This window comes from Mycobacterium sp., assembly GCF_032159775.1.
Lineage (GTDB): Bacteria > Actinomycetota > Actinomycetes > Mycobacteriales > Mycobacteriaceae > Mycobacterium.
The window spans coordinates 56,010-109,212 of the sequence record NZ_JAVHWK010000153.1 but is presented as its reverse complement, the minus strand read 5'-3'; the positions used below and the strand labels follow the sequence as shown (position 1 = coordinate 109,212).

The 53,203-nt window shown below is 66.3% G+C and carries 56 protein-coding genes and 4 tRNA genes (1 of these 60 running past the window's edge); 38 read left to right on the top strand and 22 right to left on the bottom strand.

Going from position 1 to position 53,203, the window contains the following annotated elements:
- The 5 genes from QOJ24_RS21300 to QOJ24_RS21280 all read right to left on the bottom strand — a co-directional run.
- Nucleotides 1-207: hypothetical protein (locus tag QOJ24_RS21300; RefSeq protein ID WP_526264853.1), on the bottom strand; the 207-nt coding region annotated here is incomplete at its 3' end.
- A complete protein-coding gene (locus QOJ24_RS21295) occupies nt 204-587 on the bottom strand; it encodes a hypothetical protein (protein ID WP_526264851.1) in 384 nt (127 codons plus the stop codon). The genes QOJ24_RS21295 and QOJ24_RS21300, both read right to left, overlap by 4 nt.
- Before the next feature lie 108 nt (nt 588-695).
- Nucleotides 696-770, bottom strand: a tRNA-Val gene (locus tag QOJ24_RS21290).
- Nucleotides 771-779: 9 nt separating this feature from the next.
- Nucleotides 780-853 (bottom strand) — tRNA-Cys (locus QOJ24_RS21285).
- 27 nt (nt 854-880) lie between these two features.
- Nucleotides 881-953: transfer RNA gene (locus tag QOJ24_RS21280), tRNA-Gly, on the bottom strand.
- Nucleotides 954-1,157: 204 nt separating this feature from the next.
- Here QOJ24_RS21280 and QOJ24_RS21275 point away from each other — a divergent pair.
- Both QOJ24_RS21275 and QOJ24_RS21270 read left to right on the top strand, forming a co-directional pair.
- Nucleotides 1,158-1,229 (top strand) — tRNA-Val (locus tag QOJ24_RS21275).
- Nucleotides 1,230-1,288: 59 nt separating this feature from the next.
- Nucleotides 1,289-1,906 (top strand): TRIC cation channel family protein, encoded by a 618-nt coding sequence (locus tag QOJ24_RS21270; RefSeq protein WP_526264849.1) that lies wholly within the window; start codon nt 1,289-1,291, stop codon nt 1,904-1,906.
- Here QOJ24_RS21270 and QOJ24_RS21265 read toward each other — a convergent pair whose 3' ends face one another.
- Nucleotides 1,907-2,632, bottom strand: coding sequence for a cutinase family protein (locus QOJ24_RS21265; protein WP_526264847.1), 726 nt, complete (start codon nt 2,630-2,632; stop codon nt 1,907-1,909). It abuts the gene before it with no gap.
- A 91-nt stretch (nt 2,633-2,723) separates the two neighbouring features.
- Here QOJ24_RS21265 and QOJ24_RS21260 point away from each other — a divergent pair, with 91 nt between their 5' ends.
- Nucleotides 2,724-3,515: an SDR family NAD(P)-dependent oxidoreductase gene (locus tag QOJ24_RS21260; protein WP_526264845.1), complete on the top strand. Its 792-nt coding sequence runs from the start codon at nt 2,724-2,726 to the stop codon at nt 3,513-3,515.
- A gap of 4 nt (nt 3,516-3,519) precedes the next feature.
- On the opposite strand, the gene QOJ24_RS21255 is transcribed toward QOJ24_RS21260, so the two are convergent.
- From QOJ24_RS21255 to QOJ24_RS21245, 3 genes are read right to left on the bottom strand one after another with little or no spacing between them, the layout of a single operon-like run.
- Nucleotides 3,520-4,092: a DUF4333 domain-containing protein gene (locus tag QOJ24_RS21255; protein WP_526264843.1), complete on the bottom strand. Its 573-nt coding sequence runs from the start codon at nt 4,090-4,092 to the stop codon at nt 3,520-3,522.
- A 12-nt stretch (nt 4,093-4,104) separates the two neighbouring features.
- Nucleotides 4,105-5,544 carry a neutral zinc metallopeptidase gene (locus tag QOJ24_RS21250; RefSeq protein WP_526264841.1) on the bottom strand — a complete coding sequence of 480 codons (1,440 nt, stop codon included), beginning with the start codon at nt 5,542-5,544 and terminating at the stop codon, nt 4,105-4,107.
- 35 nt (nt 5,545-5,579) lie between these two features.
- Entirely contained in the window at nt 5,580-7,022 is a 1,443-nt protein-coding gene (locus QOJ24_RS21245; RefSeq protein ID WP_526264839.1) for an aldehyde dehydrogenase, read from the bottom strand.
- A gap of 229 nt (nt 7,023-7,251) precedes the next feature.
- On the opposite strand from QOJ24_RS21245, the gene QOJ24_RS21240 reads away from it, so the two are divergent.
- From QOJ24_RS21240 to QOJ24_RS21230, 3 genes are all read left to right on the top strand, one after another.
- Entirely contained in the window at nt 7,252-9,015 is a 1,764-nt protein-coding gene (locus QOJ24_RS21240) for a hypothetical protein (RefSeq protein ID WP_526264837.1), read from the top strand.
- 160 nt (nt 9,016-9,175) lie between these two features.
- Nucleotides 9,176-10,252 (top strand): NAD(P)H-dependent amine dehydrogenase family protein, encoded by a 1,077-nt coding sequence (locus tag QOJ24_RS21235; RefSeq protein ID WP_526264835.1) that lies wholly within the window; start codon nt 9,176-9,178, stop codon nt 10,250-10,252.
- 31 nt (nt 10,253-10,283) lie between these two features.
- Nucleotides 10,284-11,021: a glucose 1-dehydrogenase gene (locus QOJ24_RS21230; protein ID WP_526264833.1), complete on the top strand. Its 738-nt coding sequence runs from the start codon at nt 10,284-10,286 to the stop codon at nt 11,019-11,021.
- 9 nt (nt 11,022-11,030) lie between these two features.
- Here the strand turns inward: QOJ24_RS21230 and QOJ24_RS21225 are convergent, their stop codons facing one another.
- From QOJ24_RS21225 to QOJ24_RS21210, 4 genes are all read right to left on the bottom strand, one after another.
- Nucleotides 11,031-11,372 carry a DUF3618 domain-containing protein gene (locus QOJ24_RS21225; protein WP_526264831.1) on the bottom strand — a complete coding sequence of 114 codons (342 nt, stop codon included), beginning with the start codon at nt 11,370-11,372 and terminating at the stop codon, nt 11,031-11,033.
- Entirely contained in the window at nt 11,369-11,770 is a 402-nt protein-coding gene (locus tag QOJ24_RS21220; RefSeq protein ID WP_526264829.1) for a phage holin family protein, read from the bottom strand. Before QOJ24_RS21220 ends, QOJ24_RS21225 begins: the two co-directional genes overlap by 4 nt.
- A gap of 40 nt (nt 11,771-11,810) precedes the next feature.
- Nucleotides 11,811-12,545, bottom strand: coding sequence for an ANTAR domain-containing protein (locus QOJ24_RS21215; protein ID WP_526264827.1), 735 nt, complete (start codon nt 12,543-12,545; stop codon nt 11,811-11,813).
- A gap of 105 nt (nt 12,546-12,650) precedes the next feature.
- Nucleotides 12,651-13,148 carry a DUF1990 domain-containing protein gene (locus tag QOJ24_RS21210; RefSeq protein WP_526264825.1) on the bottom strand — a complete coding sequence of 166 codons (498 nt, stop codon included), beginning with the start codon at nt 13,146-13,148 and terminating at the stop codon, nt 12,651-12,653.
- A 38-nt stretch (nt 13,149-13,186) separates the two neighbouring features.
- Between QOJ24_RS21210 and QOJ24_RS21205 the strand changes: the two genes are divergently transcribed.
- The 13 genes from QOJ24_RS21205 to pdxT all read left to right on the top strand — a co-directional run bounded on the left by QOJ24_RS21205 (nt 13,187) and on the right by pdxT (nt 24,662).
- The gene (locus QOJ24_RS21205) at nt 13,187-14,059 is read left to right on the top strand and encodes an aldo/keto reductase (protein ID WP_526264823.1); all 873 of its coding nucleotides are present in this window, start codon (nt 13,187-13,189) and stop codon (nt 14,057-14,059) included.
- 4 nt (nt 14,060-14,063) lie between these two features.
- On the top strand, nt 14,064-14,678 hold the full coding sequence (locus QOJ24_RS21200; RefSeq protein WP_526264821.1) for a hypothetical protein: 615 nt from the start codon (nt 14,064-14,066) through the stop codon (nt 14,676-14,678).
- A 4-nt stretch (nt 14,679-14,682) separates the two neighbouring features.
- The gene (locus tag QOJ24_RS21195) at nt 14,683-15,306 is read left to right on the top strand and encodes a PaaI family thioesterase (RefSeq protein WP_526264819.1); all 624 of its coding nucleotides are present in this window, start codon (nt 14,683-14,685) and stop codon (nt 15,304-15,306) included.
- A complete protein-coding gene (locus QOJ24_RS21190) occupies nt 15,303-15,737 on the top strand; it encodes a TIGR02611 family protein (protein WP_526264817.1) in 435 nt (144 codons plus the stop codon). Before QOJ24_RS21195 ends, QOJ24_RS21190 begins: the two co-directional genes overlap by 4 nt.
- Before the next feature lie 61 nt (nt 15,738-15,798).
- Nucleotides 15,799-17,853, top strand: a complete 2,055-nt coding sequence (gene thrS, locus QOJ24_RS21185; protein ID WP_526264815.1) for a threonine--tRNA ligase — start codon at nt 15,799-15,801, stop codon at nt 17,851-17,853.
- Nucleotides 17,850-18,407 carry an ATP adenylyltransferase gene (locus QOJ24_RS21180; RefSeq protein WP_526264813.1) on the top strand — a complete coding sequence of 186 codons (558 nt, stop codon included), beginning with the start codon at nt 17,850-17,852 and terminating at the stop codon, nt 18,405-18,407. Before thrS ends, QOJ24_RS21180 begins: the two co-directional genes overlap by 4 nt.
- Nucleotides 18,404-19,087: a phosphatidylinositol phosphate synthase gene (pgsA, locus tag QOJ24_RS21175; RefSeq protein WP_526264811.1), complete on the top strand. Its 684-nt coding sequence runs from the start codon at nt 18,404-18,406 to the stop codon at nt 19,085-19,087. Before QOJ24_RS21180 ends, pgsA begins: the two co-directional genes overlap by 4 nt.
- The gene (locus QOJ24_RS21170; RefSeq protein WP_526264809.1) at nt 19,084-20,037 is read left to right on the top strand and encodes a phosphatidylinositol mannoside acyltransferase; all 954 of its coding nucleotides are present in this window, start codon (nt 19,084-19,086) and stop codon (nt 20,035-20,037) included. The genes pgsA and QOJ24_RS21170 overlap by 4 nt, the downstream gene beginning before the upstream one ends.
- Nucleotides 20,037-21,212, top strand: coding sequence for a glycosyltransferase family 4 protein (locus QOJ24_RS21165; RefSeq protein WP_526264807.1), 1,176 nt, complete (start codon nt 20,037-20,039; stop codon nt 21,210-21,212). The genes QOJ24_RS21170 and QOJ24_RS21165 overlap by 1 nt, the downstream gene beginning before the upstream one ends.
- A 51-nt stretch (nt 21,213-21,263) precedes the next feature.
- The gene (locus QOJ24_RS21160) at nt 21,264-22,238 is read left to right on the top strand and encodes an NUDIX hydrolase (RefSeq protein ID WP_526264861.1); all 975 of its coding nucleotides are present in this window, start codon (nt 21,264-21,266) and stop codon (nt 22,236-22,238) included.
- 67 nt (nt 22,239-22,305) lie between these two features.
- Nucleotides 22,306-23,220: a pyridoxal 5'-phosphate synthase lyase subunit PdxS gene (gene pdxS, locus QOJ24_RS21155; RefSeq protein ID WP_526264805.1), complete on the top strand. Its 915-nt coding sequence runs from the start codon at nt 22,306-22,308 to the stop codon at nt 23,218-23,220.
- 9 nt (nt 23,221-23,229) lie between these two features.
- Nucleotides 23,230-24,069: an acyl-CoA thioesterase II gene (gene tesB, locus QOJ24_RS21150; protein ID WP_526264803.1), complete on the top strand. Its 840-nt coding sequence runs from the start codon at nt 23,230-23,232 to the stop codon at nt 24,067-24,069.
- On the top strand, nt 24,066-24,662 hold the full coding sequence (pdxT, locus tag QOJ24_RS21145; RefSeq protein ID WP_526264801.1) for a pyridoxal 5'-phosphate synthase glutaminase subunit PdxT: 597 nt from the start codon (nt 24,066-24,068) through the stop codon (nt 24,660-24,662). Before tesB ends, pdxT begins: the two co-directional genes overlap by 4 nt.
- Before the next feature lie 3 nt (nt 24,663-24,665).
- Here the strand turns inward: pdxT and QOJ24_RS21140 are convergent, their stop codons facing one another.
- Complete coding sequence (locus tag QOJ24_RS21140) at nt 24,666-25,802, bottom strand: GGDEF domain-containing protein (RefSeq protein ID WP_526264799.1); 1,137 nt, start codon at nt 25,800-25,802, stop codon at nt 24,666-24,668.
- A gap of 210 nt (nt 25,803-26,012) precedes the next feature.
- Here QOJ24_RS21140 and QOJ24_RS21135 point away from each other — a divergent pair, with 210 nt between their 5' ends.
- From QOJ24_RS21135 to QOJ24_RS21115, 5 genes are all read left to right on the top strand, one after another.
- Nucleotides 26,013-26,771 (top strand): YebC/PmpR family DNA-binding transcriptional regulator, encoded by a 759-nt coding sequence (locus QOJ24_RS21135; protein WP_526264797.1) that lies wholly within the window; start codon nt 26,013-26,015, stop codon nt 26,769-26,771.
- A gap of 86 nt (nt 26,772-26,857) precedes the next feature.
- A complete protein-coding gene (ruvC, locus tag QOJ24_RS21130) occupies nt 26,858-27,412 on the top strand; it encodes a crossover junction endodeoxyribonuclease RuvC (protein WP_526264795.1) in 555 nt (184 codons plus the stop codon).
- Nucleotides 27,409-27,999 carry a Holliday junction branch migration protein RuvA gene (gene ruvA, locus QOJ24_RS21125; protein ID WP_526264793.1) on the top strand — a complete coding sequence of 197 codons (591 nt, stop codon included), beginning with the start codon at nt 27,409-27,411 and terminating at the stop codon, nt 27,997-27,999. The genes ruvC and ruvA overlap by 4 nt, the downstream gene beginning before the upstream one ends.
- Nucleotides 27,996-29,057 (top strand): Holliday junction branch migration DNA helicase RuvB, encoded by a 1,062-nt coding sequence (ruvB, locus tag QOJ24_RS21120; protein WP_526264791.1) that lies wholly within the window; start codon nt 27,996-27,998, stop codon nt 29,055-29,057. The genes ruvA and ruvB overlap by 4 nt, the downstream gene beginning before the upstream one ends.
- A 21-nt stretch (nt 29,058-29,078) precedes the next feature.
- The gene (locus tag QOJ24_RS21115; protein ID WP_526264789.1) at nt 29,079-29,465 is read left to right on the top strand and encodes a DUF1304 domain-containing protein; all 387 of its coding nucleotides are present in this window, start codon (nt 29,079-29,081) and stop codon (nt 29,463-29,465) included.
- Nucleotides 29,466-29,478: 13 nt separating this feature from the next.
- Here QOJ24_RS21115 and car read toward each other — a convergent pair whose 3' ends face one another.
- Nucleotides 29,479-32,976 carry a carboxylic acid reductase gene (gene car / locus QOJ24_RS21110; protein WP_526264787.1) on the bottom strand — a complete coding sequence of 1,166 codons (3,498 nt, stop codon included), beginning with the start codon at nt 32,974-32,976 and terminating at the stop codon, nt 29,479-29,481.
- Between the two features lie 236 nt (nt 32,977-33,212).
- On the opposite strand from car, the gene QOJ24_RS21105 reads away from it, so the two are divergent.
- The gene (locus QOJ24_RS21105) at nt 33,213-33,398 is read left to right on the top strand and encodes a hypothetical protein (RefSeq protein ID WP_526264785.1); all 186 of its coding nucleotides are present in this window, start codon (nt 33,213-33,215) and stop codon (nt 33,396-33,398) included.
- Nucleotides 33,399-33,553: 155 nt separating this feature from the next.
- Here QOJ24_RS21105 and QOJ24_RS21100 read toward each other — a convergent pair whose 3' ends face one another.
- Nucleotides 33,554-33,976, bottom strand: coding sequence for a hypothetical protein (locus QOJ24_RS21100; protein WP_526264783.1), 423 nt, complete (start codon nt 33,974-33,976; stop codon nt 33,554-33,556).
- A 181-nt stretch (nt 33,977-34,157) separates the two neighbouring features.
- Between QOJ24_RS21100 and QOJ24_RS21095 the strand changes: the two genes are divergently transcribed.
- Both QOJ24_RS21095 and QOJ24_RS21090 read left to right on the top strand, forming a co-directional pair.
- Nucleotides 34,158-34,787, top strand: coding sequence for a hypothetical protein (locus QOJ24_RS21095; RefSeq protein ID WP_526264781.1), 630 nt, complete (start codon nt 34,158-34,160; stop codon nt 34,785-34,787).
- An 82-nt stretch (nt 34,788-34,869) separates the two neighbouring features.
- The gene (locus QOJ24_RS21090) at nt 34,870-36,177 is read left to right on the top strand and encodes a sensor histidine kinase (RefSeq protein WP_526264859.1); all 1,308 of its coding nucleotides are present in this window, start codon (nt 34,870-34,872) and stop codon (nt 36,175-36,177) included.
- A 4-nt stretch (nt 36,178-36,181) separates the two neighbouring features.
- Here QOJ24_RS21090 and gabT read toward each other — a convergent pair whose 3' ends face one another.
- Complete coding sequence (gabT, locus tag QOJ24_RS21085) at nt 36,182-37,522, bottom strand: 4-aminobutyrate--2-oxoglutarate transaminase (RefSeq protein ID WP_526264780.1); 1,341 nt, start codon at nt 37,520-37,522, stop codon at nt 36,182-36,184.
- Nucleotides 37,523-37,696: 174 nt separating this feature from the next.
- Between gabT and yajC the strand changes: the two genes are divergently transcribed.
- The 6 genes from yajC (at nt 37,697) to QOJ24_RS21055 (ending at nt 45,773) form a co-directional block, all read left to right on the top strand.
- Nucleotides 37,697-38,047, top strand: coding sequence for a preprotein translocase subunit YajC (gene yajC / locus QOJ24_RS21080; protein WP_526264778.1), 351 nt, complete (start codon nt 37,697-37,699; stop codon nt 38,045-38,047).
- A gap of 79 nt (nt 38,048-38,126) precedes the next feature.
- A complete protein-coding gene (gene secD, locus QOJ24_RS21075) occupies nt 38,127-39,893 on the top strand; it encodes a protein translocase subunit SecD (protein WP_526264776.1) in 1,767 nt (588 codons plus the stop codon).
- 3 nt (nt 39,894-39,896) lie between these two features.
- Nucleotides 39,897-41,174: a protein translocase subunit SecF gene (gene secF, locus QOJ24_RS21070; RefSeq protein ID WP_526264774.1), complete on the top strand. Its 1,278-nt coding sequence runs from the start codon at nt 39,897-39,899 to the stop codon at nt 41,172-41,174.
- A 3-nt stretch (nt 41,175-41,177) separates the two neighbouring features.
- Complete coding sequence (locus tag QOJ24_RS21065) at nt 41,178-42,818, top strand: ABC transporter substrate-binding protein (protein WP_526264772.1); 1,641 nt, start codon at nt 41,178-41,180, stop codon at nt 42,816-42,818.
- Nucleotides 42,815-43,342, top strand: a complete 528-nt coding sequence (locus QOJ24_RS21060) for an adenine phosphoribosyltransferase (protein WP_526264770.1) — start codon at nt 42,815-42,817, stop codon at nt 43,340-43,342. The genes QOJ24_RS21065 and QOJ24_RS21060 overlap by 4 nt, the downstream gene beginning before the upstream one ends.
- A gap of 61 nt (nt 43,343-43,403) precedes the next feature.
- Nucleotides 43,404-45,773, top strand: coding sequence for a RelA/SpoT family protein (locus tag QOJ24_RS21055; protein ID WP_526264768.1), 2,370 nt, complete (start codon nt 43,404-43,406; stop codon nt 45,771-45,773).
- Here QOJ24_RS21055 and QOJ24_RS21050 read toward each other — a convergent pair.
- From QOJ24_RS21050 to QOJ24_RS21040, 3 genes are read right to left on the bottom strand one after another with little or no spacing between them, the layout of a single operon-like run.
- Nucleotides 45,757-46,059, bottom strand: coding sequence for a SecDF P1 head subdomain-containing protein (locus QOJ24_RS21050; protein ID WP_526264766.1), 303 nt, complete (start codon nt 46,057-46,059; stop codon nt 45,757-45,759). The genes QOJ24_RS21055 and QOJ24_RS21050 overlap by 17 nt on opposite strands.
- 40 nt (nt 46,060-46,099) lie before the next feature.
- Nucleotides 46,100-47,086 (bottom strand): peptidylprolyl isomerase, encoded by a 987-nt coding sequence (locus QOJ24_RS21045; RefSeq protein ID WP_526264764.1) that lies wholly within the window; start codon nt 47,084-47,086, stop codon nt 46,100-46,102.
- 6 nt (nt 47,087-47,092) lie between these two features.
- Entirely contained in the window at nt 47,093-47,980 is an 888-nt protein-coding gene (locus QOJ24_RS21040; RefSeq protein WP_526264857.1) for a peptidylprolyl isomerase, read from the bottom strand.
- A 128-nt stretch (nt 47,981-48,108) separates the two neighbouring features.
- Between QOJ24_RS21040 and QOJ24_RS21035 the strand changes: the two genes are divergently transcribed.
- From QOJ24_RS21035 to QOJ24_RS21020, 4 genes are all read left to right on the top strand, one after another.
- Entirely contained in the window at nt 48,109-48,774 is a 666-nt protein-coding gene (locus QOJ24_RS21035; protein WP_526264855.1) for an MBL fold metallo-hydrolase, read from the top strand.
- Nucleotides 48,771-50,042, top strand: coding sequence for a histidine--tRNA ligase (gene hisS / locus QOJ24_RS21030; RefSeq protein WP_526264762.1), 1,272 nt, complete (start codon nt 48,771-48,773; stop codon nt 50,040-50,042). The genes QOJ24_RS21035 and hisS overlap by 4 nt, the downstream gene beginning before the upstream one ends.
- A 52-nt stretch (nt 50,043-50,094) precedes the next feature.
- On the top strand, nt 50,095-50,622 hold the full coding sequence (locus QOJ24_RS21025; RefSeq protein ID WP_526264760.1) for a hypothetical protein: 528 nt from the start codon (nt 50,095-50,097) through the stop codon (nt 50,620-50,622).
- A gap of 83 nt (nt 50,623-50,705) precedes the next feature.
- Nucleotides 50,706-51,113 carry an Rv2576c family protein gene (locus QOJ24_RS21020; protein WP_526264758.1) on the top strand — a complete coding sequence of 136 codons (408 nt, stop codon included), beginning with the start codon at nt 50,706-50,708 and terminating at the stop codon, nt 51,111-51,113.
- 19 nt (nt 51,114-51,132) lie between these two features.
- Here QOJ24_RS21020 and QOJ24_RS21015 read toward each other — a convergent pair whose 3' ends face one another.
- Together QOJ24_RS21015 and QOJ24_RS21010 are read right to left on the bottom strand one after the other, a co-directional pair.
- Nucleotides 51,133-51,984: a hypothetical protein gene (locus QOJ24_RS21015; protein WP_526264756.1), complete on the bottom strand. Its 852-nt coding sequence runs from the start codon at nt 51,982-51,984 to the stop codon at nt 51,133-51,135.
- Between the two features lie 4 nt (nt 51,985-51,988).
- Nucleotides 51,989-52,729: a hypothetical protein gene (locus QOJ24_RS21010; RefSeq protein WP_526264754.1), complete on the bottom strand. Its 741-nt coding sequence runs from the start codon at nt 52,727-52,729 to the stop codon at nt 51,989-51,991.
- A 255-nt stretch (nt 52,730-52,984) separates the two neighbouring features.
- Here QOJ24_RS21010 and QOJ24_RS21005 point away from each other — a divergent pair, with 255 nt between their 5' ends.
- Nucleotides 52,985-53,203: the 5' end (the start) of an Rv2578c family radical SAM protein gene (locus tag QOJ24_RS21005; RefSeq protein WP_526264752.1), read on the top strand. It continues 807 nt past the right edge of the window; the window shows 219 of its 1,026 coding nt (coding positions 1-219); it begins with the start codon at nt 52,985-52,987; its stop codon lies beyond the right edge, outside the window.

Genomic DNA, 53,203 nt, shown 5'->3' with positions numbered 1-53,203 from the left:
TGTGCCACGAATGTACGACGAGATCACGGAACACCAGACCTGCGTTGCGGCCCAACCTGGTTCGGTCACGGCGTTAGCACTACCGCCTACAGTGCGCTCGCAGTAGTCCCCGTGCCCGCCGTCGCAGTCAGCCCATCCGCACGACACGATGCAGTGCGAATGGTTGGCGACCATCTTCTCCTGATGCCCGTTCACTGTGGCGGTCATCGCGCCGACCACCCATCCAGTTCGTCGGCCGCCGTGACAAGAACATCGGCCAAGCGGCGGGCGGCTTCCCCGGTGAGGCTGATGCCGGTTTCTGTTTGGCCGCCGTCCTCGACGTCGAAGGTGCATATGGAGATGTCGGGAGCGGAGTAGAACTCGTCCGATCCGTCCGCGATGCTTCCGTCGTCGTGCTGGAAGCCGCTGGCGCAGACGGCGAGGTCTTTGCCGTACTTCGTGCAGGCGACCACCTGGCGGTCCTCGCCTGCGAAGTACCGGTAGTACCGGCCGTCGTCGTCGTCCGGCTCCCATTCGTCGGTCCGTACGGCTTTGGCTGGCAGTGCAACTAGTGCCGGATGTGGAGGGGTTGTGGATGTGGTGGTCATGGCTAGCTACCTCTCGTGTCGGTTGCTAGCGCCCCGATTGACCAGTTCACATAGAGTTCATGCGGTCCGCATCTGGTCTGAGAAACTACCTCTGACCTGCATCGAACTTGGTGCGCGATACTGGGATTGAACCAGTGACCTCTTCCGTGTCAGGGAAGCGCTCTCCCGCTGAGCTAATCGCGCCTGAAACCTTGGAGGTGGAGACGGGAATCGAACCCGTGTGCACGGCTTTGCAGGCCGTTGCCTCACCACTCGGCCACTCCACCAATGGGGTTGATGCCACCGCACCTTCGAGCGGATGACGGGATTCGAACCCGCGACCCTCACCTTGGCAAGGTGATGCGCTACCAACTGCGCTACATCCGCACGCCACGGGCGAGATCGTCGCCCGTCGCGAAGGACGACGATAGTCCACCGCAGCGGAGCCACACAAATCCCTTCCGCCACCGGTGAGCGCCACCTCAGACGATTCGACGCTACCTGGTTCCCGCGCCTTTGCTGAGTGATTCCTGGACATCGACTGCGTTCCGGTGGCCGTGCGGTTGCGTGCTAATCTTCGACGTCGTCCCCGGTCTCGTAGCTCAGGGGGAGAGCGTCCGCCTCACACGCGGAAGGTCACTGGTTCGATCCCAGTCGGGACCACTCCAACCCACATCTCGGATGCCATCGTGGGGTCTCCAAACCGGGTTACGGTTCGACCCGTGTTGCAGACAATTCTCAACTTCGCCGGAATCGCGGTGTTCTCGGCTTCAGGGGCAGTGGTCGGAGTGCGCAAAGGCTTCGATCTGTTCGGGATAGCGGTCATGGGTGTGCTGACGGGCGTCGGCGGAGGAATCCTTCGCGACCTGCTCCTCGACATCAGCCCGCCGTACTCGATTCAGCATTGGGGGAACATGACCGTCGCTCTCGGTGCCGTCGCACTTGGCACGGTCTTCGCCAACGTCGTCATTCGCCTGAACACCGGCATCCTTGTGCTCGACGCGTTCGGCATGGGCTTCTTCGCCACCTCCGGTGCCGCCCTGGCGGTCGACAACGGCGCCAGCTGGTTCGCCGCGTGCCTGCTGGGCATGCTGTCGGCGATCACGGGCAGCATCATCCGAGATGTTCTGGCCCGCGACATTCCGATGGTGATGGGACCCGACGACCTGTATGCCATCCCGGCGATGCTCGGAGCGATCACCTACGTCGGCGTCGACTACGTCGCAGAGCAATGGGTCGCGTTGGTCGTGGGCACCGTGCTGGCCACCGCGTTACGGTTGGCGGCGGCCATGATCTTTCACTGGCGCCTGCCGACCGGGCCACGCGAACTGATCAACTGATTACAGCCGCGCGGTGAGAGCGTGCGCCGCGAAATCGGCTGCCTGGTCGGCCATTCCGTTGCTCCTGTAGGCGCTGTGGGCGGAGCGGTCACTGCCACCGGGGAAGCAGATCGGGTCTCCGGTATTGCACAGCTCGAGGGTCTTGGCCGTATACAGATGACCGATGGTGATCGGCGGTGCGTCGTGCGCGACCAGATTCAGAAACCAGTCCGACGGAGTGCCGAACAACACGACGGCCGCGACGTGCGAGGCGACCGCGGGCGGCAGCGTGCCTGCGACGCCGTCGGGCAGGGCAATCCCGGCCGGAACTGTGTCAGTGGTGGTGTAGCCGGCCACGGCCGCGCCCTGCGAGTAGCCACCCAGCACGATCTGGGTGTTCGCGCAGTTGGCTGCGATCGCCTCGACTTTGTTGGCGGCGTCGGCAATGCCACTCGCGGCGGCCTGGAAGTCCAGCGACGCCGGGTAGTTGACGCCGTAGGCCTCGACGGTCTTGCCGCTGAGGCGCGCGTTCAGCGAGTCGACGAACGCCTGCCCGGTCGCTCCGACGCCAGGCGCCTCGAACGTACCGCGGGCAAAGACGACCTCCACGTCCGAACACGAGGAGTCTCCGGCGGCCGACGCGAGTCCGCTGGCCTGCGGCCCGATGAGTGCCGCGACGGAAACGACGGCGGCTGCCAGCCAGCGCAGCGTGCGGGGCGTTGGTGTGACAAATCTGCGGCTGCGCATCGTCGGCTCTTTTCGGTTGGTCAAGATCGCTCAATGCATGAGAGAACCCGCAGACAGCCCGAATTCATCCCTCGCGGTTAATGTGATCGCCGTGACAGAACAAAGAGACCGAGCCCATTCGCGCACCTTTGTCGTCACCGGCGCGGCATCGGGAATCGGCCTTGCCAGCGCACAACGCCTACTCGCCGAAGGCGGCACCGTCATCGGCGCCGACGTGAATGAACCGCCCGACCTCGGCGAGCGGTTCACGTTCGTCGCGGCCGACGTGTCCGACGAATCTGCGGTCGCCGACGTGTTCGCCGCCGTCGGCGGCCGACTCGACGGCGTCGTTCACGCTGCAGGCATCGCCAGCGGCGGTCCGGTCCACCTACTCGACAAGGCCGAGTGGGACCGGGTGATCGCGATCAACCTCACCGGGACCTTCCTGGTCGCCAAGGCCGCACTGACCGCGATGATCAAGCAACCACGAGCGGATGGCGAGCGTGGGTCGATCGTCACCCTCGCCAGCGTCGAAGGCCTCGAAGGGACTGCGGGTGGCAGCGGCTACAACGCGTCGAAGGGAGGTGTCGTGCTGCTCACCAAGAACATCGCACTCGATTACGGTCCCAGCGGCATCCGCGCCAACGCCGTCTGTCCCGGCTTCATCGCAACGCCGATGCTGGACAGCGTGTTTCGCCTTGACGGAATGTCTGGCCCGCTGGACTCGATCACGCACGAGCACGCCCTTGCGCGACTCGGCAGGCCCGAGGAGATCGCCGCCATGGCGGCGTTCCTGGTGTCTCCCGATGCCTCGTTCGTGACGGGTCAGGCGATCGCCGTCGACGGCGGCTATACCGCAGGCCGCGACCACGGGGTGGTTGCACTCTTCGGCCTACCGGAGTGAATCGTTATCGAGGCCGGTCGACCTCGTAGGTGCCGTTGTCGTCGGAAAAAGCCACCAGCACTTGACGTTTGCGACCGTCGACGATCACGTCGCACGTGAAGGTGCCGCCCTTCTTGATCTGTGGGTCTTCACCGTTGTTGCAGACGACGTCGGTGACGCTGGTGACGCCGTAGCCGTCGGCGGGGTCCAGCAGTATCCGCTGAACGCCGGCCTCGGCCTTGGACACCTTGAGCACCTTGCCTTTCAGCACGTCGAATTGCGACAGCCCGAACACGATTCCGATGGCGGCCGCCGATATCGCGATGACGCCGACGGCGATCAACAGCGCGACCTGTCCGCCCTTGCGGCGGCTGGATACCGCTTTCCCATGCCGGTTCCTGGCCGGTTCGTTGTGCCGGTGGGGCGCTGAGCCGGGTCGGGGTGCCAGCGTCGGTGGCGACGCCGGCGGCGGCGGTGGTGGAGGCCGCGATGGTCGTGCCGGGGGTCGCCGGGCCGGCATCGGTGGCGGCGGAACACGTGTGTTGGCGTTCTTCCACCACGGTTCCTCCGCGGGTCTGGGCTCCCGCGGTCCGCTCACGTGCCGATTCTCTCAGGCGAACCGTTGATAGCAATCGTCGGCATTGCCGAGGAGACCGGTGCGAAAGGCGAGTATCCGGGTGAATCCGGATGGTACGGGTGTCCCATTGACATCGGTGGCCACTATCGGGTTGGTCAGCAGACCCGAGACTGCTTCGTCGAGATCACCGGCACCGAGCACCAGCTGGTTGCCCGACGGCCCGCGGATCGGGTCGGCCATCTTCCGCTGCGCGACACCGGTCAGGCAGGCGGTGCGCATCGCGGCCGCCGGTGTGTTCAGCGCCAGGCCTTTTTTCTGCTGCAGGGCAAGGACGTAACGCGACGTCACCATCGACAGTGCGGTGTTGTCACCCTGCAACAGCACGAAGTCGCTCTCGTCGGCGGGCGCGCCGATTTGACGAAGCGTGGGCAGGTCGACGCCGATGGTATTGGTGTCGGCGCAGTAAGCGACCGGCTGTTGTTGGGTCGCTGAGCAGCCCTCGCCCGTTGTGGAGAGCGTCGGCGGGTTCGCCGGGGCGAAGATCTGATCCAACAGCTCCATCAGGGTCGACAATGTCTGCTCGTCGATCGTGATATCGCTCTGCGGGCTGGCCGGATCGAACAACGACGGCGGAAGATTGCCGCGGCGCTGCTCGATCTCGCCGGAATCCATTGCGGCGCAACCATCGACGCCAACGTCGAATCCCGTCTGGAACGCGCTCACCCGGTCGAGGGCGGTGCCGTGCGACGGCGGATCGAGCGACATGGTGTCGAATGTCGAGACCGGATCGCGCCCGGCGATCGCACCCGCCATCACCTGATCGAGGGCGCGCGTGGTGTTGATGCTGAATCGGGACGAGTGGCCCTCGGCCACCCAGCGCATGTAGACGCCTGCCATGCAGTCGGCCTGCTGTTCGCGAACCAGAATCGACGACTTCTGCTCGCCGACCAGCCCCGCGCGTGTCTGCAGTGCGTGACCGTACTCGTGGGCCAGCAGCCCGTTGATCGTCATGTCGCCGAAGAACTCCTTGGCCACGGGCATCAGATCGACTCTGTCCCAGGCGATCAGGTCATCGGGTGCGCAATACAGCGCGTTGAAGTCGAATGCGCTGGCCTGTTCACCGCAGATCGTGTCCGAAGTCCTCGGATCGACCGACACGAGCCGGGACACCGGTGTGAAGGTGCCCGCGAATGCGTCCGAGTAATGCTGCGACCAGAAATCCTCGATGTCGTCCACTGCCGACAACGCCTCGCGGTCGATCTGCCCGTCGTCGGTGTTCTGCACCCGGTCGGCGGCCGATGGCGGTACCGTGCGGAGTCCGCTTGGCCCATCGGAGGTCGGCAGACCAGCGACCCGATAAGGGTCATAGCGCATGGAGACGGCACGCCCGTCGACAGCAGTCGCCTGGCTGCATCCGGCCAGGGTGACCGCCACACACGCGGCGGCGACGCCGAGCCGGACGTATGCAGTCACAACGTGACGGTACCGGCAGCTTCTCGGCAGCTCGCCTAGCTCGGGTAGATGATCGACTGGTACTCGATGTAGGGATCGACGCCCTCGGGCCCGCACTCGCGTCCGAGGCCGGACTTCTTGAAGCCACCGAACGGGGACTTGAAGTCAAGGAGCAGGCCCGAGTTCACCGGGACGGTGCCCGTGCGCAGGCGTGCCGCGACCTCGGCGCCGTGGTCGACGTCGGCGGTCCACACCGAACCCGACAGCCCGTACTCCGAATCGTTGGCGATGCGGACGGCGTCGTCTTCGGTCTCGTACGGAATGACCGACAGCACAGGACCGAAGATCTCTTCACGCGCGATCCGCATCGCGTTGTCGACGTCGTAGAAGAGCGTCGGTTCTATGAACCAGCCCTTCTCCAGATGCGCCGGCCTACCGCCGCCGACCGCAACTTTGGCGCCCTGCGCCTTGCCCGACTCCAGCATGCCGACGATCTTGTCCCGTTGCCGTTCTGCCACAACGGGACCGACCGCGGTGGCGGGATCGTTGGGGTCGCCGACCGCCATCGCACCCACGCCGGCGGTCAGTGCGTCGACCATCTCCTGATAGCGCGATTGCGGCGCGAGGATGCGGGTCTGCGCGGCGCAGGCCTGCCCGTTGTTCATCATTCCCGACATGATGATGTTCTGCAGGTGCGCGTCGAGGTCGACATCGTCGAGGAGGATCGCCGCGGACTTGCCTCCGAGTTCGAGCGTCACGCGTTTGATCTGCGCGCCGCACAGCTCGCCGATGCGGGCGCCCGTCGCCGTCGAACCGGTGAAGCTGACCTTGTCGACGCCTGGGTGGATGACGATGTGCTCGCTGGCTTCGCGCGACGCCGTGACGATGTTGATCACGCCAGGCGGAATCCCGGCCTCGAGGACCGCCTCGGCGAGCAGGTACGGGTCGAGCGCCGTCTCGGGCGCCGGCTTGAGCACCATCGTCGACCCCGACGCGAGGCACGGCCCGAGCTTCATCGCCATGATGTAGAGCGGCACGTTCCACGGAATGATCCCCGCCGCGACGCCGACGGGTGCCCGGCGCACCACGACCTTCTGGCCCATGGCACCGACACGCTCGTCAGTCCACGGATAGCTGCGCGCGATGTCGGCGTAGATGTCGAGAACCATGGTGGCCGCGAACACCTGCATACCCAGCGACTGCGACGCGGGGGACCCGTTCTCGTTGGTGACGACGTCGGCGATCTGCGCTCCACGCTTCTGCAGTGCCTGCGACAGCGCGGCAATCGCATCTGCCCGTTCGTCCGGCGTCGAGTTGGGCCACGGGCCGTTGTCGAACGCATCGCGGGCCGCGGCGACGGCCCGGTCGATGTCGGCCGGTGATCCGTCCGGCGTGCGCGCGTATACCTCTTCGGTGATCGGAGAGATGACGTCGATGGTGCGGTTGGTGGCGGGCGCCACCCATTCGTTTCCGATGAACAGCCGGTCCCGCGTCTCCATGGCAGCACTCCGATCGCGTTTGGGTACGAGCGGAATCCTACGGCTGTAACGCATCCGGATCGGGAGCGATTGAACTGTTGGAACCGGATCGTCGCCCCGCCACAAGCGGCGCTTCGGCTACACAAGCACCGCGGCGCCTGCTGGCCCACTTCCAGTGTCGGGGGAGATGGCTGCATAGCAGCGGTGGCGGCCACCCGCCATCTCTGAGAGCAGAGGAGTCGATACCTACATGCGTGCCCCCATCAAGAATTGCTTCCGTCGTAGCACCGTCGCTGTGCTGGCGTCGGGGGTCGTCATCTCCATGAGCGCACTCACCGGGGGAGTCGCGCCCGCCTTGGCCAAACCGGATCACAGCGATCCGGGCATTCCGATCATCCCAACGCCCGAAATCATCGTTCCGGAGGCGCCCCAGGTCGCGCCCGAACAAGAAGCACCGCGTGCGCCGAAGGAACAACCGGCCCCGCAGAAGGTCGAAGCTCCGCCCCAGCAGTTGGCGCCGGCTCCCGAGATCGCCGCCCCCGCCGCTCCTGCGCCGCAGGTGCAGGCGCCGCCCGAGGTCCAGGCACCGCAACCCCAGCCCGTGGCGCCCGCACCGCCGATTCAGGCGCCGGCGCCGAAGAAGGAGGCGCCCAAGGCCGTCGAGGCGCCCAAGGTCGTGGAGGCGCCCAAAGCCGACCCGCCCAAGGTTGTGGAGGCACCCAAGGTCGTGGAGGCACCCAAGGCCGACCCACCCAAGGCAAATGCGCCGACGGTCGACGCGCCCGGCGGCGACGCGCCGAAGGCCGACGCGCCGAGGGTCGATGCACCGAAGGTGGACGCACCCGCTTCAGCTCCCGCGGTGGATCCACCTGCCGGGCCGGGCGACGCGCAGCAGGGTGCGCAGGCTCCGAAGAACCTTGTGCCCGGGAAGAAGCCAGACGCCGGCGGCAGCGCCGCCGACCAAAAGCAGGCACCGGCAGCCGACGAGGCACAGAGCGGCCCGCCGACCGCATCAAAGGCCGCGCAGCGGATTGCGACGGCGGAACCCGAGACGCTGACGGCCCCCGAGGCGGACGTCCAGCTCGCCAAGAAGGCGGATCCGATCGAAGTGAAGCCGGAGCCGGCGTCGAAGCAAGACGTCGACTTGCTGGCCAGCGCGATCAACCTGCAGAGCAAGCAGAAGCTCGGACCGTTCGAGTCCGAAATCGGTGCGGGGTCTGATTTCTCGATCGGAGGACGCGATCGCGACCGGGAGCACGGCCGCGACTGGGACAACAAGTTCTGGGACAAGAAGGTTCGTCAGTGGGATCGAAACTGGATCGAATACGACCGGTACTACCGGCCGATCATCTTCAATCCTTTCCGGGCTCCGGTGCGGATCGTCTACGCGCTCGCGAACGTCACGCGGATTCTGGTCATTCAGCCTCTCGCGAGGGTCGTCGTCGATGTGGCCGAGTTGGCTGCGTACAGCTTCACGGCTGTCGTACTGGGCGCGGCGAACGTGGTTTCCGACGTGGCGAACGTTGCAGCCGACGTGGTGAACGTCGCGGTCGGAACGTTCTTCGGTGGCGGTTACGTCCCGGCCATCGGGGCGCCGTTCGTGCCGCCGCCACCGCTGTTGCGCTACGACAACGTGCCGGTTCAGGTGCGGTACTCGGACGCGACATACCAGCCGTTCCGGGTCAACCAGATCGTCGACCTCGGCGACGACGTGCAGTACGGCGGGCGCAAGGTGTTGCTCGACGGAGCCACGCCGGCATGGGGGCAGTGGACCACATCGCCGACAGGCGAGCGCCAGTTCGAGGTCCATCGCACGCAGCAGTACCCCGGATTGGGCGAACCCCAGGAAGCGCCGCTGCCCGGCGACTATCGGATGCAGTTGGCGTCTGACGAGTCCGCCGATCTCGATCGCTCGCAGATGTACCTGATCGCCGCAGCCGGTCTGGTCGCCGGCCTTGGCTTCGGTGCCCTCGGTCTGGCCTTCGCCCTCGGGCGCAGGCGGCGGGTGACGTAGTTACGCCAGCTGGAGTGCTGGACAACTGTCCGGCACTCCAGCTGATCCCGGGGGTCGATCACCAGCCGCAGTCAGTGCACGTCTATGACCTGCCTTGTTTGTCGCGGGCCGCATCCGATAAGTTGGACAGCTGTCCAGCCGCGGCCTTGAGGAGACAGCAATGGCGATTCGCGTCGCACACATCGGCACCGGCAACGCAGGACGTATCGCGCTCAACCACCTGATCAGCGATCCCCGCTTCGAACTGACCGGCGTCTGGGTGTCCTCGGACGCCAAAGTCGGCAAGGACGCGGGCGAACTCGCCGGACTCGATACGTCGACGGGCATCGCCGCGACCAATGATCTGGACGCGCTGTTGGCCACCGAACCCGACTGCGCCGTCTACTGCGCAATGGGCGACAACCGGATACCCGAGGCGGTGACCGACGTTCTCCGCATCCTCACCGCAGGAGTCAACGTCGTCGGAACGTCTCCCGGCGTCTTCCAGTATCCGTGGGGCGTCATGCCCGACAAGTACATCGCGCCCATCGAAGATGCTGCGCGGCAAGGTAATTCAAGTCTTTTCATCTCCGGGGTGGATCCTGGCTTCGCTAACGACCTCATTCCGTTCGCGATCGCAAGCACCTGCCAGCGCCTCGAACAGGTCCGGTGCATGGAGATCGCCGACTACGCCACGTATGACGGCTCCACCGTGATGTTCGACGTGATGGGCTTCGGGTGGACGCTCGACGAGACGCCGATGTTGTTGCAGCCCGGCGTGCTCGGGATGGCATGGGGGACGACGATCCGCCAACTGTCGGCGGGCTTCGGCATCGAGGTCGACGAAATCAAGGACTCGTGCACGCGGATCCCTGCGCCGGAGGCTTTCGACGTCGCGGCCGGCCACATCCCCAAAGGCGGGCAGGCCGCGTTGCGTTTCGAGATCATCGGGCTGGTCAAGGGCAAGCCCGTCATCGTCATCGACCACGTCACCCGGCTTCGCGAAGACCTGGCGCCGGACTGGCCGCAGCCCGCACAGCCGGGCGGGTCCTACCGGGTGGAGATCGTCGGCGAGCCGTCGTACACCGTCGACATCTGCCCGACCAGCCGCAGGGGTGACCACAACTACGCCGCCATCGCGGCCGGCGCAGGCAGGGTGGTCAACGCGATTCCCGCGGTGGTGGCCGCACCACCGGGCATCAGGACGACACTGGACCTTCCACTGATCACCGGCAAGGGACTGTTCGACGTCAATTAGTGCGCACGACAACGACAAAGGAGAACACCGCATGGGACGCGTCGACGGCAAGGTTGCGCTCATCAGTGGCGGCGCACGGGGGATGGGTGCCGCGCATGCGCGGATGCTGGTCGCAGAGGGCGGCAAGGTCGTCATCGGCGACATCCTCGACGCCGAGGGCAAGGCGGTGGCCGACGAGATCGGCGACAGCGTGCGCTACGTGCACCTCGACGTCACACAGCCCGACCAGTGGCAGGCCGCGGTCGAAACCGCCGTCAGCGAGTTCGGCAAGCTCAACGTGCTGGTGAACAACGCGGCGATCGTCGCGCTCGGCCCGCTCAAAAAGTTCGATCTGGACGAATGGCAAAAGGTCATCGACGTCAACCTGACAGGCACGTTCCTCGGCATGCGCGCCGCGGTGCAACCGATGATCGACGCGGGCGGCGGGTCGATCATCAACGTGTCATCGATCGAGGGCCTGCGCGGCGCGCCGTTCGTGCATCCCTATGTGGCGTCGAAATGGGCGGTGCGCGGACTGGCGAAGTCGGCGGCACTCGAGTTGGCGCCCAAGAACATTAGGGTGAATTCGGTGCACCCCGGCTTCATCCGGACCCCGATGACCGCGCACCTTCCCGAGGACATGGTCACCATCCCGCTCGGCCGTCCCGCCGAGCCGGAGGAGGTGTCGACGTTCATCGTCTTTTTGGCCAGCGACGAGTCGTCCTACTCCACGGGCAGCGAATTCATCATGGACGGCGGTCTTGTCACCGCCGTGCCGAGCAAGGCCTAGCCGAGAGGCTCAGCGGCGTCGCCGCCACAGCAACCACACCAGCACAGCCGTACCGGCGACGACCAACGTCGCAGTCGGAACGGTGACCTTCGCCCGACCGTCGTCGAGCGTCGCGTGCTGAACCGCGTGCGCCTTGTCCAGGACGGCCTCCTTGGTGTCGGCGGCCTTCTCGGCGACGCGCTCCTTCGTCTCGGCGGCCTTGTCTCTCGTCCGTTGTTTGACATCCATCTTGGCGCTCAAGGCCTCGACGGTCTGACCGAGTTCTTTTCGCGTCTCCGCGATGTCTGATTGAATCTCGTCGATGTCCGCCTCGGGGCCGGGTTCCGGACGGGCGGCTTGCGGCTGGCTCATTGGCGTGCTTCCTTAAGTTCCTTGATGTCGGCCTTGACGCTCTCGGCACTCTCGGCCACCGGCGGGGCGATCTCCTCCGCCTGCTTGCGACTGAACAACGCGGCGATACCGGCGCCGATGAACAGCACCACGGCCACAATGACGGCGGCCGCCCACACGGGCAGGACCAGCGCCAACGCGGCCACTGCGGCGGCGATCAAGGTCATCAGCCCGATGACGGCCAGCAGTCCCGCGGCGCTGATGAGACCCGCGCCGACACCTGCATGCTTCACCGACTGCTGAAGCTCTTTCTGCGCCAGTCGCATTTCGTCACGGACAAGTCGCGATGTTTGCGCCGACAACTGACCCATGAGCTCGCCGATCGACGCGTCGGCGGCCGGTTTCGATTCCACACTCATGCGCAGTTGATTGCCCGCCGCGTTTGAGACGAAACCCCCGCTATTCGATCGAGGACTGCTGCTTTTCGATCAAATCGGCGGCGATCTGAATCAACGGCGTATTGGAATCCTGCGAAAGCTTGCGCAAAAGATCGAAGGCTTGGATGGCGTTGACGCCGTAGCGCTCCATCAGCATGCCCTTGGCCTGACCGATGACATCACGGCTTGTCAGTGCCCTCTTGAACTGCTCATCGCGCCGTGCCGCGTTCCATGCCACCGAGGAGTGCGCCGCGAAGACCAACCCGATCTCACGTGTCTGTGGGCCGAACGCATGAGCTATCTCGGCATAGACATTGAGGGCGCCCATCTGTTCGCCCGCGATCCACATCTGGAAGGCCATCACCGAACGAATCGGCGTCTCCGTCAACGCGTCCCGCGCATACAGCGGAAACCGTTCGTCTGTCGTCAAATCGGCGACGTGGATGATTTTCTCCTCCCACGCCGCGGTCAGGCACGGACCCTCGCCGTGGCGCTGCTGGATCTCGTCGAGCAGCAGCGGCCACTTGTGCGTCGTCGCCGGGGTGTCGATCTGCTTCGCGTTGCGGGTGACGGTAACGCCTGCGTACTCCGCACCGGGGATCTCAACGGCGGCGTGCTCGGCCAGCTCGGCGATGACGGTGTCAGAGTCCGTATCGGGCCTGCCGTACAGATCCTGGACGATCTGCGCAATACGAAGGTGGGTTGCATCCACCTCGCCAGAATCACTCACCGAGATTTTCCGATCCTCGAGCTCCATTGGGTTAAGGCTAACCCCCAGGTGAGGCGGAGGCGGCACGGACGGCAAGCGGCGTCACAATCGGCGCGCGATGACCCGCAGTTCGGTGGCGCCGGGCGGCATCCGTTACAGCGCCGTCAGGTACCGGGTCGTGATGACGCGCTGCGCCAACGACGTCACCGGCGAGCCTAGCCTGCTCCACCATGTCGCATGCCGGGAGAACGCGACGACCTCGGCGTTCACCTCGTCGGTCGCGGGGTCGTAGCGAACGGCGAACAACTCCTCACCGGATTCGGGGTGGCCGGGCAGTGTGCCGTAGGCGAACCCGCGACGGTCCGCGTCGTCGATCACGTAGACCACCCGGCACGGCGCGTGCAGCGGGCCGAGGCCGACCAGGACCTCCGAGCCGACGGCGGCGACCTCGCTGCTCGCGTCGACCCGAACGCCCGCCCCGCGCAGCATTCCCCACCGCATGACCTTGGCCGCCGCCTCCTCGAATCGCGGGCGCCCATGGCCGATGACGGCTGACTTGTGCACGTGGTGGTACCCGTCGGGGAGCGGGCCCGCCGTCGCGCCCACCTCGTGGTAGGTCAGGTGCAGGGTCGCCAAGTCGTCCAATCTCACCCTGACACCATGTCATCACCGGGCGTACGGTCTGTGAGGTGACCACTTCAGCCGCCGACCAGGCATCCGGAACCTTCACCCTTGGCGGTGATCTCACCGTCAATCGACTCGGTTTCGGCGCCATGCGAATAACCGGAAAGGGCGTCTGGGGCCCGCCAGACGACCACGACGAATGCATCCGCGTGCTGCGCCGCGCGGTTGAGCTCGGCGTCAACTTCATTGACACCGCAGACTCCTACGGTCCGTATTACTCCGAGGAGTTGATCCGCGAGGCGTTGCATCCCTACGACGGCGTCGTCGTCGCGACGAAGGCGGGGCTGTTGCGCACCGGGCCGGATGACTGGACCCCGCTTGGCTTTCCGGCTTATCTGCGCCAGGAGTGCGAGACAAGCCTGCGGAGGCTGGGTGTGGACACCATCGACCTGTTCCAGCTGCACCGGATCGACGACAACTTCCCCCTGGAGGATCAGGTGGGCGAGCTCGCCGCACTGCAGCAGGAGGGCAAGATTCGCCATATCGGGCTCTCGGAGGTCGGCGTCGAGCAGCTGGAAGCCGCGCAGAAGGTCGCGCCCATCGTGTCGGTGCAGAACATGTACAACCTGACCGCCCGCACCGCCGAACCGGTGCTCGAGGCGTGTGAGGCCCAGTCACTCGGCTTCATCCCGTGGTTCCCGTTGGCGGCTGGGCCGTTGGCCGCACCGGGCGGCCCGCTCGAGCGCCTCGCAGCAGACCATCACGCGTCCGCGTCGCAACTCGCCCTCGCCTGGCTGCTCAAGCGTTCGCCGGTGATGCTGCCGATTCCCGGCACGTCAAAGGTGAGCCACTTGGAACAAAACGTGGCCGCCGCCGAGATCGAGCTCTCCGACGAGGAATTCGAGACGCTGAGCAAGGCCGGCGCTGAATCCGGCTAGCGCAGTGCGGCTGGTTTTCACCGGACACATCGCAGGCGCGGGAAGTGGGTCCGGGCTGCGGATCGTGGTCGGTGCCTGGGACCGTTCGCCGTTCGGCGCGTTCACCGACGTGATGCTGCAAACCGCAGACGACGAACGAGTCCTGCTGGCGCCCGACGACACGATCGCCGACTTCGTGTCGTCGACGTACCGCTTCGACCGGGTGCAACTGGGCGATGTGTCCTCGACGCTCGACGCGCAGCAGCTCACCGTGTCGACAGAAGAGTTCGAGGCCCGGATCCGTCTCGGCGGCCCAGCGCCGGTCGACCGTCTGCTGCGGCTCGTGCCGTCACGGCTGGCGACAGCACCGCGGTGGCTGCGGGCCATCGACCCGGTCGCGGCGCGGGTGGTGCCCGGTGTGCACACCTTCGGGACCGCGGGCAACGGCAGGGTCGAGTACTACGGCGTGCGGCGGTCGCGGCGCATCACAGCGATCGACGGCCACTACCGCGGTGTGTCACTCGACGGCCTCGCGCCGCTGCGACCGCCGGTCAGTTTCGGATTCTCATCGGCACCGTCCGCGCCGCAGATCGTGTCGGTGACCACGACGATCGACGAGTCGGGGAAGGCAATACGGTGAGCGGGTGGCCCCCGACCTCGATGACGCGCATGCCGGTGGCGGGTTCAACCCGCCAGAACCGACGACCCGCGGCGGGGCGGACTACGGCCGGTTCGTCGAAGCCGTCCGCACCCTGCAGGACCACACTCGCGCAGCCGACGCGCCCGACGAGGTGATCAGCAAGGCCGCCGACATGGTCGAAGCGCTCAACCAGCTGCTTGCCCCATACGAAGCCGACGAGTGGACGACACCGTCGGGCAGGCGGATGGACCTCCCCAACCGCGGGAACCTACTGCAGGTGCCGTCGGAGCTGGCGACGGTCGGAGACGAGGTCGACGGTGTGGTGCGGTTCCGCCGCTACCACCTCGGCCGCAACGGAGCAGTTCACGGTGGCGCCCTGGCGCAGATGTGGGATTCGGTGCTCGGGTTCGCGGCCTTTCGGCTGAGTCGCAGCCTCAAGCAGCGCACGGCCTACCTTCACGTGAATTACCGCCAAGTCGTGCCGATCGAAAAGGAGCTGCGGGTCGATTCACGCGTCGACCGTGCCGAGGGCCGCAAGATCTTCGTCACAGGACGGCTCCTCGACGGGGAATCGGTGCTCTGCGATGCGGAGGCGCTGTTCGTGAAGCTCAACCCGGGCCAGCCGTGAACGGCGTCGAATCCAGGTGGTCGCAGACCAAACGGCGCTGGGCACGCTGGCGCGATCGGCTGCGCGAACGGCCCAAGGTCGAATTCGGCTACCGCATCGCGGTCGCGGTCATCGGGCTGGCAGTCCTCGGACTCGGCATCCTTGCGATCCCGTACCCCGGCCCCGGGTGGGCCATCGTGTTCATCGGGCTGGGCATTCTGGCCACCGAATTCGACTGGGCGCGTCGGTGGCTGTCCTATGCCAGGGACCGCTACGACAAGGTCATGGACTGGTTTCACCGCCAAGGAAGGTTCGTCCAGATCCTCGGCGGCCTGTTCACCGCGCTGATCGTCGCCGTGACCTTGTGGCTGCTCGGCGCGCTGGACTGGACCGGGGAGCTCGTCGGGATCGACCATCCTTGGCTGAACAGCCCGATCGGGGTCGGGGACTGACCCGCCGCACCGATAGCATGGTCGCGTTCGTAAACACCCACGAAATCGAAGAGAGTGACCGATGAGCGCCGCCCCCAGTACCGCCCCAGCAGCCCTGATCCGGGTCGCTGCCGGGACGACCGCTGCGGCGGCGGTCCGCGAAGCGGGTCTACCCAGTCGCGGCGCCCCCGACGCGGTCGTGGTTGTCCGTGACGTCGACGGCAGGCTTCGCGACTTGAGTTGGGCGCCCGAGACCGACGTCGAGGTGACGCCGGTCGCCGCTGACACCGAGGACGGGCGCAGCGTCATCCGGCACTCGGCGGCCCACGTGCTGGCCCAGGCCGTCCAGGAGTTGTTCCCCGGCGCCAAACTCGGCATCGGACCGCCGATCACCGACGGCTTCTACTACGACTTCGATGTCGCCGAGGCGTTCACCCCCGAGGACCTGGAGGCGCTGGAGAAGCGCATGCGCCAGATCGTCAAGGACGGCCAGCTGTTCTCCCGGCGGGTCTACGAGTCCAAAGACCAAGCGCGCGAAGAACTCTCCGACGAGCCGTACAAGCTGGAGCTCGTGGACGACAAGTCCGGCGACCCTGAGGTGATGGAGGTCGGCGGTGACGAGCTCACTGCCTACGACAACCTCAATCCCCGTACCCGCGAACGGGTCTGGGGCGACCTGTGCCGCGGCCCGCACATTCCGACGACGAAGTTCATTCCGGCGTTCAAGCTGACCCGCAGTTCGGCCGCGTACTGGCGCGGCAACCAGGAAAACGCGAGTCTGCAACGCATCTACGGCACCGCGTGGGAGTCTCAGGAGGCTCTTGACGCGCACCTGGAACTGCTGGAGGAGGCCGCTAAACGGGATCACCGCAGACTCGGCACCGAGCTGGACCTGTTCAGCTTCCCCGACGAAATCGGCTCGGGGCTGGTGGTCTTCCATCCCAAGGGCGGCATCGTGCGTCGCGAGCTGGAGGACTACTCGCGTCGCAAGCACATCGAAGCAGGCTACGAGTTCGTCAACACCCCGCACATCACCAAGGCCCAGCTGTTCCACACGTCTGGCCACCTGGACTGGTACGCCGACGGCATGTTCCCGCCGATGCACGTCGATGCGGAGTATGACGAGGACGGCACGGTGCGCAAGCCAGGCCAGGACTACTACCTCAAGCCGATGAACTGCCCCATGCACTGCCTGATCTTCCGGTCTCGCGGACGGTCCTATCGCGAACTTCCGTTGCGGCTCTTCGAGTTCGGCACCGTTTACCGCTACGAGAAGTCTGGGGTCGTGCACGGGCTGACCCGGGCGCGCGGGTTCACCATGGACGACTCGCACATCTACACCACCCGTGAGCAAATGCGCGAAGAGCTCACGTCGCTGCTGCAGTTCGTGCTCGATCTGCTCGGCGACTACGGCCTCGAGGACTTCTACCTTGAGCTGTCCACGCGGGACTACGACAAGTCCGTCGGCTCCGACGACATGTGGGAGGAAGCCACAAGCACGCTGGCCGAGGTCGCCGAGGCGTCCGGTCTGGAGCTGATTCCCGATCCAGGTGGCGCTGCCTTCTATGGCCCCAAGATCTCGGTGCAGGCGCGCGACGCGCTCGGCCGCAGCTGGCAGATGTCGACGATCCAGCTGGACTTCAACTTCCCCGAGCGGTTCGACCTGGAATACACCGCCGCCGACGGCAGCAGGCACCGGCCGGTGATGATTCACCGCGCACTGTTCGGGTCGATCGAGCGATTCTTCGGCATCCTCACCGAGCACTACGCGGGCGCGTTCCCGGCATGGCTGGCACCGGTTCAGGCGGTCGGCATCCCGGTCGCCGACGGACACATCGAGTACCTGGAAAGCGTTGCCGAGGAATTGAAGTCGCACGGGATCCGGTTCGAGGTCGACACCAGCGACGACCGGATGGCCAAGAAGATCGTGAACCACACCAACCAGAAGGTGCCGTTCATGCTGCTGGCCGGTGACCGCGACGTCGAGGCAGGCGCGGTGAGCTTCCGGTTCGGCGACCGCAGCCAAATCAACGGCGTGCCGCGCAGCGAAGCTGTCGAGGCGATTGCGAAGTGGATCCGCGATCGCGAAAACGCCGCACCGACGGCGGAATTGGTCAAGGTGGATACGTCGAAGTGACGGGAAACGATGAGCGCGAGGTCGTCGACCACGGGGTGGGCGAGCCTGATCATCTGCAACGCCTGTGGACGCCCTACCGGATGAACTATCTGGCCGAGGCTCCGATGAAGGGCGGGTCGGCGGCATCGACGCAGCCGTTCACCGACATCCCGACCCTGAACGACGAGGACGGTCTGGTCGTCGCGCGCGGCGAACTGGTCTACGTCGTGTTGAACCTGTACCCGTACAACCCGGGCCATTCGATGGTGGTGCCGTACCGGCGGGTGTCCGAGCTCGAGGACCTCTCCACAGAGGAGAGCAGCGAGCTGATGGCGTTCACCCAGAAGGTGATTCGCGTGATGAAGTCGGTGTCGAATCCGCACGGTTTCAACGTCGGGCTCAACCTCGGAAAGTCCGCGGGTGGCTCGCTGGCCGAGCATCTGCACATGCATGTGGTGCCGCGGTGGAGCGGTGACGCGAACTTCATCACGATCATCGGCGGCTCCAAGGTCGTCCCGCAGTTGCTGCGCGAGACCCGTGAGTTGCTGGCCGCGGAATGGGCGAGGCAGCCGTGAGTGACTTCTACCTGATGACCAGGGCGGCGTACGCGAAACTGTCGACGCCGGTCGCCAAGCTCGCGCTGCGAGCAGGTTTCACGCCCGACAGCATCACCATCATCGGCACCGCAGGCGCTGTGGTCGCCGCCCTGACGCTGTACCCGATCGGGCAGCTGTGGTGGGGATCGTTCGCGGTCTCCGTCTTCGTGCTCGCCGACATGCTCGACGGTGCAATGGCCCGCCAGAGCGGCGGCGGCACCCGGTTCGGAGCGGTGCTCGACGCCACCTGCGACCGGATCGGCGACGGCGCTGTGTTCTGCGGCCTGCTGTGGTGGGCGGTGTTCGGGATGCGCAGCACCTCGCTTGCGGTGGCATTGATGATCTGCCTGGTCACCTCGCAGGTGATCTCCTACATCAAGGCCCGCGCCGAGGCCAGCGGCCTGCGCGGTGGCGGCGGGCTCATCGAGCGCCCCGAACGGCTGGTCATCGTGCTCACCGGCGCGGGCCTGTCGGGCGTGCCGTTCCTGCACGTGCCGTGGCTGATTCATGTCGCCGCGTGGTTGCTCGCGGTGGCCAGCGTGATCACGTTGGGTCAGCGCGTGCACACCGTGCGGACCTCGCCGGGCGCGATGGAGCCGCTGCAGAAGGCCGAACCGGATGCCGTGAGCAACTCCGGTGACACCGAGGTGACTGAGTGACGGCCACCCCGACGGGACCACAAGCGACTGGGGAAAGCCGCTTCTCGCTCGGGGGGCAAGTCGCAGATCTCGGTTACGCCGCGGGCTGGCGTGTGGTGCGAGCCATGCCGGAGCTGGTGGCGCGCAACGCATTCGATGCCGGAGCGATCTATGCGTCCCGCAACGGCGGCCCCGCGCAGCTGCGACGCAACCTCGCACGGGTCCTGAAAGTGACCCCCGACAAGGTGCCGAGCGGGCTGATCCGTGCTTCGCTGGCCTCCTACGCCCGATACTGGCGGGAGGCGTTCCGGTTGCCGTCGATGAACAAAGAGAAGCTGCGCGAGCGCATCGAGCCGTGCCTGCTTGGCAGGGAACACATCCGGGCCGGCCTCGACGCAGGGCGAGGCGTCATCATGCCGCTGCCGCACAGCGGGAACTGGGACATGGCCGGTGTGTGGATGGTCGCGCACTTCGGCACGTTCACCACCGTCGCCGAGCGCCTCAAGCCGGAATCGCTGTACCAGCGGTTCATCGACTACCGGGAGAGCCTGGGCTTCGAGATGCTCCCGCTCACCGGCGGTGAGCGCCCGCCGTTCGAGGTGCTCGCCGAACGGCTGCGCGACAACGGCATTGTCTGCCTGATGGCCGACCGCGATCTCACCCGGTCGGGCGTGCAGGTCGACTTCTTCGGAGAGCCGACGCGGATGCCCGCCGGTTCGGCGAAGCTGGCGCTCGAGACGGGTGCCGTCGTACTGCCGACGCACTGCTACAACACGCGTGATAGCTGGGTGTTCGATGTGTCGCCGGCGCTCGACACGTCGTCGGGCGACGTCTCGACCATCACGCAGGCGATGGCCGACCGGTTCGCCAGGGGCATCGCCGCCCATCCGGAGGACTGGCACATGATGCAGCCGCAATGGCTGGCCGACCTGTCGGAGGAGCGACAGGCAAAGCTGAGGGGCGATTCCTGATGCGTATCGGCATGGTGTGCCCGTATTCGTTCGACGTGCACGGCGGCGTGCAATCCCACGTGCTGCAACTCGCGGAGGTCATGCGCGAGCGCGGTCACGACGTCAGCGTGCTGGCGCCGTCATCGCCGCATGTCCAGCTGCCCGACTACGTGGTGTCCGGCGGCAAAGCGGTTCCGATCCCGTACAACGGCTCGGTCGCGCGGTTGCGCTTCGGCCCCGCCACCCACCGAAAGGTCAAACGCTGGCTGACCGAGGGTGAGTTCGACGTGCTGCACCTGCACGAGCCAAACGCGCCGAGCCTCTCGATGCTTGCGTTACAGGCCGCAGAAGGGCCGATCGTCGCGACATTTCACACGTCGACCACAAAGTCATTGACGCTCAGCGTATTTCAAGGTCTTCTCCGGCCGTACCACGAGAAGATCGTCGGGCGCATCGCGGTGTCAGATCTGGCTCGGCGCTGGCAGATGGAGGCGCTCGGCTCGGATGCCGTGCAGATTCCCAACGGCGTCGACGTCGACTCGTTCGCCTCCGCGCCCTGCATGGACGGATACCCGCGTCCCGGCAAGTCGGTGCTGTTCCTCGGCCGGTTCGATGAGCCCCGCAAGGGGATGGACGCGCTGATCAAGGCTCTTCCGGCTTTGGTCGAGCGATTCCTCGACATCGAGATACTCATCGTCGGCCGCGGCGACGAGGACGAACTGCGGGAGGAAGTCGGGGACCTGGCCGGGCATCTGCGTTTCCTCGGCCAGGTCGATGACGCGGCCAAGGCGTCCGCGATGAGAAGCGCCGACGTCTACTGCGCGCCGAACACCGGCGGGGAGAGCTTCGGGATCGTGTTGGTCGAAGCGATGGCCGCGGGCACCGCGGTGGTGGCCAGTGACCTCGACGCGTTTCGCCGGGTGCTGGAGGACGGGAAGGCCGGCCGGTTGGTTCCGGTCGGCGACGTCGAAGGCCTCGCCGCCGGCCTCATCGAGGTGCTCGAGAACGACGCGGTGCGCGATCGCTTCATCGACGCCGCGGCCGGCGCGGTCCACCAATACGACTGGTCGGTGGTGGCCGGCCAGATCCTGCGGGTGTACGAGACCGTCGCGGGGGCAGGGGCCAAGGTCCAGGTGGCCGGCACGTCAGGTAAGAGCGTCGGAGGCAGGAGCGTCGTGACCCGAGGAGTCAGCTAGGTGACCTGGCTTGTGGTCACGGCCCTGCTGGTGCTGCTGGCGGTGCTGCTGATGGTGGGTGTCTGGGCGTATCAGACCGCACACCGGCTGGACCGGCTGCACGTCCGATACGACCTCTCATGGCAGGCACTCGACAGCGCGCTGGCCCGTCGCGCCGTCGTCGCGCGTGCCGTCGCAGTCGACGCCTACGGTGCAGGTCCGGAGGGCAGGCGTCTCGCGGCGCTGGCAGGCGCCGCCGAGCAGACACCCAGAGCAGGCAGGGAGGCGGCCGAGAACGAGTTGTCGGCAGCGCTCGCGCTCGTCGACCCGGTGTCCCTGCCGGTGGCGCTCGTCGCCGAACAGGCCGACGCGGAGGCGCGGGTGACCCTGGCCCGCCGATTTCACAACGACGCGGTGCGCGACACACTCGCGCTGCGTGAGCGACCCGCAGTGCGCCTGCTCCGGCTTGGTGGAACGGCCGCGCTGCCAACCTATTTCGAGATTGCAGAACAGTCCGACCGTGACGTCGGCGTGGTCAGCCGTCGCACGTCGGCCCGGGTGGTGCTGCTGGACGAAGGTGGGGCGGTTCTGCTCTTCTGCGGGTCGGACCCCGCCAACGAGGACGGGCAGGCGCCGCGCTGGTGGTTCACCGTGGGAGGAGCGGCTCAGCCGGGGGAGACGCTGGCCGAGGCCGCGGCCCGCGAGCTGGCAGAAGAGACCGGACTTCACGTCGAGCCCACCGCCATGGTCGGGCCCGTGTGGCGGCGGGATGCGGTGATCGACTTCAACGGGTCGGTGATCCGCAGCGAGGAGATGTTCTTCGTGCACCGAACGCGCCGGTTCGAACCGTCCGCCTCGGGCCGCACGGCGCTGGAACGGCGCTACATTCACGGTCACCGCTGGTGCGATGAGACAATGATCGACGAGCTGGTCGCCAAGGGGGAGACCGTCTACCCGCTGCAGCTCGGCGACTTGCTCTCCGACGCGAACTCCCTGGCCGATGGCCTGAGCGCCGGGTCGCAACGGCAGTTGCAGTCGATCCGGTGATGTGCGGAATCTTTTGTATTTGCCGCCTCCCTTAGACTGGATCAGTAGCCATTGGGAGGAGATAGCAGTGGAAACCGCAGCCGGACCGAACGGGGCAGGCGGTCAGACGGGCACCGCGCGCGTCAAGCGCGGCATGGCCGAGATGCTCAAGGGCGGCGTGATCATGGATGTGGTCACCCCCGAGCAGGCCCGTATCGCCGAGGGCGCGGGCGCCGTCGCGGTGATGGCGCTGGAGCGCGTTCCGGCCGACATCCGTGCCCAGGGCGGGGTGTCGCGGATGAGCGACCCCGACATGATCGAAGGCATCATCTCGGCGGTCACCATCCCGGTGATGGCCAAGGCCCGCATCGGCCACTTCGTGGAGGCGCAGATCCTGCAGAGCCTCGGTGTCGACTACGTCGACGAGTCCGAGGTGCTCACCCCGGCCGACTACACCCACCACATCGAAAAATGGAAGTTCACCGTGCCGTTCGTCTGCGGCGCGACGAATCTGGGCGAGGCGTTACGCCGTATCTCCGAAGGTGCGGCGATGATCCGCAGCAAGGGTGAGGCGGGCACCGGCGACGTGTCCAACGCGACGACACACATGCGGGCAATAGGCGGCGAGATCCGGCGGCTCTCTTCGCTGGCTGAGGACGAGTTGTTCGTTGCGGCAAAGGAATTGCAGGCACCGTACGATCTCGTCGCCGAGGTGGCGCGCGCAGGCAAGCTGCCGGTGACGATGTTCACCGCCGGTGGCATCGCCACCCCGGCCGACGCCGCGATGATGATGCAGCTCGGCGCCGAGGGTGTCTTCGTCGGCTCGGGCATCTTCAAGTCCGGCGACCCCGCGTCGCGGGCCGCCGCGATCGTCAAGGCGACCACCTTCTACGACGACCCCGACGTGCTGGCCAAGGTGTCGCGTGGGCTGGGGGAGGCCATGGTGGGCATCAACGTTGAGGAGATCGCCGCCCCGCATCGGCTCGCCGAGCGGGGATGGTAGTAAGTCTGCATGGCGATCGAGGAGATCCTTGATCTCGAACAGCTCGAGATCAACATCTACCGCGGTGGCGTGTTCAGCCCCGAATCGGGCTTTCTGCAACGGACATTCGGCGGTCACGTAGCGGGTCAGTCCCTTGTCTCTGCGGTGCGGACCGTCGACCCCAACTTTCAGGTGCACTCATTGCACGGGTACTTCCTGCGGCCCGGCGATGCCCAGGCGCCCACCGTCTTCATCGTCGAGCGCCTGCGGGACGGCGGTTCGTTCGTCACGCGGCGTGTGAACGCGATCCAGCACGGCGAGACCATCTTCTCGATGTCGGCGTCGTTTCAGACAGACCAGAGCGGAATCGAACACCAGGACGCCGCACCGTTCGCGGTGCCGCCCGACGACCTGCCCAATTTCATTTCCAAGGGCGGTGTGTTCGACGACGCCGGATTCCAGCAGTTCGCCGAATGGGACGTCCGGATCGTCCCGCGTGATCAGCTCAAACTGCTGCCCGCCAAGGCATCTCAACAGCAGGTGTGGTTCAGGCACCGCGACCCGCTGCCCGATGATCCGGTGCTGCACATCTGCGCGCTGGCGTACATGAGCGACCTCACGCTGCTGGGTTCGGCGCAGGTCAACCACATCGAGGAGCGCAAGCACCTGATGGTGGCGTCGCTGGATCACGCGATGTGGTTCATGCGGCCGTTCCGCGCCGACGAATGGCTGCTCTACGACCAGTCTTCGCCGTCGGCGTCCGGTGGCCGGTCGCTGACGCAGGGCAAGATCTTCACTCGCACGGGCGAAATGGTGGCGGCCGTCATGCAGGAAGGGCTGACCCGCTACAAGCGTGACTTCACGCCATGAGCGCACCTCTGATCGGCGTGCTGGCGCTTCAGGGCGACACCCGCGAACACCTGGCCGCACTGCGTGAAGCGGGCGCCGACGCGATCACCGTCCGCCGGCGCGGTGAACTCGACGCCGTCGACGCACTGGTCATACCGGGTGGCGAGTCCACAACGATGACGCACCTGTTGCGCGAATTCGACCTGCTCGAGCCGCTTCGATCGCGGATCGCCGATGGCATGCCGGCCTACGGCTCGTGCGCCGGAATGATCCTGCTGGCCGACGAGATACTCGATGCCGGTGTTGCGGGCCGTGACGCCGCACCGCTGAAGGGCATCGATATGACGGTGCGGCGCAACGCCTTCGGTCGGCAGGTCGATTCCTTCGAGGGCGACATCGAGTTCGAGGGTCTGGACAGCGCGGTGCATGCGGTGTTCATCCGGGCGCCGTGGGTGGAGCGGGTGGGTCCCGACGTCCGGGTGCTCGGCCGGGCCGCCGACCATATCGTCGCGGTCCGTCAGGGCCAAACGCTGGCGACGGCTTTTCATCCCGAGATGACCGGCGATCGCCGCATCCACCGACTGTTCGTCGACATCGTCACCGGCCGTGCCTAGCGGTTAGGCGAGCTCCTCGTTGTCGAGCCACTCGTCGCCGCCGGGATCGTCGAGAACGGTCAGTGTGGGGCTTCGAACATAGGTGACCTGGTTGCCGCCGCACTTGCGTGACTCGTACATCGCGTTGGTGGCGATGGACAGAAGCTCATCGAGCACATCGTGGGGCGGCAACTGCACCAGCGGCGCAAGGGCGGTGGTGACCACCCCGATGCTGGCCGACAGGCGAGACGGTGAACCGGAAACGGTGCCGCGAACGCGTTCGACGAGTGCCGACGCGTCGTCGCTGTCGAAGAGGTCCCCGATCACGAACTCCGAGTCGGCGATGTGTGCCAGCACCGCGTCGCGTCGCGCGGTTTCGCGGAGTCGGGCCGCGATCTCGACCCTGGCCCGGTTGGATCCGGTGAGGCCAGAGAACTCGCCGACCAATGAGAAGGTGTCCAGGTTGACCACGGCGATGGCCAGGAAGCGGTCGTCGCCGCGACTACGCGACGCCAGCAGGGTGGTGGCTTTCTCGTAGAAGCCGTCTCGGTTGAACAGTCCGGTCAGCGGTTCGAAGTTCTCGTGCAATATGTCGGCGTCCACGAGCCAGATCGACGCTTTTCCGGTGAGCGATACGAACATCACGATGAATCCGACAAGAAGCACCGAAGAGACGGCGAACGCGATATCGGTGGCGGCCAATTTGTAGCCGAGAACAATCAGAGTCGCGCCGGTGACCACCCAACTGACCGTCAGCCACTGAGTGGTGTGGAAAACCGCGGCGTAAATGCAGACGAGGGTGAATGCGGTGGCACCGAACAGCCCGGCCAGCGGATCGGCCTGGATCAGGCACGAAATGGCGACGCACAACGACCCCAGGCATACGGATATTCGGGACTCGAGGGCGCTCGGCCAGCGGCCCCTCAGCCATAAAACCGTCATGCCCCAGCAACAGACCGTGACCGCAACCGCGAGGATCTGGTTGCGCGGGCCGTGCGGACCGGTGGGGCTCCAGATCAACGTTATCGAAATCGCGCTCAGTCCGAATATGACCAGCGCAATCAAGCGGCAGGTGGTTTTCTGCAGTCCGCGGGTGGCGAGAAAAGCGGTGAGCCAATAGTAGTGATCGAGGCCGTGCCACCATCGCTGCGCCGTGTTCATCGGCGAATCGATCGTGGCGCACAGGGCATTTACGCAGGGTAGCAATCCAGTAAAGGCACTACCCCCTGTCCTACCGTAATAACTTCCCATCATTGCAGCCGCCCGAGCAATTGCTCATCGGAGGGTAAGGCCCGGTAAACCCGCCCACGTAGACTCGTTGATCGGACTTATCGTCGTAAGACAGGTTGTAGTGAAAGAGGTAGTACCTGCATGAGCGGCCATTCCAAGTGGGCCACCACGAAGCACAAGAAGGCGATCATCGACGCCCGGCGGGGCAAGAACTTCGCCAAGCTGATCAAGAACATCGAGGTGGCGGCGCGAACCGGTGGCGGCGACCCGGCCGGCAACCCGACGCTGTACGACGCCATCCAGAAGGCGAAGAAGACCTCGGTGCCCAACGACAACATCGAGCGAGCCCGCAAGCGCGGCGCCGGCGAGGAGGCGGGCGGCGCCGACTGGCAGAACATCACCTATGAGGGATACGGCCCCAACGGCGTGGCGGTTCTGGTCGAATGCCTGACCGACAACCGCAACCGCGCCGCCGGTGAGGTGCGCGTCGCGATGACACGCAACGGCGGCAACATGGCCGATCCCGGTTCGGTGTCGTATCTGTTCTCCCGTAAGGGCGTCGTCACGCTGGAGAAGAACGGGCTCACCGAAGACGATGTGCTCACCGCGGTGCTCGAGGCGGGCGCCGAGGAGATCAACGATCTTGGTGACAGCTTTGAGATCCTCTCCGAGCCCAACGATCTCGTTGCGGTGCGCACGGCACTGCAGGATGCGGGCATCGACTACGAATCGGCCGAGGCCAGCTTCCAGCCGTCGGTGACGGTGCCCGTCGACCTCGATGCCGCCCGAAAGGTGCTCAGGCTGGTCGACGCGCTGGAGGACAGCGACGACGTGCAGGACGTCTACACCAACATCGACATCCCGGACGACGTCGCCGCCCTTCTCGACGAAGACGACTGACCTCGCAGGCGCGTGTCTTTCCCCGGTGACGTCGGTCAACCGCGCTAGGCTGCCGTCGAACAGGTGTTCACGTGAAGGGGTTTGACGTGCGCGTAATGGGAGTCGATCCCGGGTTGACGCGCTGCGGGCTCTCCGTGATCGAAAGCGGGAGTGGCCGGCAGGTCATCGCGCTTGACGTCGACGTCGTCCGAACACCGTCGGACGCTCCGCTGCACCAGCGCCTGCTGATCATCAGCGACGCGGTGGAGCACTGGATGGACACCCACAGCCCGGAGGTCGTGGCGATCGAGCGGGTGTTCTCCCAGCAGAACGTCTCGACGGTGATGGGCACCGCCCAGGCGGGCGGGGTGGTGGCGCTGGCCGCCGCCAAACGCGGCATCGACGTTCACTTCCACACGCCCAGCGAGGTGAAGGCCGCGGTCACTGGCAACGGCAACGCCGACAAGGCCCAGGTCACCGCGATGGTGACCAGAATCCTCACGCTGCAGACCAAGCCGACACCGGCGGACGCTGCCGACGCGCTGGCGCTCGCCATCTGTCACTGTTGGCGCGCGCCGATGCTGGCGCGGATGGCGGAGGCCGAAGCCATGGCCGCCGAACAGAAGAAGAAGTACCGGGCACGACTCAAGGCGGCACGATGATCTCATCCATTCGCGGGGAAGTTCTCGACGTGGCACTCGACCATGTCGTCATCGAGGCGTGCGGTGTCGGGTATCGCGTCAACGCGACGCCATCCACACTGTCCACTCTTCGGCGCGGAACCGAAGCCCGCCTGGTGACCGCGATGATCGTGCGTGAGGACTCGATGACGTTGTTCGGTTTCGCCGACTCCGACGCACGGGACCTGTTCACCACGTTGCTGTCGGTGTCGGGCGTCGGACCCAAGATCGCGCTGGCCACCCTCGCCGTCCACGACGCGCCCGCATTGCGGCAGGCGCTGGCCGACAGCGACGTGACGGCATTGACCCGGGTTCCGGGGATCGGCAAGCGCAGCGCCGAACGGATGGTGCTCGAGCTTCGCGACAAGGTCGGGCCGACCGGTGCCGCGGTCGGGTTGCCCGCCGTCAACGGCCACGCGGTGCGCGGTCCCGTGGTGGAAGCCCTTGTCGGACTTGGCTTCGCGCTCAAGCATGCCGAGGAAACCACCGACAAGGTACTCGCCAACGAGCCCGAGGCGAACACCTCGACGGCGTTGCGCTCGGCGCTCTCGCTGCTGGGGAACAGATGAGCCGCTTCACTGAAGACGAGGAATCGGAGGACCGCGAGGTCTCTGCGGCGCTGACCGTCGGTGAGGGTGACATCGACGCCAGCCTGCGGCCGCGGACGCTCGGTGAGTTCATCGGGCAGGCGCGGGTCCGCGAACAGCTGCAGCTGGTCATCGAGGGCGCCAAGAACCGCGGCGGCACACCGGATCACATCCTACTGTCCGGTCCACCGGGGCTCGGCAAGACCTCGCTGGCGATGATCATCGCCGCCGAACTGGGCTCGTCGCTGCGGGTGACGTCGGGTCCCGCGCTGGAGCGAGCGGGTGACCTCGCCGCGATGCTGTCCAACCTGGTCGACGGCGACGTGTTGTTCATCGACGAGATTCACCGCATCGCGCGGCCCGCCGAGGAGATGCTGTACCTGGCGATGGAGGACTTCCGCGTCGACATCATCGTCGGCAAAGGCCCTGGCGCAACATCGATCCCGCTCGAGGTGGCGCCGTTCACCCTCGTCGGCGCCACCACCCGGTCGGGTGCCCTCACCGGCCCACTGCGTGACCGCTTCGGGTTCACCGCGCACATGGACTTTTACGAACCCGCCGAGCTGGAGCGCGTGCTGACGCGCTCGGCCGGCATCCTCGGTATCGAGCTCGTTGCCGACGCAGGAACCGAGATCGCCCGCCGGTCACGGGGAACGCCGCGCATCGCCAACCGGCTGCTGCGCCGGGTGCGCGACTACGCCGAGGTTCGCGCCGACGGCGTGATCACGCGCGACATCGCGAAGTATGCGCTCGCGGTCTACGACGTCGACGAGCTCGGCCTCGACCGGCTGGACCGCGCCGTGCTGACGGCGCTGACTCGTAGTTTCGGCGGCGGACCGGTGGGTGTCTCCACGCTCGCGGTCGCGGTCGGCGAGGAGGCCACCACGGTCGAGGAGGTGTGCGAGCCGTTCCTGGTGCGCGCCGGAATGCTCGCCCGCACGCCGCGGGGCCGCGTTGCCACTCCGAAGGCGTGGACGCACCTCGGTATGACCCCGCCCAGCGGGGTGCCCGGGCTTGGGCAGCACGGCCTGTTCGAGTAGCGAAACAGCATAGGAGTCGCAATGATCACCGCCGCACTGATTTTCGCGGGGCTCGCCGCACTGTTGCATGTCTACATCTTCGTGATGGAGTCGCTGACGTGGACGTCTGCACGGACCCGCGCTACGTTCGGCACCACGCAGGAGGAGGCCGAGACCACCAAGCTGCTGGCTTTCAACCAAGGCTTCTACAACTTGTTCCTTGCGATCGTGACGGCCGTCGGCGTCGTCGCCATCTGCATGGGGCACACCGCAGTAGGTGCCGCCCTGGTCTTCACGGGCGTCGGCTCGATGGTGGCAGCGGCAGCCGTGCTGCTCGCATCATCACCGGACAAGGCGCGCGCCGCCGTCACGCAGGGCACGTTCCCCTTGATCGCCGTCGTGCTGCTGGCTCTCGGTCTGGCGACCTGACGCAGTCAGCGGGTCACAGCAGCCCAAGCAGCTGCAGGTCGGTGACGTACTTGACGATGACCTGCGGGGTGACATGCGGGATGTCCTTGTCCGAGCCGACCCTTGCGCTCCGCACAGCGGCGCGGAAACGGTCCGTCGGCGCGATCGACCCGCCGATGGGCTTCTCCGGCCGCTGATAGTTGTGCAGCAGCGGTAACAGCGACGCCTGCCGCTGCCGTTCGGGCAGTGCACGTATCGCCGTCTCGAACCGCTTCAGCCATGCCGCGTAGTCGCCCACTCGCTGGACGGGGTAGCCGGCGGCGATCAGCCAGTCGACGAACTCGTCGAGCCCGACACCATCGTCGTACGGGTTCATCACGTGGTAGGTCTCGAACCCGTCGACGACGCCCGCACCCAATGTGGATATCGCCTCGGCGATGAACTCCACCGGCAGGCCGTCGTAGTGTGCCCGCTGCCGGTGCCCACCCTCGTCGAGTTCGTAGAACGAATCCGGCGCGATCCCGGTGGCGACGAGGCTCAGCATCATGCGGGTGAACATGTCCGGCAGGTTGAGCTGACCGGCATAGCTGGTGTCGGCGAGGATCATGTCGCAGCGGAACACCGAAACCGGCAGGCCGCACAGGTCGTGCGCCTCGCGGAGAAGCACTTCGCCGGCCCACTTGCTGTTCGAATATCCATTGGCATAGCTGTCGTCGACGCTGCGGGTGGCGCTGACGATCCGGATGTCCGCGTCCTCGGTGAACCGTCCCGGCGCGATGCCAGCACCGACGCCGATGGTCGACACGTAGGCGAACGGTTTGATCCGTGTTGTGAGCGCGATGCGGATGAGCTCGGCGGTGCCGAGCGCGTTGGGCCCGAAGAGCTGGTCGTAGGGCAACACGTGGTTGACCAGGGCGGCCGGGTCGACGATCAGGTCGACGGTGTCGGCGAGCCGTTGCCAGCGCTCTGTATCGAGCCCGAGGTTCGCCTCGCCCTTGTCGCCCGCGATCACCTCGAGATGTTCTGCCGCCAGACGGCTGTACAGGCGCAGCAGTTCGGGATCACCGCTGTCGAAGATGGCATCGAGGCGTCGGCGGGCCGCGCCGTCGTCCTTCGCGCGGACCAGACAGATCACCTTTCCGCCGACCAGGTCCATCCGCTGCAGCCACTCCAGGGCGAGATAGCGACCGAGGAATCCGGTTGCGCCGGTGAGCAATACGGTCTTGATCTCGGCGCTCGGACCCGGCAACGACGGGGCCGCGGCGAGCGTCTCGGCGTCGATGAACTTGTCCAGCGTCAGATCGGCGGCGTGTGCCTCGGTGGCACCGCGACCGTGCACCGATGCGAATGTCGGGCGCTTCGCGCCGGGTCGGCGTTCGGTCTCGATGTAGGCGGCGATCGCGGCCAGATCGCTGGCGGGGCTGACGATGACGCCGACGGGCACCTCGATGTCGAAGATGTCGTGCAGCAGGTTGGCAAACGTCAACGCCGACAGCGAATCACCACCGAGGTCGGTGAAGTGGACGTCCGCCGCCACGTCTGCGGCCGTCGCGCCGAGCAACGCACCCGCAGCGCGGATCACCGTGTCGAGCACTGGGACCTCGGCACCGCTTTGTCGGAGTGCGCGCAATTCGTCGGCCTGCCCTTCGGCGAGCTCCCAATAGAGCTGCTCGAGGCGGTCACCGTAGTGCTCTTTGAGCTTCGGTCTTGCCAGCTTGCGGATGCCGGTCAGCAGGCCGTTCTCCAGGGTGAACGGTGTCTCCTCGATGAGGAAGTCGCGCGGAATCTCGTAGGACTGCAACCCAGCGGCCTTCGCCACATCCTGAAGCGATTCGCCGACAACCGCTTTGAGCTCCGGCGCATCGTAGTGTGAGAGCGCCTCGACGGTCGGGACGACGACTGCCAGAAGGTAGGACCTGGCGCTGTTGCCGTACACATAGATCTGCCGGATCAGCGGGCTGTCGCCGAATGCTGCTTCCAGCTTGGAGACGGCGACGAACTCGCCCTGCGAGAGCTTGAGCACGTTGTTGCGGCGATCCAGATACACCAACTGGTCAGGGCCCGTCTCGGCGACGATATCTCCGGTGCGGTAGTAGCCGTCGTCGTCGAACACCTCCGCGGTCACTTCGGGCCGCTTGTAATAGCCGGGAATGATGGTGGCGCTCTTGACGAGCAGTTCGCCACGGGGATGGGGCCGGTCGGTGCTGAAGTAACCGAGGTCGGGCACATCGGCCAGCTTGTAGTCGATCACCGGTGGTCGTTGAATGTGCCCGTCGACGAACAGCGCACCTGCCTCGGTCGAGCCGTAGCCGTCGATCAGGTGCATGTCGAGCAGCGTCTCGACGAACGATTTCATCTCGGGAGACATCGGCGCCGAACCCGTCATCGCCATCACGTACCGGCCCCCGAGCAGGCGCGTACGCGCATCGGCGAGAACCGCGGCCTCACCGGAGGTGCCGCGGTCCAATTCGCTCTGGACGTGGGCGAAGATCATGTCCCACACGCGCGGGACGAAATTCAACTGCGTGGGCCGAACCAAGGCGAGGTCGTCCAGGAACGTCGAAAGGTCGCTCTTGGCAGCGAAGTACACCGTGCCACCAGCACCGAGGGTGCCGTACAGCATGCCCCGCCCCATCATGTGGCTCATCGGCATGAAGCTCAAGGTGATCGACGGGTGAACGCCTTCGTCACCCCAGGTTCCCCTGACCGACCGGCGCCACGAGTTGGCGACCAGCCGTTCGGGGTACATCGCGCCCTTCGGCGTGCCCGTGCTCCCCGAGGTGTAGACGAGCAACGTCAGCGGGTCGGGGTCGTCGGCGATGAACGGCGCCACCGCGGGACGTCGGGCTCCGCGCGCAGCGACGTCCGCCAGGGTTTCGACAACGACCGGGCTACGGGCTTGCGCCAGACGCGTTTTGGCGGCTTCCAGCGCGTCACGGTGGTCGTCGACCGCGGGCAGGTAGTCGAATACGATCAGGCGAGCCGGCGCGAAGCCGGTGAGGACCAGTTCCACTGCGTCGCCGAGATAGTCGACGCTCGACGCGATGAGCGTCGGCTCTGTTTCGGAGATGATCGGACGCAACTGCCCGACGGGCGCGCTTGTCTGCAGCGGCACGGCGACCGCGCCGAGGCCGATCAGCGCGATGTCGACGCAGGTGTAGTCGACACTGGTGAAACCGAGCAGAGCGACGCGGTCTCCCGGGCGTACCGGGTCACTGGCCAAGGCGTTGACGATGGCCTGGACGCGTTCGGAGAGCTCGGCGTAGGAAATGGTGTCAAAGCGAGGGAGTAGCTCGGCGGAGGTCCGGCCGGTGTCGGGGTCGGTGTGCAACTCGACTGCTCGGGCGCCGAGGGCAGGGCGCTTCGCGTAGCCGTCGAAAACGGTCTCTACGAGATGCGGCAGCCGAAGTTCCGGTCGTTCGACGGCCGCTGAGATCGCCTCGTCGGGGCTCGCGGCGGCGAACTGTGGATCGGTGGCTAACAGGTTGGCGATGCGGCGTTCGAGTCGCTCGTCGCGGGTATCAATCGGCATCGAAAGTCCTCAGAAATAACCGGAAAAGGATGACGCGACGCTGCGCCTACAGGTACTACGTTAGCAAGGCTAACGTTATTCCCGCTAACTCGTGAGCCTGGCTATCTGCTGTGAATCTCGACGCTCTCGGCCGGCGAGTTCGATTCCCACCAGCGCGTTTCGCCTCGTACATCGCCACATCGGCGGCGTCCACGAGGCGGTCGACCACCGTCCTGGTGTCGAGGTCGTCTCTGCTGATGCTCGCGACGGACGCTTGCCGTTGCGCCCCAGGGAATCGCGGCGGCTTCCTGCCGCAATCGTTCTGCGATCGTCTGCCCTTCCCCGGACTGCGTCATCTCGGCGATCAGGAATTCCTCGCCGCCGACGCGCGCGATGACCGCGCGCCTTCGATCATGATCACCGAGAGATACGGCTCCGTGTGAGCAGACCCTCTGGTGAGTTCGCGGACGGAACGGTAGAAGCCGCGGCGGTTCCTCAGTCCGGTAAGGGGATCGGTGTGCGACTTCAGCGCGTCGTCGCCGAGGAGATGGACGAGAACATGGACGGAACGGGACGGCTAGGACGCCGACGGCGATGATCAGCAGCGCGGCCAACGCGCGAGCACGCTTTCCGACGCCGCCAATTGCACGGCACAGGCGATCGACGTTGCTGTCGCGGTCGTCAGCACCAGGGCGAGGTAGCGGCTGGTGTGGAAGAAGGCGACGTAACCGGCGAGTGCCGCGAACGCGGTGCAGCCCAGCAGCGACATCCCAGGAGTGGTGTACACCAGCAGGCAGGTCGCGGCGATGCCTGCGTTGGACACCACAATGAAGACAACAGACTGTCGCCTGCGGGGCCAGCGGGTCGACCACATGGTTGCCATCGCGGCACAGCATGCAATGACCAGCACGCTGATTGCCTGGCCGATGGGTCCGGTCGGGCCGAAGGGCGTCCACATGATCAACAACAGCACGGCGCCGAGTGAGGCAACGACAGCCGCCATCATGTAGCGCGTGAACACTCGAACGTTTCGGTGGCCCAGGTAACCGGATAACCAGCGTTAAAGGTCGGGCTGCGCCCACCACTTCCTCACCCAGCCCACTTGCGAAGTCTAAAGGACGTTTGCTGGTTGCGGACGCAGCAATTTCCGGTTGGCCGACGGGGGGTCCGGGTACCCCTTTGTCGACCCGAGGAGGCGCCCGATGAGAGATGAACACGTACCCGCCGGCGGCAGGCTGCAGATGCCCCGCAGCCGCGGCGCGGCAAGCGGCTTTCTACTGATACTGCTCGGCATCTGGGGTGCGCTCATCCCATTCGTCGGGCCGCTGTTCAACTTCGCCTTCAGCCCCGACCGCGAGTGGGTATGGACGGCTGCGCGCGGCTGGCTGGAAGTGCTGCCCGGCTTGGCGACGGTTGTGGGCGGACTCTTGCTTTTGAGCTCGCGCAACCGGTTCACCGCCATGCTCGGCGCCTGGCTGACCGTGTTCGCAGGCGCGTGGTTCGTCGTGGGGCGGGCGCTCGCTGGCCCCTTGGGACTCGGAGACGTCGGGACTCCGATCGCGGCGACCGAGTCCGGGCGGGTCGGCCTCGAGTTGGCGTACTTCTACGGGCTGGGTGCCCTGATCATCTTCCTCGGTGGGATTGCCCTGGGCAGGCTGTCCATCCGTAGCGCCCGCGACGTCCGTTACGCGGAGCGCTCGGCGATGACGACGACAGAGCCGGTGGCGTCGGACGAAGTGACGGAAATCCGGCCGGCCGACGAGGAGCCGCAGCCGCGGCGCCGCACCTTGGGCGGCATGTTCGGCCGCGGCGACCGACTCGCCCACCGCTAGTCACTTTGCGTCTGCCCCCGCGGGGTGGCACTGTGCCGTAGTGCGCCTCGTCCAACGCCTCTACCAGCAGCTGGCGCGCGTCATGTCGCTGCGCATCATCGTCATCGTCGCCGCCCTCTCGGTCGTCGCGCTGGTCATCATTCTCGGGGCCTGGGTCTGGTTCGGCGTCACCAACGACCAGTACAGCCAGCTCGACCGCCGGCTCGATTCGGTCAGCAGCCTCGGCGACATCAGCTCACTACTGCGCAGCTCCGAGAGCCTGAACCTCGTCCAGCCGTCTGGAAACGGAGAGCTTGTGCGGACGGCACGCGTCGACGGTGTCACTGTCTCGCTGCCCAAAGACATCGTCCTGCCGCAGTTCGACAACGGCTATGTCAGCACGACGATCGACGGTGTGGAGTACCGGGTCCGCACATTCACCGCCGGAAAGGCGTCGATTGCCGTCGGCGCTCCGCTTGCCGAAACACTAAGGCGGATAGACGAATTGCACCGACGTGTGCTGCTGATCTGTGGCGGAGTCATCGTCGCGACTCTATTGGTCGCCTCGGTGCTGTGGCTGATCATGATCAACCCCTTTCGCGTGCTCGCCGAGCAGGCCCGGGCGATCAACGCGCAGTCCAACCCTGACGAGGTGAAGGTGCGCGGGGTTCAGGAGGCGGTCGAGATCGCCGAGGCGGTCGAGGGCATGCTCGCCCGCATCGGCGACGAACAGCAGCGCACCAGGGCCGCACTGGAGTCCGCGCGGGATTTCGCGGCCGTCGCTTCCCACGAACTCCGCACGCCGTTGACCGCGATGCGGACCAACCTCGAGGTGCTTTCCACGCTCGACCTTCCCGACGAGCAACGCAGAGAGGTGATCGACGACGTGATCCGCACCCAGACACGGATCGAGGCGACGCTCTCCGCGCTGGAGCGGCTGGCCCAGGGAGAGTTGACTACCGTCGCAGACTTCGTCCCTGTCGACATCACCGACCTCCTCGATCGCGCCGCCCACGACGCCATGCGTAATTATCCCGACCTCGACGTGTCGCTCGCGTCGCCCACCACCGTGCTGATGGTCGGGATGCCTGCAGGCCTGCGGTTGGTCATCGACAACGCGATCACCAACGCCGTCAAGCACGGCGGGGCCACCGAAATCCGCCTGGCCGCAATCAGTTCCACCGACGGTGTCGAGATCACGGTCGACGACAACGGACTGGGCGTACCCGAAGAGGAACGGCGCGCCGTCTTCGACCGGTTCTCCCGCGGATCGACGGCGGCACGGTCGGGCTCCGGTCTCGGCCTCGCGCTGGTGGCCCAGCAGGCAGAGATCCACGGCGGAACGGCCGGGCTCGAGAGGAGTCCGATGGGCGGTGCCCGGCTGCTGCTACGGCTGCCGCCGCCAAGCTGACCGACTAGAAGTCGGCGAGTACCAGCGCGAGTACGTCGAGGCCTTCCTCGAGAAGGTCGTCGCTGATGCTCAGCGGCGGCAGGAACCGCAGCACATTGCCGTACGTGCCGCACGTCAGCACAACCACGCCCGCGGTGTGGCAGCCAACGGCCAACTTCATGGTCAGCTCGCCGTCAGGTTCGGTGGTCCCGGACTTCACGATCTCCATCGCGATCATCGCGCCGCGGCCGCGGACGTCACCGATGCGGTCGTCCTCGGCCTGCATCCGGTGCAGGCGGTCCTTCATGAACTGCTCGATCTCCGCGGCCCGCGCCACCATCCCGTCGGATTCGATCGTCTCGATGGTGGCCAGCGCGGCCGCGCAGGCCACCGGGTTGCCGCCGTAGGTCCCGCCAAGGCCGCTGACGTGCGGCGCATCCATGATCTCGGCGCGCCCGGTCACCGCCGAAAGCGGAAGGCCGTCGGCGATGCCCTTGGCGGTGACGATCAGGTCGGGCACGATGCCCTCGTGCTCGCAGGCGAACATCGCGCCGGTGCGCGCGAACCCCGTCTGAACCTCGTCGGCGATGAACACCACATCGTTGTTCGCACACCAGTCCACCAACGCGGGCAGGAAACCCTCCGCGGGGACGATGAATCCGCCCTCGCCCTGGATCGGCTCGATGATGACGGCAGCCAGGTTGGCGGCGCCGACCTGCTTCTCGATGACGTTGATCGCGCGGCGGGCCGCCAATTCGCCGTCGGTGGCGATCTCCTTGCCGAACTCGGCGTCGCGGAACGGGTAGGACAGCGGCGCACGGTAGATCTCCGGCGCGAACGGGCCGAAGCCGTGCTTGTAGGGCATCGACTTCGCGGTCAGCGCCATGGTCAGGTTGGTGCGCCCGTGATACGCGTGGTCGAACGACACCACCGCCTGTTTGTGGGTGTAGGTCCTGGCGATCTTGACGGCGTTCTCCACGGCTTCCGAACCCGAGTTGAACAGCGCCGAGCGCTTCTCGAAGTCGCCGGGGGTGAGGCGGTTGAGCGCCTCGGCGACGGCCACGTACTCCTCATACGGCGTGATCATGAAGCAGGTGTGGGTGAAGTCCGCGACCTGCTCGCGCACTGCGTCAACGACGCGCGGCGACGCATTGCCGATCGTGGTGACGGCGATGCCGGACCCGAGGTCGATGAGGCGGTTTCCGTCGACGTCTTCGATGATGCCGCCGCCTGCTCGCGCTGTGTACACCGGCATCGTGTTGCCGATGCCGCGGGATACGGCTGCGAGCTTGCGGTCGATCAACTCCTTGGAGCGCGGACCTGGGATGGCGGTGGCGAGATGGCGGCTCTGTTCGAGGGTGCTCACGCTGCTTGAGCGTAGTCCCGAGGCAATCCTGTGGTCGGCGCATTGGCCGCCCAGAACACGGGGCCGCTCGGCCGTCAGCTGGCGCAATGGCACACTGGTCACCTAGAAGGCTGCAAGATCGACCAACGGTCGGCGGCCGTCATCGCACAAACGACACGAAAGACACAAGCTGCCATGGATCTGGTCGCCTTACTACCGCTGCTCGTCATCCTGGGCGCGTTCATGTTCTTTGCTTCGCGACGGCAGAAGAAGGCCATGCAGGCGACGATCGACCTGCACAACTCGCTGAAGGTCGGTGACCGGGTGCACACCACGTCGGGCCTGCAGGCCGAGATCAAGGCCATCAACGACGACGACGTGCAGCTCGAGATCGCACCCGGCATCGTCACAACGTGGATGAAGCTCGCCGTGCGGGACCGCATCGTCGAAGACGACGAGTTCGACGACGACATCGACGACGCGGGCGAGCCCGAATCGACTGCAACCGAGATCACCGACCAGCAGGACCAGAACCGCCTGAACTGACGACTGACAGTCGGGCACTCAGCACGGCCACGTACCCTTTGCGGTGCTGACGACCTGACTTCGAGGAGACCAAAGAAACGTGGCATCGCCTTCGACGCCGGTGCACCCTGCCCGCTACCTGGCAATCTTCCTCGCGCTGATGATCGGCGTGTACCTCTTGGTCTACCTGACCGGAGACAAGAAGGCCGAGCCGAAGCTCGGTATCGACCTGCAGGGCGGCACCCGGGTCACGCTGACGGCCCGCACGCCTGACGGATCGCGGCCCACCCAGGACGCGCTGAACCAGGCGCAGCAGATCATCTCCTCGCGCGTCAACGGCCTTGGCGTTTCCGGGTCGGAGGTGGTGATCGACGGCGACAACCTGGTGATCACCGTCCCGGGCAACGACAGCAGCGAGGCCCGCAACCTCGGACAGACTGCGCGGCTGTACATCCGACCGGTGATCCACGTGATCGCGGCCCAGCAGGCGCAGCAGCCAGGCGCGCAGGCAGGTCCAGCGCAGGGCGGCCCACCGGCGGGCCAACCCGGAGCACCAGGAGGCCAGCCTGCACAGCCGCCGGAGGCGCCACTGGCGCCCGCCGAAGAGGGCGGCGCTGCGGAGGTGCCCGCGGAGCAGGGCGGCGCACCCGCGGGGCAGACTGAGCCGGAAGCCCCCCTGGCGCCGCAGCCGCGTCCGTACCCTCAGGCGCCACCGCCGAGCCCCGCGCCTCCGGGTCCCGGTCCGAAGCCCCAGGCGAAGGACCTCGCGCAGCGCATCACCGACGAGAAGGCCTTGCGTCAGAGCACCGAACAGCAGATCCAGATCCTGGCGCTGCAGTTCCAGGCGACGCGCTGCAACGAGGACGACGTCCTCGCAGGCAACGACGATCCGAACCTGCCCCTGGTTTCCTGCTCGACCGACCACTCCCAGGTCTACCTGCTGGACAAGTCGATCATCAGCGGCGAACAGATCAAGAACGCCAGTTCCGGGATGGACACCCAGCGCGGCGAGTACGTCGTGCAGGTGGAGTTCAAGCCCGACGCCGCAAGCACCTGGGCTGATTTCACCGCAAGCCACGTCGGCACGCAGACCGCGTTCACGCTCGACTCGCAGGTCGTCAGCGCGCCACAGATCGAAGAGGCCATCCCCGGCGGCAACACTCAGATCACCGGGCAGTTCAACGCCGAGAAGGCGAAGGAGCTGGCCAACGTACTCAAGTATGGCTCGCTGCCGCTGTCCTTCGAGTCGTCGGAGGCCGAAACGGTATCGGCCACACTGGGTTTGACGTCGTTGCGGGCCGGTCTGATCGCCGGTGCCATCGGTTTAGCGCTGGTGCTTCTGTACTCGCTGCTCTATTACCGGGTGCTCGGTCTGCTGACGGCACTGTCGTTGATCGCTTCGGGTGCAATGGTTTTCGCCATCCTGGTGTTGCTCGGTAGATACATCAATTACACGCTTGACCTGGCAGGCATCGCCGGTCTGATCATCGGTATCGGTACCACCGCCGACTCGTTCGTGGTGTTCTTCGAGCGCATCAAAGACGAGATCCGAGAAGGCAAGTCGTTCCGTTCGGCGGTGCCTCGCGGCTGGAAGCGTGCGCGTAAGACGATCATCTCCGGCAACGCGGTGACGTTCCTTGCCGCGGTCGTGCTCTACGTCCTGGCCATCGGTCAGGTCAAGGGCTTCGCATTCACCCTCGGCCTGACGACGATCCTCGACGTCGTGGTGGTCTTCCTGGTGACGTGGCCGCTGGTCTACCTGGCGTCGAAGTCAACGCTGCTGTCCAAACCGGCCTTCAACGGCCTGGGTGCCGTGCAGCAGATCGCGCGCGAGCGCCGGGTTTCCGCCATGACGGGACGGGGGTAATCCATGGCCAAGCGCACTTCTGACGTGACCGAATCGGGCGCCGTGGAGGCACCGGACCTGGAAAGCGCGGCTGCCGGCGCGCCCAAACACGGCTTCTTCATACGGCTCTACACGGGCACCGGTGCCTTCGAAGTCGTCGGACGCCGCAAGCTGTGGTACTCGATCAGCGGTGTGATCGTCGCGATCTGCATCGCCAGCATGGTGGTGCGCGGCTTCACGTTCGGCATCGACTTCGAGGGCGGCACCAAGGTGTCGATGCCCGCCGCGGGAGCGACCACCGAACGCGTCGAAGAGGTGTTCAGCCAGGCGCTTGGCAAGGACACCGAAACCGTTGTGGTGGTCGGCAACGGCCCATCCGCGACAGTTCAGATCCGGTCGGAGGCACTGAACAACGACGAAACGACGAAGCTACGCGACGCGCTGTTCGACGCCTTCCAGCCCAAGGGGCTCGACGGCCAGCCGAGCAAGCAGGCGATCAGCGATTCGGCGGTGTCTGAGACCTGGGGCGGCCAGATCACCGACAAGGCGCTGCTGGCCCTCGTGGTCTTCCTGGTGCTGGCGGCCACCTACATCGCCCTGCGCTACGAGCGGTACATGGCTTTATCGGCAATGGCGACACTGGTTTTCGACCTGGTCGTCACTGCGGGTGTGTATTCGTTGGTCGGGTTCGAGGTCACGCCGGCCACGGTGATCGGCCTGCTGACCATCCTGGGCTTCTCGCTGTATGACACCGTCATCGTGTTCGACAAGGTCGAGGAGAACACCCACGGCTTCCAGCACACCACCCGGCGGACCTTCGCCGAACAGGCCAACCTGGCCATCAACCAGACGTTCATGCGGTCGATCAACACCAGCCTGATCTCTGTGCTGCCGATCATCTCCCTGATGGTGGTCGCGGTGTGGCTGCTCGGCGTCGGCACACTGAAGGACCTGGCACTCGTCCAGCTGGTCGGCGTCATCGTCGGCACCTACTCGTCGATCTTCTTCGCCACCCCGCTTCTGGTCACCTTGCGTGAACGCACCGAGCTGGTTCGCACCCACACCCGCCGCGTGCTCAGCCGCCGCAAACCGCCCGGCGAGAAGCCCCGCAGGGCAGCCGAGAGCGCAGCGCCCGATGACGACACCGAGGCCGAGCAGGAAACCGTCAGCGCCGTCGCACCGTCGGCAGTGGCGGAGAAGCACCCGGTCGGCGACAAGCCCGCCCCTGGCGCGCGGCCGATCCGACCGACGACCAGTAGGACCGGACGGCCCGCGGGTAAGCGGAACACCCGGCGGCGGTAGTCCATGAGGGCCCGCTTGCGGGGGACCGCGGCCGCGGTGACAGTTTCTGTCGTCTGCGCGCTGGGCGTGTCATCGTGCTCCGACAGCGCGGCGGGCGAGATCACCTACGCGGTCGACGGGACGCTGAGCACCTACAACACCAACACCGTCGTCGGCGCGGCGTCAGGTGGTCCGCAGGCGTTCGCGCGGGTGTTGACCGGGTTCAACTATCACGGTCCCGACGGTCAGATCGTCGGCGACCACGATTTCGGCACGATCGCGGTCGTCGGTCGCGCGCCGCTGGTGCTCGACTACGTGATCAGCGACAAGGCGGTGTATTCCGACGGAAAGCCGGTCACCTGCGACGATCTCGTGCTCGCCTGGGCGTCGCAGTCCGGCCGATTTCCGGCCTTCGAGGCGGCGAACCAGGCAGGCTACCGCGAAATATCCACCGTCGACTGTGCGCCGGGACAGAAGCGGGCACGGGTGTCCTTCGCCCAGGACCGGGCACTCGTCGACTTCGGGCAGCTGTTCGCCGCGACGGCGCTGATGCCGTCACACGTCATCGCCGACGAACTCGGTGTCGACGTCACCAGCGCGATCATCAACAACGACGGACCGAGCATCGACCGCATCGCGCAGGCCTGGAACAGCACCTGGAATCTCACACCGGGTATTGATCTGAAACGGTTCCCGTCGTCGGGGCCGTACAAGCTGGACTCGGTCAGCGACGACGGGGCGGTGGTGCTCGTCGCGAACGACAAGTGGTGGGGCGCAAAGCCCGTCACCAACAAGATCATCGTCAGCCCCAGAGGCGCCGACGTGCAGGACCGCCTCAACAACGGCAGCGTGGACGTCGTCGACGTCGCCACTGGGTCATCGGGTGTGCTGAACATGCCCGAGGACTACACCCAGGCCGACAGCCCGTCCGCAGGAATCGAGCAGTTGATCTTCGCCGCGCAGGGACCGATCGCCGCGCCGCAGGCACGCCGCGCGCTCGCGCTGTGCACACCCCGCGATGTGATCGCACGCAATGCGGAGGTGCCAATCGCCAACACCCGCCTCAATCCGGTGACCGAGGAAGCGGTCGGAGGCGCCGAAGCCGTTGGGGCCGAAGGGTTCGTCGCGTCCAATCCCGACGCCGCCCGGGACACACTGGGCAATCAGCCGCTGGCGGTACGGATCGGCTACCAGACGCCCAATGCGCGACTCGCCGCGACGGTCGGGGCGATTTCCAAGTCCTGCGCGCCTGCGGGCATCGCCGTACAGGACACGAGTTCTGAAACCACCGGGCCGTTGGCCTTGCGCAACAACGAGATCGACATTCTGCTGGCGAGCACCGGCGGGTCCACCGGCAGCGGGTCCACCGGCTCGTCGGCGATGGACGCCTACGACCTGCACACCGGCAACGGCAACAACCTGTCGGGCTACACGAACCCGCGGGTCGACGACACCATCGACGCGCTCGCGGTGACCGCCGATCCCAAGGAGGTGGCGCGATTGCTCGGCGAGGCGGGGCCCATTCTGTGGGCCGACGTGCCGACGCTGCCGTTGTACCGTCAGCAGCGCACCCTGATCACATCGAAGAAGATGTATGCGGTGAGCAGTAACCCGACGCGGTGGGGCGCGGGATGGAACATGGACAGGTGGGTGCTCGAGACATGAGCCCAGAGGTCACCGCCGTCATCGAGTCGCTGACCCGCGAGGTCGCAGACTTTCCCGAGCCGGGAATCCAATTCAAGGATCTGACGCCGGTGCTCGCCGACCCGCGAGGCCTGGCCGTCATCACCGCCGCGCTCGCCGAGCACGCCGCAGGCGCTGAACTCGTGGCGGGCATCGATGCCAGGGGCTTCCTGGTCGGAGGTGCCGTCGCCCACAAGCTCGGGATCGGAGTGCTGGCCGTGCGCAAGGCGGGCAAGCTGCCGCCGCCGGTCTACAGCGAGACCTACGACCTGGAATACGGTTCGGCCACGCTGGAAGTTCCCGCCGACGGAATCGACCTGACCGGCCGCAACATCGTGATCATTGACGACGTTCTGGCCACCGGCGGCACGCTAGCCGCCACGATGCGCCTGCTCACCGCGGCTGGCGCGAACGTCACCGGCGCCGTCGTCGTGCTCGAACTGGCCGCGCTCAACGGCCGCGACCTGCTCGAACCGCTGCCCGTCAACAGCCTGCACATCGTTTGAGGCGATATCCTCGAAGTCTGGCTGCGCCGATAGGTGACGAGCAGCGGATCCGGAGGTGATGATGGCTGACGACCAGGGCACGGGACAGGCCGTGCAATCACCACCGGTGTCCAGCGACGGTCTGGAGACCGCGCCGATGCCTGTGCCGGAGCCCGCGCCCGATATCGCGAAGACCTCCACGTCCCGGCGCGTACGGGCCCGGCTGGCGCGGCGGATGACGTCGCAGCGCAGCGCCGTGAACCCGGTACTCGAGCCACTCGTCGCGGTCCACCGCGAGTTCTTCCCGAAGGCCGACGTGCTGCTGCTGCAGCGCGCCTACGATGTGGCCGAGGAGCGGCACGCCGACCAGCTGCGCCGCTCGGGCGATCCGTACATCACCCACCCGCTGGCCGTGGCCAACATCCTTGCCGAACTCGGCATGGACACCACGACGCTGGTGGCCGCCCTGCTGCACGACACCGTCGAGGACACCGGCTACACGCTGGAGGCGTTGACGGCCGACTTCGGCGACGAGGTGGGCCATCTCGTCGACGGCGTCACCAAGCTGGACCGGGTGGTGCTTGGCACCGCCGCCGAAGGCGAGACCATCCGCAAGATGATCATCGCGATGGCCCGCGACCCCAGGGTGCTGGTGATCAAGGTCGCCGACCGCCTGCACAACATGCGCACTATGCGGTTCCTGCCGCCGGAGAAGCAGGCCCGCAAGGCACGCGAGACGCTGGAAGTCATTGCGCCGCTGGCTCATCGACTCGGCATGGCGACCGTGAAGTGGGAACTGGAGGATTTGGCGTTCGCGATCCTGCACCCCAAAAAGTACGAGGAGATCGTCCGGCTGGTGGCCGACAGGGCGCCGTCGCGCGATACCTACCTGGCCAAGGTTCGCTCCGAAATCAATGCCACGCTGGCGAAGTCGAAGATCGCGGCCATCGTGGAGGGTCGGCCGAAGCATTACTGGTCGATCTACCAGAAGATGATCGTCAAGGGCCGGGACTTCGACGACATCCACGACCTTGTCGGGGTCCGCATCCTGTGCGACGAGATCCGTGACTGCTATGCCGCTGTCGGCGTAGTGCATTCGCTGTGGCAGCCGATGGCCGGGCGGTTCAAGGACTACATCGCCCAACCCCGCTACGGGGTGTATCAGTCGTTGCACACGACTGTGGTCGGGCCGGAGGGCAAGCCGTTGGAGGTGCAGATCCGCACCACCGACATGCACGGCACAGCCGAATACGGCATCGCGGCGCACTGGCGGTACAAGGAAGCCAAGGGCCGCAACGGCGTCCCGTCGGGAAGCACAGTCGCCGAGATCGACGAGATGGCGTGGATGCGCCAACTGCTCGACTGGCAGCGGGAGGCCGCCGACCCGGGCGAGTTCCTCGAGTCGCTGCGCTACGACCTTGCCGTGCAGGAGATCTTCGTGTTCACTCCGAAAGGCGATGTGATCACGCTGCCGACGGGTTCGACGCCGGTCGACTTCGCGTATGCCGTCCATACGGAGGTGGGTCACCGCTGCATCGGTGCACGCGTCAACGGCAGGCTGGTCGCACTCGAGCGCAGGCTCGAAAACGGCGAAGTGGTCGAAGTTTTCACCTCCAAGGCGCTCAACGCCGGGCCATCGCGGGACTGGCAGCAGTTCGTGGTGTCGCCGCGCGCGAAGGCGAAGATTCGGCAGTGGTTCGCCAAGGAGCGCCGCGAGGAGGCGCTGGAGTCCGGCAAAGACGCCATCGCGCGCGAGGTGCGCCGCGGCGGACTTCCCTTGCAGCGCTTGATGAATGCCGAGTCGATGGCGGCCCTGGCCCGCGAGCTCCGCTACACAGACGTCTCAGCTCTCTACACCGCCGTCGGCGAGGGCCATGTGTCGGCGCGGCATGTCGTGCAGCGACTGGTGGCCCAACTCGGCGGCGATGACGAGGCGGCCGATGAGTTGGCCGAGCGGTCCACACCGGCGACGATGCCGGTGCGCCAACGCAGCACCGAGGACGTCGGGGTCGCGGTTCCCGGGGCTCCCGGCGTGCTGACCAAGCTGGCCAAGTGCTGCACCCCCGTGCCCGGCGACAACATCATGGGCTTCGTCACCCGCGGCGGCGGGGTCAGCGTGCACCGGACCGACTGCACCAACGCGGGATCGCTGCAAGAGCAGGCCGAGCGGATCATCGACGTGAAGTGGGCGCCGTCGCCGTCGTCAGTGTTCCTGGTCGCCATCCAGGTCGAGGCGCTCGACCGGCACCGGCTGCTGTCGGACGTGACACGGGTGTTGGCCGACGAGAAGGTCAACATCCTGTCGGCGTCGGTGACGACCTCCAACGACCGCGTCGCGATCAGCAGGTTCACCTTCGAGATGGGTGACCCCAAGCATCTGGGCCACGTGCTCAATGTGGTGCGCAACGTGGAAGGCGTCTATGACGTCTACCGCGTTACCAGCGCCGCCTGACGAACACCGCCGCGCCGAGGACGAGCACTGCCACAGAGACGCCCGCCCCGATGACGATGATCCGCATCAGGTTGGCAGACGCGGTCTGCGGAAGCGTTGCATCCGTTGACGATTCATACGTCATGGTCAGCGGCAACGCGCCGCGGTTGAGCGCGTCGGCCAGCGCTCGCGCACTCTCGGCATCGAACTGTCCGGTGATCTGAGTGCGGCCACCGGGAATGGCCTCCTGGATCTGCGGTGCGCTCAGGACACGGGTGTCGATCGTGAACGCAGTCTGCGTGCCCACGTGTTCGGCGGTGTGCTCCTGCTGACCTCGTCGAATCGCGTCAGTCCAACCGCACCGAATCGATGGTCACGTCCATCGCGGGCTTGCCGTCCTGCCCCGCTCCGGCCACCCCGGCAGCGGCGACCTTGTCCAGCGTGGCGAGCCCGATGGCGTCGATGGTCCCGAACGCAGTGAACGTCGGCGGCAGCATCGAGTCGGCATAGACGAGGAAGAACTGGCTGCCGTTGGTTCCCGACCCCTTGTTGGCCATCACGAGCGTGCCGCGTGGATATGTTACCGGCGTCTTCAACGCGGGATCGGCGAGCCGGTACTGGTTGGTGGGGTACTCGTTGGCGAACCGGTAGCCCGGCCCACCCGCTCCCGTCCCCGACGGGTCGCCGCACTGCAGCACGCCGAGTTGGGGCGTGGTGGTCAGCCGGTGGCAGCTGGTGCCGTCGAAGTACCCCTGCTGGGCCAGGCTCGCGAAGCTGTTGACGGTGCACGGGGCCTTGTTGTTGTCGAGCTGGATGCCGATGTCACCCGCGTTGGTGGACATGCTGGCGCTGACCTCGGCCGGATCGGTGGGGACGCGGCCCGTTCGCGGGGGCTTGTTGGGCTTGCTGGCCGGCTCGGTCGTCGACGGATACGCGCAGTTGGCTCCGACATTGGGCGGTGGATCGAAATCCGGCAGCCCGCCGCCCGGCGTCGTCGGTGCCGCGGTGATGTCCGGGTAGTAGCGGGATTCGTCGTCCAGGTGCCGCGCGACGGCGATCGTGAACCAGACGACGGCGGCCATCACGAGGATGGTGCCGACCGTGATCAGGTAGCTGATCACCAGCCCTGCCACCGCCAGCCCGTGCCCCTCCTCGCCGGTGCGCTTGATTTGCGACAGCGAGATGTGGCCGAAGATGATGCCCAGCGGCGCGAACACGAACGCGCAGATCAGCGACGCGATCGCCATCCCGTTCGTCGGACGCGGCCGTGGATAGCCGTACGGGTCGTACGTCGGCGGATAGGCCCCGTACGGCGGCGGCACGGGCGGCGTCATCCGGCGTCAGTCCAGGCCGATGGACTTCACAGTGACCGGCGTGGCCGGCTTGCCGTCCTGCCCGCCGCCTTCCACGCCCGCCGCGGCGATCTTGTCCAAAGTCGCCAGGCCGGTGTCGTCGATCTTGCCGAACACCGTATAGCCGGGAGGCAGCTGCGAATCCTTGTAGACCAGGAAGAACTGGCTTCCGTTGGTGCCAGGCCCAGCATTGGCCATCGCCAGCGTGCCGCGCGGGTAGGTCACAGGGTTCTGAAGCTGCGGGTCGTCGGGCTGGAATTGGTTGGTCGGGTACTCGTTGGCGAACTCGTAGCCAGGACCGCCGCTGCCGGATCCGGTCGGGTCGCCGCACTGCAGCACCGCGAGACCCGGGCTGGTGGTCAGCCGGTGGCACTGGGTGTCGTTGAAGTAATTCTGCTGGGCCAGGCTGGCGAAGCTGTTCACCGTGCAGGGGGACTTGGCGTTGTCGAGCTGAATGCCGATGTTGCCCTGGTCGGTCGACATGCTGACGCTGACCTCGGCCGGGTCGGTCGGCACCTCGCCGGTGCGGGGTGGCTTGTTGGGCTTGCTCGCCGCCTGGGCCGCCGGGTACTGGCAGTTCTTGCCGAGATCGGCGGGCGCCTTGAACGCAGGCAGCTGCCCGTTGGCGGCAGGTGCCGGTTCCGTCGGCTCCGCCGATGAGCCACCAGGCGTGGATGGGGCAGCGCTGGCCGTGCCGCTGTCCGAGTGGCTGCGGGTGAAGAAGAAGGCCGCCACCCCGGCGACCACCGCGACCACCGCCACGGCGGAAGCGATGATCGTGTACAGCCTGCGCCTGCGTGCCTGGGCCTCCCGTCGCTCCAGTTGTCGCTCGAGTTTGCGCTTCGCTGTCGCCCGCCGCTGTTCGTTGGTCGGCACTGCCGTGGTCCTCCTCATGCTCGTAAGTCCGCAACGAGTGTGCCAGCAGTAGCTGAGTGCGGGCCAAGAGCCCCCGGGCGGGTCGGGCGGCGGAATGCCGGTCCGTGCGGGATGGGAAAATGGCCCACGTGTTCATCACCGGATTTCCGGCCGGCATGTTGGCCTGCAACTGCTACGTACTCGCACAGCGTCCCGGGGCGGACGCGATCGTCGTCGACCCGGGCCAGCGGGCCATGGGTCAGCTTCGCCGGATTCTCGACGAAAACCGGCTCACCCCCGCCGCCGTGTTGTTGACCCATGGACACATCGACCACATCTGGTCGGCGCAAAAAGTCGCCGACACCTTCGGCTGCCCGGCCTACATCCACCCCGAGGACCGCTTCATGCTGACCGACCCGATCAAGGGGTTCGGTCCGCGGCTCGGCCAGATCGCGTTCGGCGCCCTGTTCCGCGAACCAAGGCAGGTGGTGGAACTGGACTGCGACGGCGACAAGATCGACATCGGCGGCACCGTGGTGACCATCGACCACACGCCGGGGCACACGCGCGGTTCTGTGGTGTTCCGGGTCGCGGGGGATGTGCCGCAGATCGCCTTCACCGGGGACACGCTTTTCCGGCAGTCGGTCGGCCGGACCGACCTTCCCGGGGGTAGCGGCCGTGACCTGCTTGGGTCGATCATGACGAAATTGATGGTGCTCGACGACGACACCGTGGTACTACCTGGGCACGGCGCGAAGTCCACCATCGGCTTCGAGCGCCGCGCCAACCCCTTCCTCGAAGGTCTGACTTTGTGAACCAGTTCCAAGCCCCCAAGGGGGTGCCCGACTACCTGCCGCCGGAGTCCGCGCAATTCGTCGCGGTGAGAGACGGCCTGCTCGCCGCTGCACGTCGCGCAGGCTATGCCGACGCCGAGTTGCCGATCTTCGAGGACACCACGCTGTTCGCCCGCGGAGTCGGCGAGTCCACTGATGTGGTCAGCAAGGAGATGTACACCTTCGCCGACCGCGGCGACCGGTCGGTGACGCTGCGGCCGGAGGGCACCGCGGGCGTGATCCGCGCGGTGATCGAGCATGGTCTCGACCGCGGTGCGCTGCCGGTCAAGCTCTGCTACTCCGGCCCGTTCTTCCGGTACGAGCGGCCGCAGGCCGGCCGCTACCGACAGCTGCAGCAGGTCGGGGTGGAGGCCATCGGTGTCGACGATCCGATGCTCGACGCCGAGGTGATCGCGGTCGCCGACGCCGGTTTCCGGTCGCTGGGTCTTGACGGGTTCCGGTTGGAGATCACCTCACTGGGTGACGACAGCTGTCGGCCGCAGTACCGAGAGCTGTTGCAGGACTTCCTGTTCAAGCTCGACCTCGACGAGGAAACCCGTCGTCGCGCCGAGATCAACCCGCTTCGGGTACTCGACGACAAGCGGCCGCACATCAAAGAGATGACGGCCGACGCCCCGGTGATGCTCGACCACCTGTCCGATTCGGCCAAGCAGCATTTCGATTCTGTTCTTGTCCACCTCGATACGGCTGGGGTGCCGTATGCGATCAATCCGCGGATGGTCCGAGGGCTGGATTACTACACCAAGACCACGTTCGAGTTCGTCCACGACGGTCTCGGTGCGCAGTCCGGTATCGGTGGGGGCGGGCGCTACGACGGGCTGATGGCCCAGCTCGGCGGCAAGGACCTGTCGGGCATCGGGTTCGGGCTCGGTGTCGACCGCGCGCTGCTCGCGCTGAAGGCCGAGGGCAAGACGATCGGAGTCACTGCCAGGGTCGAGGTGTTCGGGGTTCCCCTCGGCGAGCAGGCCAGGGTGCGGTTGTCTGTGCTGGCCGCCCAACTGCGGGCGGCGGGCGTGCGCGTCGATCTGGCATTCGGCGATCGCGGCATGAAGGGTGCCATGCGCGCTGCGGACCGCTCCGGCGCGTCGATCGCACTTGTCGCGGGCGACCGCGACATCGAAGCGGGCACCATCGGCGTGAAGAACCTTGCGACGGGGGAGCAGGCCGACGTCGCCGCCGATGCCGTGCTCGCCGATGTGCTGTCCCGGTTGTCCGCGACACGCGGCTGAATTTGGTACAACAGCGGTCGCTCGGCACGCCCGTTGTGCATGCTGTCTGGTGATGAACGCACCGCCCGAGCCCCGAGTGCTCGCCGATACGGGCGGACTCCTGGTCACCGATGACGGTCGTCGGGTGCTGGTCATCGATCGCTGCACAGGAGCGCTGACGACAAGTGCGTTCGTGCTGGGAGTGGTCACGCTCGTCGTGGGCGGCTTCGGCGCCGTCGCGCTGGCGACGGCCATGCCGTCACGAGTGCTCGGCGCCGTCTTCGTGGCCGTCGGTCTGGTGTTCGCCGCGCTGACCTTCCTCGTGGTGCGGAAGATCCGTCGACGTCGCAGTCAGCCGCTGCACGAATGCCGTCCCGTCGCGGTGATCGACCGCAAGCTCGGACTTTTCACGTACCGTGGCGGCGCGCTGGTGCAGCTGAACCAGGTACGTTTCGCCCGTCAGATGCAGATCGGTTCCAGCTCACCGCAACTCGTGGCGATCACGCCGGGCGGAAGGCATGTCCTCAAGCGCGGAAACCCGTTCGACGGGGGCATCGGCAACGTCGACGAGATTCTGGCGAGCACAATTCGGGGGATCTGAAACCCCCCGGTTGTAACGGTCGGCCGATGGTGGGCGATGTCTCGGTAGCATCTGTACTACGGAAGAGGGGTACCTCGATAACCATGCGCAACGTGAAGGCCAAGATCGGCGCGGCAGCGGCAGTCGCCCTTGCAGTGGTGGCATCCGCACCTGCGACGTCGTACGCCGAGCCGCCCGTCCCCAACGTCAAGTACGTCCTCACCTCGGACACAGGGGTGACCATGGAAGTCAGCTATCTGGCCGTTCAGCCACCGAGCATGGAGGCGTACAACGCCGACCCGTACGCGTTTTTGAAGAAGGAAGAGGTCGCCACGCCCTGGGAGTTCAGCACCAGGCTGGAGGATCCGCAGTGGGCCTTCCTGCAGACGGGCCGTGCCGGTCACGGCGGGCAGGCCAGCCCACGCCCCCATTGTGAGATAGCCGTCGACGGTCAGGTCGCCGCGTCGGACACTGAGGAGTCTGCGGCGTTCTGCAGGCTGAGCCGCTGGTGAGCGCCGGCCGGCCGGGTGGTCAGAGCCCGCTCGCCAGCTGAAGCTCGGCCTCCGGCGTATCGACGAACAACAGGCGATTGTCGTCACCTGGTGCGGTGATGATCTCGAGTTCACCGAACCGGCTCGCCGCCTTGCTGACCAGGCAGACGTTCGCACTCACCGGTGCGGTGGCGCTGACGAGCGGATGCGTGCGTTCCGTCGGCAAGTCGCGGGTGCCGACGATGAGATTCTCGCGCGCGCGCACGGCGAGCACGCCGTCCGGCGTCTCGATCAGCGCCCCGGCCACGCCGTCGTCCTCGAAGACGAGCTTCACCAAGCGCACATCGGTCTCCGGTAGAAGGCCGCAATCTCTGGATTGTGATCTCAGCCATTCCTGCAACGACAAGGCGGGCAGGTTGGGGCTCAACTCAACCGATCCGACGACGGCCACTTCCACTTTCTCGCCGCGGGTGCTGCTGCGCATCTCCGTCATCTGACGTTTGGTCACCCGGTTGTAGACCAGACCGTTCGGCGCCGTCGCGCATCGGTGTGCCCACTGCTCGAGTACCGCGCCGAAGAACGGCTCGACGGCGGCACGGCGGTGTGGGCGCGGAGGCACCGCGCCTTCGACGGCGCGGACCGGCCAGAAGCTCTGCGCGCGCCCGACTCCGCCGAAGGCGTAGTCGAAGCCGGCGAGGTGCTTGGTCGTCTGTCCGTCCCCACCGCGGTAGGTCAACGATGCGGCCAGATCGCCTCCGCCTGCGGACTCGGTGATGCCCAGATAAACGTCGAGGTCCTCATTCGTGGCGACGAGTCCTGCCGCGAGCACCCCACCCTCGGCGCCGAGGCAGACGACGTCGACCTCGTGGTCCCACTGTGTGTCGCTGAACATGACCTCAACCTCCCGCCGGAGCATGGCGGCTCGAGTGGTGTAGAGACTGACTGATATCCGCCATCTCGGCAATGATCTTGGCGGTCTGGCTCGGCGCGGCGAGGCTGGCCACGGTGCGCCTATCCCACCACATCAACTTCGTGCGGAACCGCGCGTCAGGGTACGGCGTAGACCGGATCGGGGCCACGACACCGCCCGATGACTGCCAGCGTGCCAGCACGTGATGCGCGCAGGTGGCCATGCAGAACTGAACTCCGAGCACGGCGAGCACCTGGCAGCCGGCGCGCGCCAGCGTTGTGGTGAGCCCGCGGTTGCGGTTCGGGTCGTCGGTAACCCATGCCGACTTCATTTCCACGACGCCGAAGGGGATTCTGTCCGCAATCATCTTGCTGACCGAAGGCAAACCGGGTTGGCCCGCCCACTCGAGGACGGCGTGTGTGTCGAGCGGCGACGTCAGCGGGCCCACGGCTCGGATGCCGCCGACCACTGTTCCTGTCGGGTCAAGCGTCGTCCAGAACAGCGTCGTGTCCGCGGATCGGTGAATCGCGTCCACGTCGATCGCATTGCCGATTCCGTGGGCGCGGTAGGACCGCTCGGCGCCGCGCAGATACTCCTGCCACAGGGCGTCGTTTTCGGAGGGTCTCGCTATCGCGACTGTGCATTCGGCGTCGGCGTCCCACCAGCTCATCAGGGCGCCGTCGACGTCGGTTGATGCGACGTTGCGGGGCAGTTCGACAACGGTCATCGGGTCTCCCATCTGGGCTGTTTCTTTACCGGATCGGCAATCCATGCTTCTCGCAAAACCGTACAGCGGCGCAGATCTAGCAATCTAACAAGCAAAACTAGATAGCACCAATGGGCTGTTGAAAATACAAATGAACTAATCTTTCGCGAAGAGCTGGGCGGAGATTCAGCAGGTCAGCCTTAACGCCGCTCTGGTCGCCAACATTCGGCCCTCGGATACTTGACTTCTGTTCGAACATGAGTTCGAATAGCGGGTATGCGATGGGACACCCAGGGCGTCGGCATCGAGGACGGTGCGCTACCCGGTCTGCAACGCATCGGTTTCGTCCGCAGCGTGCGCACGCCGCAGTTCGACGGAATCACATTCCACGAAGTTCTCTGCAAGTCGGCGTTGAACAAGGTGCCCGACGGCCCGGCTCCGTCGATGCTGCCGTTCCGCTACACCGTCAACGGCTACCGTGGCTGTTCGCACGCT

Coding starts and splice junctions, on each gene's coding strand:
- QOJ24_RS21295 (WP_526264851.1), bottom strand. CDS start 587: ATGACCACCACATCCACAACCCCTCCACATCCGGCACTAGTTGCACTG.
- QOJ24_RS21265 (WP_526264847.1), bottom strand. CDS start 2,632: ATGCGCAGCCGCAGATTTGTCACACCAACGCCCCGCACGCTGCGCTGG.
- QOJ24_RS21245 (WP_526264839.1), bottom strand. CDS start 7,022: ATGGAGACGCGGGACCGGCTGTTCATCGGAAACGAATGGGTGGCGCCC.
- QOJ24_RS21240 (WP_526264837.1), top strand. CDS start 7,252: ATGCGTGCCCCCATCAAGAATTGCTTCCGTCGTAGCACCGTCGCTGTG.
- QOJ24_RS21235 (WP_526264835.1), top strand. CDS start 9,176: ATGGCGATTCGCGTCGCACACATCGGCACCGGCAACGCAGGACGTATC.
- QOJ24_RS21230 (WP_526264833.1), top strand. CDS start 10,284: ATGGGACGCGTCGACGGCAAGGTTGCGCTCATCAGTGGCGGCGCACGG.
- QOJ24_RS21225 (WP_526264831.1), bottom strand. CDS start 11,372: ATGAGCCAGCCGCAAGCCGCCCGTCCGGAACCCGGCCCCGAGGCGGAC.
- QOJ24_RS21220 (WP_526264829.1), bottom strand. CDS start 11,770: ATGAGTGTGGAATCGAAACCGGCCGCCGACGCGTCGATCGGCGAGCTC.
- QOJ24_RS21215 (WP_526264827.1), bottom strand. CDS start 12,545: ATGGAGCTCGAGGATCGGAAAATCTCGGTGAGTGATTCTGGCGAGGTG.
- thrS (WP_526264815.1), top strand. CDS start 15,799: ATGAGCGCCGCCCCCAGTACCGCCCCAGCAGCCCTGATCCGGGTCGCT.
- QOJ24_RS21165 (WP_526264807.1), top strand. CDS start 20,037: ATGCGTATCGGCATGGTGTGCCCGTATTCGTTCGACGTGCACGGCGGC.
- QOJ24_RS21160 (WP_526264861.1), top strand. CDS start 21,264: ATGGTGGGTGTCTGGGCGTATCAGACCGCACACCGGCTGGACCGGCTG.
- tesB (WP_526264803.1), top strand. CDS start 23,230: ATGGCGATCGAGGAGATCCTTGATCTCGAACAGCTCGAGATCAACATC.
- pdxT (WP_526264801.1), top strand. CDS start 24,066: ATGAGCGCACCTCTGATCGGCGTGCTGGCGCTTCAGGGCGACACCCGC.
- QOJ24_RS21140 (WP_526264799.1), bottom strand. CDS start 25,802: ATGAACACGGCGCAGCGATGGTGGCACGGCCTCGATCACTACTATTGG.
- QOJ24_RS21135 (WP_526264797.1), top strand. CDS start 26,013: ATGAGCGGCCATTCCAAGTGGGCCACCACGAAGCACAAGAAGGCGATC.
- ruvA (WP_526264793.1), top strand. CDS start 27,409: ATGATCTCATCCATTCGCGGGGAAGTTCTCGACGTGGCACTCGACCAT.
- ruvB (WP_526264791.1), top strand. CDS start 27,996: ATGAGCCGCTTCACTGAAGACGAGGAATCGGAGGACCGCGAGGTCTCT.
- QOJ24_RS21115 (WP_526264789.1), top strand. CDS start 29,079: ATGATCACCGCCGCACTGATTTTCGCGGGGCTCGCCGCACTGTTGCAT.
- car (WP_526264787.1), bottom strand. CDS start 32,976: ATGCCGATTGATACCCGCGACGAGCGACTCGAACGCCGCATCGCCAAC.
- QOJ24_RS21105 (WP_526264785.1), top strand. CDS start 33,213: ATGCTCGCGACGGACGCTTGCCGTTGCGCCCCAGGGAATCGCGGCGGC.
- QOJ24_RS21095 (WP_526264781.1), top strand. CDS start 34,158: ATGAGAGATGAACACGTACCCGCCGGCGGCAGGCTGCAGATGCCCCGC.
- QOJ24_RS21090 (WP_526264859.1), top strand. CDS start 34,870: ATGTCGCTGCGCATCATCGTCATCGTCGCCGCCCTCTCGGTCGTCGCG.
- yajC (WP_526264778.1), top strand. CDS start 37,697: ATGGATCTGGTCGCCTTACTACCGCTGCTCGTCATCCTGGGCGCGTTC.
- secF (WP_526264774.1), top strand. CDS start 39,897: ATGGCCAAGCGCACTTCTGACGTGACCGAATCGGGCGCCGTGGAGGCA.
- QOJ24_RS21065 (WP_526264772.1), top strand. CDS start 41,178: ATGAGGGCCCGCTTGCGGGGGACCGCGGCCGCGGTGACAGTTTCTGTC.
- QOJ24_RS21060 (WP_526264770.1), top strand. CDS start 42,815: ATGAGCCCAGAGGTCACCGCCGTCATCGAGTCGCTGACCCGCGAGGTC.
- QOJ24_RS21055 (WP_526264768.1), top strand. CDS start 43,404: ATGGCTGACGACCAGGGCACGGGACAGGCCGTGCAATCACCACCGGTG.
- QOJ24_RS21045 (WP_526264764.1), bottom strand. CDS start 47,086: ATGACGCCGCCCGTGCCGCCGCCGTACGGGGCCTATCCGCCGACGTAC.
- QOJ24_RS21025 (WP_526264760.1), top strand. CDS start 50,095: ATGAACGCACCGCCCGAGCCCCGAGTGCTCGCCGATACGGGCGGACTC.
- QOJ24_RS21020 (WP_526264758.1), top strand. CDS start 50,706: ATGCGCAACGTGAAGGCCAAGATCGGCGCGGCAGCGGCAGTCGCCCTT.
- QOJ24_RS21015 (WP_526264756.1), bottom strand. CDS start 51,984: ATGTTCAGCGACACACAGTGGGACCACGAGGTCGACGTCGTCTGCCTC.
- QOJ24_RS21010 (WP_526264754.1), bottom strand. CDS start 52,729: ATGACCGTTGTCGAACTGCCCCGCAACGTCGCATCAACCGACGTCGAC.